At 59.9% G+C, this 57,671-nt stretch carries 38 protein-coding genes and 6 pseudogenes (2 of these 44 cut by a window edge); 19 read left to right on the top strand and 25 right to left on the bottom strand.

Annotated elements, in window-relative coordinates; translation table 11 throughout:
• From ACOCMH_RS00430 to ACOCMH_RS00415, 4 genes are all read right to left on the bottom strand, one after another.
• A protein-coding gene (locus ACOCMH_RS00430) for a fimbria/pilus outer membrane usher protein (protein ID WP_427306049.1) crosses the window boundary here: on the bottom strand, nt 1-1,895 show its 5' portion. The gene continues 517 nt to the left of window position 1, outside the view; 1,895 of the gene's 2,412 nt are visible here — the first part of the coding sequence; the start codon lies at nt 1,893-1,895; the stop codon falls past the left edge of the window.
• A gap of 61 nt (nt 1,896-1,956) precedes the next feature.
• Entirely contained in the window at nt 1,957-2,766 is an 810-nt protein-coding gene (locus ACOCMH_RS00425; RefSeq protein ID WP_427306047.1) for a fimbrial biogenesis chaperone, read from the bottom strand.
• A 41-nt stretch (nt 2,767-2,807) separates the two neighbouring features.
• Nucleotides 2,808-3,344 (bottom strand): Csu type fimbrial protein, encoded by a 537-nt coding sequence (locus ACOCMH_RS00420; protein ID WP_427306046.1) that lies wholly within the window; start codon nt 3,342-3,344, stop codon nt 2,808-2,810.
• 95 nt (nt 3,345-3,439) lie between these two features.
• Nucleotides 3,440-4,000, bottom strand: coding sequence for a Csu type fimbrial protein (locus ACOCMH_RS00415; protein ID WP_427306045.1), 561 nt, complete (start codon nt 3,998-4,000; stop codon nt 3,440-3,442).
• 951 nt (nt 4,001-4,951) lie between these two features.
• Between ACOCMH_RS00415 and ACOCMH_RS00410 the strand changes: the two are divergent.
• A pseudogene (locus ACOCMH_RS00410) lies at nt 4,952-5,968 on the top strand (IS256 family transposase).
• 107 nt (nt 5,969-6,075) lie between these two features.
• Here ACOCMH_RS00410 and ACOCMH_RS00405 read toward each other — a convergent pair.
• A complete protein-coding gene (locus ACOCMH_RS00405; RefSeq protein WP_427306044.1) occupies nt 6,076-6,882 on the bottom strand; it encodes an EAL domain-containing protein in 807 nt (268 codons plus the stop codon).
• A 1,095-nt stretch (nt 6,883-7,977) separates the two neighbouring features.
• Here ACOCMH_RS00405 and ACOCMH_RS00400 point away from each other — a divergent pair.
• Nucleotides 7,978-9,524 (top strand): IS3 family transposase gene (locus ACOCMH_RS00400; RefSeq protein ID WP_427306043.1). Its coding sequence is split into 2 segments (ribosomal slippage): nt 7,978-8,461 and nt 8,461-9,524, totalling 1,548 coding nucleotides; the frame shifts between segments, so codons are not numbered across the junction.
• A 67-nt stretch (nt 9,525-9,591) separates the two neighbouring features.
• Here the strand turns inward: ACOCMH_RS00400 and ACOCMH_RS00395 are convergent.
• Both ACOCMH_RS00395 and ACOCMH_RS00390 read right to left on the bottom strand, forming a co-directional pair.
• Entirely contained in the window at nt 9,592-10,896 is a 1,305-nt protein-coding gene (locus tag ACOCMH_RS00395) for an ArgE/DapE family deacylase (RefSeq protein ID WP_427306042.1), read from the bottom strand.
• A gap of 23 nt (nt 10,897-10,919) precedes the next feature.
• Nucleotides 10,920-12,245: an MFS transporter gene (locus ACOCMH_RS00390; RefSeq protein WP_427306041.1), complete on the bottom strand. Its 1,326-nt coding sequence runs from the start codon at nt 12,243-12,245 to the stop codon at nt 10,920-10,922.
• 174 nt (nt 12,246-12,419) lie between these two features.
• On the opposite strand from ACOCMH_RS00390, the gene ACOCMH_RS00385 reads away from it, so the two are divergent.
• The gene (locus ACOCMH_RS00385) at nt 12,420-13,430 is read left to right on the top strand and encodes a LysR family transcriptional regulator (RefSeq protein WP_427306040.1); all 1,011 of its coding nucleotides are present in this window, start codon (nt 12,420-12,422) and stop codon (nt 13,428-13,430) included.
• Nucleotides 13,431-13,724: 294 nt separating this feature from the next.
• Here the strand turns inward: ACOCMH_RS00385 and ACOCMH_RS00380 are convergent, their stop codons facing one another.
• The 4 genes from ACOCMH_RS00380 to gabT form a co-directional block, all read right to left on the bottom strand.
• Nucleotides 13,725-15,224 carry an aldehyde dehydrogenase gene (locus ACOCMH_RS00380; RefSeq protein ID WP_427306038.1) on the bottom strand — a complete coding sequence of 500 codons (1,500 nt, stop codon included), beginning with the start codon at nt 15,222-15,224 and terminating at the stop codon, nt 13,725-13,727.
• Nucleotides 15,225-15,425: 201 nt separating this feature from the next.
• Nucleotides 15,426-17,156 carry a thiamine pyrophosphate-binding protein gene (locus ACOCMH_RS00375; RefSeq protein WP_427306037.1) on the bottom strand — a complete coding sequence of 577 codons (1,731 nt, stop codon included), beginning with the start codon at nt 17,154-17,156 and terminating at the stop codon, nt 15,426-15,428.
• Between the two features lie 84 nt (nt 17,157-17,240).
• Complete coding sequence (locus ACOCMH_RS00370; RefSeq protein ID WP_427306035.1) at nt 17,241-18,707, bottom strand: NAD-dependent succinate-semialdehyde dehydrogenase; 1,467 nt, start codon at nt 18,705-18,707, stop codon at nt 17,241-17,243.
• 19 nt (nt 18,708-18,726) lie between these two features.
• A complete protein-coding gene (gene gabT / locus ACOCMH_RS00365) occupies nt 18,727-19,989 on the bottom strand; it encodes a 4-aminobutyrate--2-oxoglutarate transaminase (protein ID WP_427306034.1) in 1,263 nt (420 codons plus the stop codon).
• Between the two features lie 288 nt (nt 19,990-20,277).
• Here gabT and ACOCMH_RS00360 point away from each other — a divergent pair, with 288 nt between their 5' ends.
• The 5 genes and pseudogenes from ACOCMH_RS00360 to ACOCMH_RS00340 form a co-directional block, all read left to right on the top strand.
• Nucleotides 20,278-21,024, top strand: coding sequence for a FadR/GntR family transcriptional regulator (locus tag ACOCMH_RS00360; protein ID WP_427306033.1), 747 nt, complete (start codon nt 20,278-20,280; stop codon nt 21,022-21,024).
• Nucleotides 21,025-21,309: 285 nt separating this feature from the next.
• A complete protein-coding gene (locus ACOCMH_RS00355) occupies nt 21,310-22,662 on the top strand; it encodes an MFS transporter (protein WP_427306032.1) in 1,353 nt (450 codons plus the stop codon).
• Nucleotides 22,663-22,692: 30 nt separating this feature from the next.
• Nucleotides 22,693-23,331: an RraA family protein gene (locus tag ACOCMH_RS00350; RefSeq protein WP_427306031.1), complete on the top strand. Its 639-nt coding sequence runs from the start codon at nt 22,693-22,695 to the stop codon at nt 23,329-23,331.
• A 2-nt stretch (nt 23,332-23,333) separates the two neighbouring features.
• Nucleotides 23,334-24,227: an HpcH/HpaI aldolase/citrate lyase family protein gene (locus ACOCMH_RS00345; protein ID WP_427306030.1), complete on the top strand. Its 894-nt coding sequence runs from the start codon at nt 23,334-23,336 to the stop codon at nt 24,225-24,227.
• Nucleotides 24,228-24,399: 172 nt separating this feature from the next.
• A pseudogene (locus tag ACOCMH_RS00340) lies at nt 24,400-24,519 on the top strand (IS5/IS1182 family transposase); the annotation flags it as partial.
• Nucleotides 24,520-24,936: 417 nt separating this feature from the next.
• On the opposite strand, the pseudogene ACOCMH_RS00335 reads toward ACOCMH_RS00340, so the two are convergent.
• Nucleotides 24,937-25,294 (bottom strand): annotated as a pseudogene (locus tag ACOCMH_RS00335) (VOC family protein).
• A gap of 118 nt (nt 25,295-25,412) precedes the next feature.
• On the opposite strand from ACOCMH_RS00335, the pseudogene ACOCMH_RS00330 reads away from it, so the two are divergent.
• Nucleotides 25,413-25,844: pseudogene (locus ACOCMH_RS00330) on the top strand (tyrosine-type recombinase/integrase); the annotation flags it as partial.
• A gap of 6 nt (nt 25,845-25,850) precedes the next feature.
• The gene (locus ACOCMH_RS00325) at nt 25,851-26,576 is read left to right on the top strand and encodes a GSU2403 family nucleotidyltransferase fold protein (protein WP_427306062.1); all 726 of its coding nucleotides are present in this window, start codon (nt 25,851-25,853) and stop codon (nt 26,574-26,576) included.
• Nucleotides 26,577-26,927: 351 nt separating this feature from the next.
• Here ACOCMH_RS00325 and ACOCMH_RS00320 read toward each other — a convergent pair whose 3' ends face one another.
• From ACOCMH_RS00320 to ACOCMH_RS00310, 3 genes and pseudogenes are all read right to left on the bottom strand, one after another.
• Entirely contained in the window at nt 26,928-27,116 is a 189-nt protein-coding gene (locus ACOCMH_RS00320; RefSeq protein WP_427306029.1) for a hypothetical protein, read from the bottom strand.
• 610 nt (nt 27,117-27,726) lie between these two features.
• Complete coding sequence (locus tag ACOCMH_RS00315) at nt 27,727-29,757, bottom strand: FAD-dependent oxidoreductase (protein ID WP_427306028.1); 2,031 nt, start codon at nt 29,755-29,757, stop codon at nt 27,727-27,729.
• A 317-nt stretch (nt 29,758-30,074) separates the two neighbouring features.
• A pseudogene (locus tag ACOCMH_RS00310) lies at nt 30,075-31,067 on the bottom strand (Bug family tripartite tricarboxylate transporter substrate binding protein).
• A gap of 1,102 nt (nt 31,068-32,169) precedes the next feature.
• Between ACOCMH_RS00310 and ACOCMH_RS00305 the strand changes: the two are divergent.
• The 6 genes from ACOCMH_RS00305 (at nt 32,170) to ACOCMH_RS00280 (ending at nt 40,012) form a co-directional block, all read left to right on the top strand.
• Nucleotides 32,170-34,320 (top strand): acetate--CoA ligase family protein, encoded by a 2,151-nt coding sequence (locus ACOCMH_RS00305; protein WP_427306027.1) that lies wholly within the window; start codon nt 32,170-32,172, stop codon nt 34,318-34,320.
• Complete coding sequence (locus ACOCMH_RS00300; RefSeq protein WP_427306026.1) at nt 34,317-35,333, top strand: tripartite tricarboxylate transporter substrate binding protein; 1,017 nt, start codon at nt 34,317-34,319, stop codon at nt 35,331-35,333. Before ACOCMH_RS00305 ends, ACOCMH_RS00300 begins: the two co-directional genes overlap by 4 nt.
• Before the next feature lie 14 nt (nt 35,334-35,347).
• Nucleotides 35,348-36,232, top strand: a complete 885-nt coding sequence (locus ACOCMH_RS00295; RefSeq protein WP_427306025.1) for an SDR family oxidoreductase — start codon at nt 35,348-35,350, stop codon at nt 36,230-36,232.
• Nucleotides 36,233-36,240: 8 nt separating this feature from the next.
• Nucleotides 36,241-37,392: an acyl-CoA dehydrogenase family protein gene (locus ACOCMH_RS00290; protein ID WP_427306061.1), complete on the top strand. Its 1,152-nt coding sequence runs from the start codon at nt 36,241-36,243 to the stop codon at nt 37,390-37,392.
• Nucleotides 37,393-37,827: 435 nt separating this feature from the next.
• On the top strand, nt 37,828-38,007 hold the full coding sequence (locus tag ACOCMH_RS00285) for a hypothetical protein (RefSeq protein WP_427306024.1): 180 nt from the start codon (nt 37,828-37,830) through the stop codon (nt 38,005-38,007).
• 787 nt (nt 38,008-38,794) lie between these two features.
• Complete coding sequence (locus tag ACOCMH_RS00280) at nt 38,795-40,012, top strand: CaiB/BaiF CoA transferase family protein (RefSeq protein ID WP_427306023.1); 1,218 nt, start codon at nt 38,795-38,797, stop codon at nt 40,010-40,012.
• Between the two features lie 209 nt (nt 40,013-40,221).
• Here the strand turns inward: ACOCMH_RS00280 and ACOCMH_RS00275 are convergent, their stop codons facing one another.
• The 6 genes from ACOCMH_RS00275 to ACOCMH_RS00250 are packed head-to-tail and all read right to left on the bottom strand — an operon-like array spanning nt 40,222 to nt 48,808.
• Nucleotides 40,222-41,217 carry a tripartite tricarboxylate transporter substrate binding protein gene (locus tag ACOCMH_RS00275; RefSeq protein WP_427306022.1) on the bottom strand — a complete coding sequence of 332 codons (996 nt, stop codon included), beginning with the start codon at nt 41,215-41,217 and terminating at the stop codon, nt 40,222-40,224.
• 57 nt (nt 41,218-41,274) lie between these two features.
• The gene (locus ACOCMH_RS00270; RefSeq protein ID WP_427306021.1) at nt 41,275-43,068 is read right to left on the bottom strand and encodes an acyclic terpene utilization AtuA family protein; all 1,794 of its coding nucleotides are present in this window, start codon (nt 43,066-43,068) and stop codon (nt 41,275-41,277) included.
• Complete coding sequence (locus ACOCMH_RS00265) at nt 43,065-45,068, bottom strand: acetyl/propionyl/methylcrotonyl-CoA carboxylase subunit alpha (protein ID WP_427306020.1); 2,004 nt, start codon at nt 45,066-45,068, stop codon at nt 43,065-43,067. The genes ACOCMH_RS00270 and ACOCMH_RS00265 overlap by 4 nt, the downstream gene beginning before the upstream one ends.
• Before the next feature lie 40 nt (nt 45,069-45,108).
• Complete coding sequence (locus ACOCMH_RS00260) at nt 45,109-45,954, bottom strand: enoyl-CoA hydratase/isomerase family protein (RefSeq protein ID WP_427306019.1); 846 nt, start codon at nt 45,952-45,954, stop codon at nt 45,109-45,111.
• A 34-nt stretch (nt 45,955-45,988) separates the two neighbouring features.
• Nucleotides 45,989-47,149, bottom strand: coding sequence for an acyl-CoA dehydrogenase family protein (locus tag ACOCMH_RS00255; protein ID WP_427306018.1), 1,161 nt, complete (start codon nt 47,147-47,149; stop codon nt 45,989-45,991).
• Between the two features lie 39 nt (nt 47,150-47,188).
• Entirely contained in the window at nt 47,189-48,808 is a 1,620-nt protein-coding gene (locus ACOCMH_RS00250) for an acyl-CoA carboxylase subunit beta (protein WP_427306016.1), read from the bottom strand.
• A gap of 248 nt (nt 48,809-49,056) precedes the next feature.
• Between ACOCMH_RS00250 and ACOCMH_RS00245 the strand changes: the two genes are divergently transcribed.
• From ACOCMH_RS00245 to ACOCMH_RS00235, 3 genes are all read left to right on the top strand, one after another.
• Nucleotides 49,057-49,710 (top strand): IclR family transcriptional regulator, encoded by a 654-nt coding sequence (locus tag ACOCMH_RS00245; protein WP_427306015.1) that lies wholly within the window; start codon nt 49,057-49,059, stop codon nt 49,708-49,710.
• 152 nt (nt 49,711-49,862) lie between these two features.
• A complete protein-coding gene (locus ACOCMH_RS00240; protein ID WP_427306014.1) occupies nt 49,863-50,093 on the top strand; it encodes a hypothetical protein in 231 nt (76 codons plus the stop codon).
• Nucleotides 50,094-51,095: 1,002 nt separating this feature from the next.
• On the top strand, nt 51,096-52,961 hold the full coding sequence (locus ACOCMH_RS00235; RefSeq protein ID WP_427306013.1) for a diguanylate cyclase domain-containing protein: 1,866 nt from the start codon (nt 51,096-51,098) through the stop codon (nt 52,959-52,961).
• Nucleotides 52,962-53,871: 910 nt separating this feature from the next.
• Here ACOCMH_RS00235 and ACOCMH_RS00230 read toward each other — a convergent pair.
• The 4 genes and pseudogenes from ACOCMH_RS00230 to ACOCMH_RS00215 form a co-directional block, all read right to left on the bottom strand.
• Nucleotides 53,872-54,135 (bottom strand): annotated as a pseudogene (locus tag ACOCMH_RS00230) (MaoC/PaaZ C-terminal domain-containing protein); the annotation flags it as partial.
• 10 nt (nt 54,136-54,145) lie between these two features.
• Complete coding sequence (locus tag ACOCMH_RS00225) at nt 54,146-55,336, bottom strand: acyl-CoA dehydrogenase (RefSeq protein ID WP_427306012.1); 1,191 nt, start codon at nt 55,334-55,336, stop codon at nt 54,146-54,148.
• Nucleotides 55,337-55,412: 76 nt separating this feature from the next.
• A complete protein-coding gene (locus ACOCMH_RS00220; RefSeq protein ID WP_427306060.1) occupies nt 55,413-57,017 on the bottom strand; it encodes an AMP-binding protein in 1,605 nt (534 codons plus the stop codon).
• A 299-nt stretch (nt 57,018-57,316) separates the two neighbouring features.
• Nucleotides 57,317-57,671, bottom strand: partial view of an NAD(P)H-dependent flavin oxidoreductase gene (locus ACOCMH_RS00215; protein WP_427306011.1) — the 3' end only. It continues 620 nt past the right edge of the window; 355 of the gene's 975 nt are visible here — the last part of the coding sequence; the start codon falls outside the window, past its right edge — the gene reads right to left on this strand; its stop codon occupies nt 57,317-57,319.

The following is a 57,671-nucleotide window of genomic DNA, read 5'->3' as shown; positions in this document are numbered from 1 at the left end:
TTCGCGGCCATGATGCCTCCGCCCATTGCCACGAGCGAACCCTGTACGTCCAGCGAGCGCGTGTACGGCTGGGCCGCGTTGCCCTGTCCATAGACGCCCGCTTGGACCTGCATCACAGGGGTTCTCCACGTCGCACTCGCCTGCTGATAGTTGGGGGCCCCGGCAGAATAGCCGAGGTCGACCCCGACTCCACCATCGCTCGGAACGGCGCGGCTGTACTGCAGGCGTTGGGAGAACTCTCCGTTATCGTCCCTGGAAAGCCCGGCACTAATCGTGCCGACCTTGCCCTCTAGCGGCACGATCAGTTGTAGCTGCGCCATCAGTCCCTTTTGACCGATGACTTTATTCAACGATGCGTAAAGGTTCGCCGAGCCGAATACCCCCCGCATGTACGAAAAATTGGCCACCCGTGTGCGAGTACCATCGGCTCCGCGCACGTCGAAGAAGCCGGTGCCCAGAGTCCCCCCGCCTGGGCCCAGATTGACGGCCGCAGTAGCCTGGTTAACTACCCGGGACGAGCGAACCTGCTTCGGCATGTCGTAATCGGCCAGATCCCGAAAACCTTCGCTGCGTTGCTGGTGGCGCAAGGCTACGCTGAAATACCTCGATGTATAGCTGTAGCCGGCCGCATACTGCTGCCCCGCCAGCCCCTCAAGGTAGCTCTTGGAGGCCGCGAGACTCACGATTCCAAGATTTCCGATCTGCGTACTGATACCTGCACCCCCGACCCCAAAACGCTGGCCACCCTGCACTTGCCCCTCAAGCGTCACCCTATCGTTCAGACCGTAACGACCGGTCGCCGAGACCCCAAATTTCCCATATGAGAAAGAGCTCAGCCCATACGCGCGGCGTAGTGCGCCCGCCGATACCGAATAGGTGAACAGGCCCCTTTTTAGCAACGATGTGGCTACGTAGAACGGCACCGATACCGAAACCTGCCGCCCCAAGGCGTCAGTGGTGACAACGGTAGCCTCGCCGGCGCCGTTAATGGACGGCACATTGTTCAGCGTAAAGGGGCCAGGATTCGCCTGCTCCGTTCCGGCCTTGCTGCCGTTGATGAACAGGTCCACCGCCGTGGGCACCGCGGCCTGCCCACTGAACTGCGGCAAGGGATAGGTGACGATATCCGGGCGCGCCTTGAAGCCCCGCTCGATCGACAGACCGCCCATGCGCACGGCGCTGGTCCAAGGTAGGGCTCCGGTAATGAGGTCGCCCGCCGTATAGGTCAACAGTCGATCGTGCTCGGAGTACACCCACGAGGTGTCGTACCGGACGTAGCGGTTTGCACCCGGTGCATTGTCGGCCCCGTAGCTGCGCCGGTATATCCCCGAGTTCGAGATACTGCCCCACGTGTCAAAGATGCGCTGCTCTGTCCAGGCTGAGGTGTAGGTTCGCCCTCCCACTGGTGAACTGGTATAGATGTCATAGTTGAACAACATCCCCAGGCTCACCGCCGCCGGCATCCTGCTGACGGGACGCCCCGTGCCAAGGACCTGGTCTGGGAGCCAATCGGGGGGCAACCGGATATGCAGTCGCTGGACAGCGCTTTCGTACTGGACCATGACGCCGTCGATGGCATCGAGCGCGACGTATTCGTCATCGCGGGCATTGGTGGCGATCGAAACAGCCCGCGCATCCCGTGCCTGGACCATGTAATGCCCGTCGATGAAGCGAACCGGAACCACTTTTCCCGTCGGAAGGCCGTTGACTACCAGTTCCAGATAGAGCCGCTGCCCGGGCGCCTCCGCTCCGCCGAACGGATAAGCGTCACGATCAGGCTTGGTGCCTTGTTCTGCGTAGCTGATGCGCACGGCCGTCGACAGGATCAGCGCCACTGCCCAGACAATTGGCCGGACTGGCGGCAAACAGGTAGAGTTGCTTACGGATTTTCCCATTCTGTTATTTCTCACCGCATGCGATGCATGCCGCTCTCGAGACACCCGTTAACAAGCCCGCCTACTCCGACGCAATGCTGACGCTTTCCTTCCCGTTTACGCTTGCCACAATCTGCCTGACCCCTTGCAGCGACACCGACTTCGGAACCTCCCAACGCATGATCGACCCCGGCAACACATAGCCAAACAGTCCTTCGGGCAACGCCGTCTTGCGTTCCCCCGTCACGACTGCCATCTGTGTCAGCTTTGCGTGTACGGCGCCGCTATTGCGGATGAAGATCCAGCGCTTTCCCCCTTCCTCCTGGATACGCCAATGCAGCACCGGTAGCGCCGCGCTTTGCGCATTCCGCCGCTTCTCAGCGTCCACCTTGGTCCAAATGTCGGTGCCCGATACGAACAGTGGGATGGAATAGTGCATCTGGAACTTGATCCCCAGCGACGGGCCAAGTCCATCCTTCTGGCTGGACTCCGTGTCGGTATCGGGCCGGGGAATCTCGTCGACGAAGACACGATAGGCATTCTCCTTGCCGGGCCCGACGGCGACCTGCTTGATCAGTCTTATCAGTTGCCGCTTGCCAGGCGCAACCGTCGCCATTGGTGGGCTTCCGGCAATGTCGTTCTGAGCGGCGTCGTAAACGTCCTGCCCGTCACGCTGCGTCCAGCCAACGACGCGGACCTGCAAAGTGAGGGGGGTCTTGTCGCGGTTCTCCACCCAAAGCGCCACAGCCGGTTGATCGTGCTCGATCACAGGATCAATTGGCCAGATCATGAGGGCCGACGCGGCACTTGCCTGGCCCGCAAGAGCCATCGGCGCCACTGCAATCGCGGCACGGTGGACCCTGAACGCCAGCACCCGAAGAGCGGTTGCCATCGAAGAATTTCTCATTACATTTCTCTCTCTACCGGTCTGCATCAGTAGCTCAATGTCACTTGCACAGTGTCCGTATAGGTCCCGGAGGGTGCGGTGCCCGCGCCCGGCAACGTGAGCGCCCCGTACACCGGCAAGCTAACGGTCCCCGATACTGTCTGATAAACCGTCTGCCCGACTGGAATGGGCTGCGCATGGGCAGCATCCGAGTAGAGCTGGTACGGAATGAGAGCACTGCCGGACATGACCTGCAGGTTGCGTTGCCCCCCTGCACCGGGATGCAACCCGCCATCCACGGTCACCCCAAGCGACGTTCCCGGCGAGCACTGGATCTGTACAACTGAGCCGTTGGATTGCGCCGTTGCATTGACGGGTCCAGTGGCAGTCGCAGGATGCACCCCGAAGTCCAGCGTTCCGAAATGGACGCCGGATGTCTGATTGGAGCCCACAACGCCGCAGCCAGCCACGATCCGCGCGGTGACGGTAAACTGCTTTTGGGTTGGCAACTGCGTCTCCGCCCTGCCAGCAGATGTCAGCACGGCAATGGCAAAAGCGACTACCGTTACGATACGACTGAACATGATCGGTCGCCTCACGGCACCTGGCAGAGTGACCGCCGGTGCCGCTTCCCCCTCGATGGATACGATGCGGCCCAACCGCGCTGCTCATTTGACGTTCACCAAGCAACCGTAACAGCCAGCGTGTCGGTGTAAGTTCCCGCGGTCAATGCGGCCGGAGACGTCTTGTTGATCCGGCCATAGATCGGCAGCGGCGTGGCCGTGCCTTGATTCACGGCCACCGTCACGGGTGTGCCCGCGGTATAGACGTTGGTGCGCGCCGAATCTGAAAAGACCTCATATGGCACGAAGACGTTGTTGCCGTTGGTCAACGCACGCGAGCCGACACCGACGGTAGCCCCCTGGCCTGCATGCTGACCGCCATCGACCGTCACGTTGACCGAGGACACACCTGTGTCGCAGGTGATCGTCGAGTTCTGCGCGGGGCTACCACCGCCGGCCTGTGCCGTCAGCACACCGGTGAAAGTAGCGGGTTGAGTGCCAAAATCCAGCCTACCGAAGTTTCCCGACGTGACCGGGCCACTACCGTTATTGACGACGCAGCTCGACGTCAGAACGAGCTGAGCATCGACGGTGCCTGAGATCTGGCCGGCCGCGTGTGCGCCAACACTGGCGGACACGATTGCCATCGCTGCGGCGAGCTTGAATGACGCTTTCATGACTTCTCCTATCGATGTAGGGCTGCTCAGATATCTATCGCCAGCTTGGCGTAGTGAGCCATCAGCCCAATGTGACTCATAAAGTCCCTTATTGGCCGGAAGATGATCCTGAGTCTGAAGCCGCTATCCGGCTATCCGGAGCGGTTTCAAGTCAGGCGCTTGGCGCGGCCCTAACGCGGGCAGGCGACAAGCTGCCGGCGCAGTTCATCCTCGCGGATAGGCGTGAATGGCTCTGTCGCGGTAAGGGAGCGAGGACGAGAAGACGCCCGATGGCACCACTGACTTATGCTGCCAGTGAATGGAATTGCTCTGCAGCGGACGGATTGGGACGATGCGAGTTCGTCAGCTGGCTTTTCAAGTTGATGAGTCCTTTGTATACGCACTTCTCGCGTCTGAGCAACTAGCCTGTACCCGGACGAAATCCGTTGCAGCTGTATATCCTGCCTTTCCAGTTTTTTAGAAGCTCCGATACAGTCCAAGACTGCCATCCCATCTATTCGGCCAGGATGGAGTTACCAATTCAGGTTCTAGCAGACAACGACCTCGCGGTCTCGTCGGGTATTGCGCAGGAATTCAAGTATGTTGACGTGGCTTGTATGCAATTTATCAAATTAAAAAAACCTAATTCTGAGCAATTCTGACTTCCCCCCCAGATTGGCAAGAACCAGCAAACTAAGTTGTACAATGCAGTGGGGGGAATGTGTCGCACGTAAGGTTTTAGAGCAGTACGGAGACCATCCGCGTCTGGGCAGCGATCAGGTCCATCGCATCGATAGTCGGTTTTGCGAGTACAGATCAGTTAGGGGCTGAGTCAAATAGGAGTTGTCAAGCGTTGCGGCCCGATGGTGTAGCCGCATCGGTGCATGGAACAGAAGCTGACGTAAAGGGCTTCGCCGGACCTATCCGGAATTTTGTGTACGAGGCATATCATGAGAGGTAATGACCATGGATATGCCGATGAAGAAACGTACAGTCGCGTCTCAGGCAGCGGCCCGCGGGCCGCTGCCGGCTTTGCCGGCCGGCTTGCTCGACGAACTGGTTAAAGGACCGATGACGCCCAGCGAGGTCCAGGATCTGATGCTGGCCTTCAACAAGGCTATCATCGAGCGGGTGATGGGCGCCGAGATGAGCATGCACCTAGGCTATAAGCCTGTCGATCCCAAGCCGGCCGAGCAATCCAATGCACGCAACGGCCTCACCGGCAAGACTGTGATCACCGACCGCGGCCCGGTGCGGGTCGAATTGCCACGCGACCGCGGTGGCAGCTTTGAGCCGGTCTTGATACCCAAGCATGAACGGCGTCTTACCGGATTCGACGAGCGCATTATTGCCATGTATGCGCGCGGCATGAGCGTGCGCGAGATTCAGGCATTCCTGGGCGAGAGCTACGGAACCGAAGTCTCCCCGGACTTCATCAGCTCGGTCACCGATGAAGTCATGGCCGATGCAATCGCGTGGCAGAGCCGCCCGCTCGAAGCCATGTACCCGGTCGTGTTCTTCGACGCGTTGCGGGTCAAGATCCGCACTGACGGCGTGGTCAGCAATAAGGCCGTGTATCTGGCATTGGGAATCCAGGCAGACGGTCAACGCGATGTGCTGAGCTTGTGGGTCGAGCAGACCGAAGGACAAGCGCTGCAGGACTTCGCCGACGGCCCGTGGGGCGAAAAGCTGCCGATGATCGCGCAATCGTGACGAGGCGCCTGGGAGCACGTCACGCCGTTCTTCGTGTTCCCGCCCGAGATCCGGCGGGTGATCTACACCACGAATGCCATCGAAAGCCTGAATGCAGCTGCGCAAGACCATCAAAACCCGAGGGCACTTCCCCTCGGATGAAGCCGCTGTCAAACTGCTGTGGCTGACGCTGCGCATGTGCTCGCCAAGTCGGGTCGAACGACCTATGACTGGAAGTCCGCGATGAATCAGTTTGCTATTCTGTATGGCGAGCGACTTACCGCGGCACGGGGCTAACAGAATTCAAAACCGCCTCGCTTTCATTCGTCATATGTATTGCACCCTACATAAAACGACACGTATTCCCCCGATGGTAAAGTGCATATTGCGCAGAGTTAACTTGATTAATCTCTCATCGGAAGCCTTGAGTGCATCACCCTCATGGATGGCTCCGATAAGTAATAACCCTGCACCCAGTTCACACCCACCCTCCGAGCAACCTCCAGGTCGCCCGGGTTCTCCACGCCTTCAATGACGACATCCTTACCAATACCTTTTGCGAGATTTACCATGCCTAGGAGCTGAGATACTTCGCTTTTTTTACTTCTTGCTGATGCGATATATTTTTTGTCTATTTTTATCAGATCCGGTGCATTGATCTCAATTGCTGTCTCTATGCTATGACCAACACCAAAGTCGTCAATTGCGATTCGACATCCCAGCGCTTGCATACGTTTGGAAAAAGACCGGCTACTCTTTTGTATTACGGGTGCCGTCTCTGTAATTTCCACCACAAGACGCTCCGCGATATCAGGCCGAGCCTGTAACTCGAGCATCGTCGACCCCCACCAGATGTCTTCCGTCGTGCTTTGCGCAGAAATATTGACGCCGAGTGAAACCGTCGGCTCCATCTTGAGGATTTCCACTGCCCTCTTCACGTTATAGCGGTCCAACGGGCGCATCAGACCTGCCTGTTCTAGCGTCGGAATAAAATCTCCAGCCATCGCGATGTGCCCGTCGTCGCCAACTCGGACACGTGTTAAGCATTCGAGATAGGGGATTCTCCGCATGTCCGAACTGTCAAAAACCGGCTGAAAATGAAAGAACAGTGCGTCATTGCCAATTGCCTGGAAAACGTGCTCCGCGACGCACACATCCAGCTGTGCCCGTGGCGAGGCGAACGGGGCGTCGAACTGATCAGCAGCTAACATGCTACCCACGTCATCTTCGTCCACTATCACGGCGTTCAGTTCGGCCAGCGATGCAACCCCCCCTCTGGCATGCCAGCTTCAGACATAGCCACGCCAGCGCCTCTTCAAGGTCTTGATGCTCCTGTTGAACTGAGGCACGTGTTCGACATGCCATCGTGGCTACAGTTAGCCGCCCCTCGATTCTCTGTCCAGAGGAAACAACCCTCAAGTCGAGGTCAGTACCTATTTCGCGGAGGTGCAGTAGAAGCGCCCCTTCTACCTGCAGCAAGATTGCCTCTCCGTACGTCAGCCTCAGCGCTGCCACATTGCTGAGGATTATCATCATACGCACATGGGCCATTGCGTTCTCCATCAGAACTTTTCGTTCTGCTCTCAGCATCTCACTGGCAGCAATACAAATTTCTGAACTTTTTTGAAGTTCCCCTGCATCAACATTGCTGCCGGGCGCCATAGACACTGCCAACCTTAATGCCTTGTGCAATCTTCCAAAGGCGGGAGCTAACGTTTGTGGGAGGCCGCGAACAACGGAGCAGCCTCGCGAATCTCTGGAGACATGGCATCAACTCAGGTTTCGACAGTCCCCTTTGGGGGCGCCGGACAATCCTGAATAGTTGTTCGCACGGAGGAAGCAATGTCAATTTAGATGCCAGACTACCGTGAGAGCTGGCCACGCCGTGGTCGCTGCGTCGCAGTTTGCCTCCCGCAATGCGGTTACGAGCAAAACTCCCTTCAGTGCGTGATCGAGCAGCAGCAACGCGGTTTTTGGTAAGCCAACGGAGGTCTGCGAGGCGTTCGCAGCCGGGCTGCCCCATTCGGCAAACGCGAGTGCCTGCAAGGCTCGACGGGGACACCGCGCTCCCAAGCCGGAGCCCTCGAACTTTACGCTGCGACATGTTCGAAAGAAGAGACCTTCGAACATATCGCAATACGAACGCAAACCATGCTGCGAGTCCACCAAGAGAGGACGGTCGCGTGCCAGTCGCTCAGCACAATTAGTCGTAGAAGCGTCTTTTTATGCCATCCCCTCCATGTCAGGATAGATGTCGCCCCGCCGCCTTTCGATGAAGGACAATGGAGGGCGGAAGCGGTTGGAGAATGAAACGCTATCCGGCGGAGTACAAGGAATGGGTGGTTGAGCAGATGATGCCGCCCGTGAACCGATCGGTTGTGGAGTTGGCCAGGGAGACGGGTGTCACGACGGTGAGCCTGCGCACCTGGCGCAACGAGGCGCGAGAGCAAGGACGAGTTGTGCCAGGCAACGGCAAACAGAGCGATAAGTGGTCCAGCGCGGACAAGTTCCGGGTGGTGCTGGAGACGGCGCCCCTGAGTGAAGCGGAGCTGTCCGAATACTGCCGCAGGAAGGGCATTCAGCCAGAACAGATCCGGCAGTGGCGTGCTGCCTGTGAGCAGGCGAATGCGAAGACGCCGCCCAAGGCAGACACACAGCTGCGCGAGGAAGCAACCGCGAAGAAGCGAATCCGTGACTTGGAGCGTGAGCTGAAGCGCAAGGACGCCGCGCTGGCGGAAACCGCAGCGCTGCTGGTGCTAAGAAAAAAAGCCGAGGCGATCTGGGGAAGGGACGAGGAGGATTGATCAACGTCTCGGATCGCCGCGAGGCCATTGCGTTGATCGATGAAGCGGTAAAGAGCGGCGCGCGCCAGGCCCTCGCGTGCGAGGAATTAGGTCTGAACGAGCGCACCTTGCAGCGCTGGCGCCATACGCCTGAGGATGGACGACCGGGCGCGCAGCGTCCGGTGCCGGCCAACAAGCTCAGCGAGGCCGAGCGTGAGGCCGTGCTGGCCGCGGCCAACGAGCCCGGCTGCGAGGGCCTGACGCCGCACCAGATCGTACCCAGGCTGGCCGACGAAGGCCGTTACCTGGCCTCGGAGTCGACCTTCTACCGCGTGCTCAAGGCCGCCGGCCAGGCGCGCCGGCGCGGACGCGGCCACGAAGCCAAGTCGCGTCCGTTGACCACCCACCGAGCCGACGGACCCAACCAGGTGTGGTGCTGGGATATCACGTGGATGCCCACGACGGTGAAAGGTCGCTTCTTTTACTGGTACATGATGCAGGACATCTACAGCCGCAAGCTGGTAGTCAACGAGGTGCACGAGAGCGAATCGGCCAACCATGCCAGCGAACTGCTGTCGCTGGGCTGTTTGCGCGAGAAGACCGCCGGCCGGCCGCTGGTGCTGCATTCGGACAACGGCAGCGTCATGAAAGGAGGGACGATGCTGGCGATGATGGGTTACCTGGGCGTGCAGCCCTCATACAGTCGTCCGCGTGTGAGCAATGACAACGCTTACGCGGAAGCGCTGTTCCGCACAGCCAAGTACTGCCCGCTGTGGCCGGATCGGCCATTCGATACGCTGCAGCAGGCGCGCGATTGGGTCCATCGGTTCGTGCGTTGGTACAACGAGGAGCACCGCCACAGTGGCCTAAAGTACGTCACGCCGAACCAGCGGCACCGCGGTGAAGCGCCGCCCCTACTGGCGCGACGCACGATGCTGTATCAGGCAGCCCGCGCCCGACATCCGCAGCGCTGGTCGCGAGGGATCCGGAATTGGAAACTGGATCCAGTGGTCTTCTTGAACCCCGAACGAGCTGAGCAGGAGGCTAGGGAGCACCGGAAAGCAGCATAACGGCGGACGCGACAACTACCTTGACACACACCGCATCACGCTAAAAAGCAGTTCGGGTAACGAAAAATCAGCTATCCTCTGTAATCCCGCACCACTGTGCAATAAACAAGGCGATAGACTTGGTAATCATCCGCAACGACTCGATGTGGACGCGCTCATCAAATCCGTGGATATCCAATGACTTCGGCCCATAAACCAGAGTCGGCATCTCACCATAAATGACGAAGACCCGAGCATCTAAATAACCGGGCGTCGTGAAGCTCTGCAATTCATTCTCGAATGCATGACGATGACAATCCCGCAGAGTATTCTCGGCATCCGATCCTTCCTCCAAAACATACCCTTCCGCATAAAATCCGGTGAATGTCACCTCCGGTTCGCTGCCGCCGAGCCGCGGATCAGATACCGCATTACGCAGGCACGCTTCGATTTCTGCTCTCGCCTCGTCCGCAGTTGTTCCGGGGTAAATTGCAGCTCGAACATCAAACTCGCACCATGGCGGTACAGTTGAAGGCCAGTCTCCACCTTCGATTTTACCGATGTTGAAGTTGATTGGATGATCCAAATCTTCGAAATGGCGGTGGCAATGATGCTGGCTATTCCATTTCGCCTCGATACCACGGAGCGCCTCAATCGTCGCATAAGCCGCATCAATTGCATTAAAGCCGTTCGCCATCTCCCGGGTGTGCGTGGGATGCCCTTGTACACGGACTTTGAACCAGAGAACGCCGACGTTGGCCCGTACAAGCATATTCTCTTCGGGTTCCGGGATGATAACCGCGTCCGCTTTGTATCCACGCAGCAGAGCCGCCAACGCACCATTTCCCGTACATTCCTCTTCCACCACGGACTGGAAATAGATGGGAGCCGCTGGCGCATAGCCAATAGCCCGCAATGCATCGTAGGCAAAGAGATTTGCCACTAGTCCAGCTTTCATGTCAGCAGCGCCGCGACCGTAGAGCCAACCCTCTACGATAGCGGGATCCCAAGGGGAGCGACTCCACATCTTCTCAGGACCTGTCGGCACCACGTCGATGTGCCCATTCAGAATGAGCGAGCGTCCCTTTTGTTCGCCGGGTCGATATGTTCCGACGACATTGAAGGCATTCTCATAGGAGACTGTGACAGGACCAAATCCTGGATGCGAGCAAATATCTGCCTCATCTATGCGCCAACGGTCCATAGAAAATCCCCGTTTTCGCATAGCTTCGTACAGGAAATCTTGTGCAGTGTGCTCTTGGCCTCGGAGAGACGGATAGCGAATCAGATCCTGCGTGAACTTTAGTTGAGCGTCGAAATGATCATCCACCGACTTCATGATGCGCTGGACTTGCGCGGCCGTCAAAGGCGTAGATTGCGTAGTGTTTGTCATAATTAATAAAATAAAAATTAATGTTATAGAACGCCAGATTGGGGATTCCAGAGTGGGCTTCTCGATTTTTTTTCCTTGTGCGCAGCTAGCCCGATAATTGAAAACATGGTAATCGCTGATAGTACAGAATAGAACATCGCAAGAGGCAACCACTGATCTGGATACTGGTGAGTTAGCCAGGTTCCGATCAAAGGTGTCATACCACCCGCAATAGCGCCACAAAATTGGTATGAAAGCGATATCCCCGAGTATCTAATATGCGTTTCAAATGCTGAACTAATAAAGCCGGCCATCGCAGAGTAAATGGTCGCCATGAAAACGAGAGCAATTGACAAGCCACCAACAATTCCCAGAGTGGAGCCTCCGGTCACGAGTATGAACATCGGATAGGGAGCAAGAACCGAGCATCCGGCGGCAACTACAAGGACACGAACATTTCCGAGACTGTCGGCAAACCAAGCCGCAACAGGTTGAACAAAAAATTGGATGATTGCCACAAAGAACAGACAATCAAGGACGTGTGCTCGATGCAGTCCTAATGTCTGCGTTGTGTACGACAACATGAACGTGTTCGTGAAATAGATTCCACCAATGGCTACGGTACAAACTCCCATAGCTAAAAGGACTGTCCGCCATGATGTGCGCAGAACCTCCTTGACAGGAACTTCTGCGTTCTTATGCTGCTCCATAGCTCTTTCAAAATCGGGGGACTCGCTTACACCGATTCGAATGAAATAGCCCACGAATAGAAGCACCGCGCTAAGCAAGAATGGAATACGCCACCCCCACGAAAGCAGGTCCGTCTCATCAAGAGTGGTAAGTGCGCGGAAAGCCAGGAGCGAGAGAATCAGTCCCGCCGGACTTCCGAGCTGTGCGAAAGAAGCCCCGAATGTTCTACGCTTGCGTGATGCATGTTCTCCTGCCAGTAGCACTGCTCCACCCCACTCGCCTCCAACGGCTAGTCCCTGCGCAAGGCGCAAGATGAGCAACAACATAGGCGCTATGATGCCGGCTTGCCTATAGTCTGGCAGTAGGCCAATGCCAACAGTGGCCACGCCCATGATAACCAACGTAGCCATGAGCGCTTTCTTCCTGCCTACGCGATCTCCGAGGTGTCCAAACACTACCCCGCCTAACGGACGTGCAAGGAAGCCAACGGCGAATGTGCCGAAGGACGCCATTGTGCTGACAAAGGGGTCGGCCGTGGGGAAAAAAATCTTTCCGAAGACCAGCGCAGCGGCTGTGGCATAGATATAGAAGTCGTACCACTCGATAGTGGTGCCAATAAACGCGGCTAAGGCCGCACGGACGGGCTGCCGGGTTGCCTCCGTGTGTTCTGGAATGCTCATGCGTCTCCACTATGGAATCTTTTGAAGTTGTATTTATCGTTCCACGTAGACATTCGGTCAACTTATGTTTTCTAATGCACAACTTAAGTTAAACTAATGTCATCAACACGATCAACCGAATGCGTGGCCTTGAAGTTTGAACGCCGCACGACCTAACTTAAAAGATCCTCGCCTATGTTGGAAAAGAGTCATGATGATGCTGCTGCCGAACGAGTCAGCGGCCGACTGGATTGGAACCTGTTACGAACTTTCTTGGTCATCTCGCAAGAGAAGAGCATAAGCGCGGCGGCGATAAAACTTAATGTCACTCAATCGGCAGTGAGTCAGGCACTTCGGCGATTGGAGGCCCATCTCGATAAGCGGCTCATTGAGCGTCACCACTCGCGTTTCGCGATAACACTTGCCGGCGAGGAAGTGCGGCGTGCTGCAGAAACGATATATGGAAACGTAGCCGAATTGGTCAGCGATGTTATGCAAGCCAAGGAAGAAGCTATAGGCCGTATACACGTGCTCACGGCGAGCAGAATTCACTCCGCGGTTTACGACGAGTTCTGGTCGCAGTTCCACCGACGATACCCCCGAATCGAAGTCAACCTTGATGTACGTCCTAGCAGCGAAATTGTTAGCATTCTGCAGCGCCGGGGCGGTACCGCTGGCATCGGCCTATGTCGCCAAAAACCGGCGGCTCTGGACAGTAAAATCTTTCTACAGCAACGGTACGCAATATTTTGTGGGGCAAATCACCACCTTTATGGACGTCGCGACTGTCAGGTGGAGGACCTGCTAGGTGAAAATTTTGTATCATTCAGCAGCGACGTATTTGGAGACAGCTTGTCTCCATTGGCCATTTTCCGCGACGAGCAAGGATTCTCGGGCAACATCGTTGCAACATCATCGCATCACGACGAGGTTAAGCGACTGTTGATTGCAGGATTTGGAATCGGCTGCCTGCCAGAGCACAGTGTCAAGGAAGACGTTGGCGCAGGCCGCCTTTGGCGGCTTCCCCCGGAGGACGGCGTATGCACTGTGGAGCTGCATTTTTTGTGGAACAAGACGGGCCATCGAAGTATGGCCGAATCTCTGTTCATTCGGGAATTCTCCGAACACCTTGACCGGTATACGCTGGACGAACGGCTAACCTCGTATTTGCCTGGAAAGCCTGCCCGCCTCGATAACCATAAATGAGAGCTTTGAAGTCAAAGGTACCCCAGCGGACGAGGCCATCCGCCGAAGCCAAAATCCACCTCGGGACTAGTTGTACCCAAGAATCGCGATGGTACGAGATTCTGCATCCTGGGTAGAAAGGAGCAGACCGTACGCGATGGAATCTACATTTTCCCCCGGTGAGAAAATCGTAGCTGATTGACGCATCGGTGCGATCGAGTCCGTCGGCAATTCCTGCCGGCCTGACACACCGGGGTGAAACGGAGTTTTCATAGATTACTGATAATATTTACGGAATCATATCGATTTTTATTACTAGATGAGGTTAATCCATGTCGTTTTCAGGTCAGTGTATTTATCGATAGCGTGCAATGATTTATCTCTACCGGATCCAGACTGCTTGACGCCACCGAACGGAACCGTGACATCCCCGTCCATGTAGCAGTTCACCCACACGAGACCAGCCTTTAGCATTCGGGAGACTCGATGGGAACGTGATACATTGGCAGTCCAAAGTCCTGCGCCTAGCCCATAAGGAGAGTCATTGGCCATCCGGATCGCCTCGGCTTCTGTGTCAAAGCGTGTGACAGTGAGGACCGGACCAAAAATTTCCTCACGGATAATAGATAGGTTCTGGCTTTGGCATTCAAAAATCGTTGGTTGTAGGTAGTAGCCACCACTGTCAGCCAAAACACGGTCTCCCCCCAATCGCAAGCGGGCTCCCTCTTCCTTGCCCGCTCGCACATAAGAAAGTACTCGATCCATCTGGGCAGCGTCTACGATTGCGCCCATTGGGGATCGCGGATCGAGAGGATCCCCAGGTTGCATAGCCATAGCGATGGCCTCTAGCCGATCCATGAACCGGTCATATATGCTGGACTGAATGTACAAACGGGAGCCTGCGATGCAAATTTCGCCCTGGTTGCTAAAAATTCCTGTGGCTGCCGCTTGCGCCGCACGGTCCACGTCCGGGCAGTCGTCAAATATGATATGCGGCGATTTCCCGCCACACTCTAGCCACACACGCTTTAGATTGGACTCTCCGGCATACTGCAGAAAGCGCTTTCCAGTAGCGGTCGAGCCTGTGAAGGCGATACAGTCGACATCGGGATGAAGCCCCAGAGCCTGTCCTGCAGCTGCACCAAGTCCCGGGACAACATTGAAAACCCCCTTTGGAATGCCAGCCTCTTCCGCAAGCTCCGCAAGTCGCAAGGCTGTTAAGGGGGATTGCTCAGCAGGCTTGAGCACGACGCTGTTTCCTGCCGCGAGCGCTGGCGCAAGCTTCCAGCTGGCCATTAGAAGTGGATAGTTCCAAGGTACTACTGCTCCAACGACGCCCACCGGTTCACGGGTGATCGTGGCGAGTACGTTTGGTCCCGTCGGGGCAATCTCATCATAGATTTTGTCGATTGCTTCCGCATACCACGCATAGGTTCTTGCCGTCTCTGGAATATCGTAACCCATGGTTTCAGAGATCGGCTTACCCATATCCAGCGTCTCAAGGACAGCAAGCTCCTCCTGATGGGCTTCGATGAGAGCTGCCAAACGCAACAGCGTGGCCTTGCGAACGCTTCGAGGCGCATGCGCCCATACCCCTTCTTGAAAAGCTCGGCGGGCCGCTGCCACCGCACGATCCACCTCCACTACCCCGCATGCCGCAATTGCCGCAATAGTTCTTCCGGTGGCGGGATTGACTGTATCAAAGGTATGGCCGTCAACCGAATCGGTCCATTCGCCATCAATGTAAGCCTTCGTCCGGAGCGGTACGCGGCTGGCGAGCTCCTTCCAATACGCGAGGTCTTGCATGTCCTTCATGGTTCTATCCTGATTTTTCTGGCACCGAGCGCTTGAGCAAGCGAATCTCACTAGACCGGGCGCCGTAGAAGTTGCGCGGGGACGTATGTGAGTTGCCTATATTGCAGGGCGGAGCATAATCTCGCTCCAACTCATACTGTCATTTCAGCGGACCGCGCCTATTGGCAGAGGCGCGCGCCAATCACGTGGATCTCTTCTAGCTCATCGGATTGTGGTGCCAGAGCTTTGTCGCGCAACAGCTTCCGCCCGAATCTGGGAGAGTGTTAATCCTGGCGCGATGCCGTCCGGGTCATAACGCAGTTCGATGAGTGCGGGAAGTTGATTGGTGTCCGCGAACTCTAGTGCACGCTTGAAAGCTGGACCGAAATCTTCTGTGCGGTCGACAACCTCGCCGTGGCCGCGATAAGCGCGCGCCAAATCTGCAAACTCTGGGTTTTCAAAACCAAGGGCGATTGTACGTCCAGGAAACTCACGCTCTTGGTGCGCACGAATTGTCCCCCAAATGCCGTTGTTGAAGACGATTACCACGATCCCAGCCCTATATTGCATCGCTACACCGAGCTCTTGCAGATTCATCTGGAAGCATCCGTCACCTGCGAAGCAAATAACTGTCCGTTTCGGGTTTTCCAACTTCGCCGAAATCGCCGCAGGAAGTCCATAACCCATGGAGCCGACGGTTGGAGCTAAACTGGTGCCCACGCCTTTGAAGCGATGATAGGTGTGAGGATAAAGCGCGTAATTTCCTGCACCTACCGTGAGGCATGCATCATCAGGCACGTTATCGCGAACGTAACACGCCACTTCGTTGAGATTCAGGGAGCCCGGGGCCGCCTTTGGCTCCTGCTCACCAAGATATGCACGATGCGCTTCGTGACCCGCATTTCCACCCTTATGCGGGCGCAGAGGTACGAGGCCGTCTACCGCAGTCGCAAAGGACCGCACATCAGCAACGACCGGCAACGCTGGATAGAACACCTTGCCAAGTTCATTGGCGTCCGGATAAACGTGGACCAGCTTTTGCTTTGGCAGAGGGCTTTCGATAATAGAATACCCTTCCGTGGTCGCCTCGCCCATTCGAGTACCAACCGCGATCAACAAGTCGCTTTTCTGGATACGGCGGCGGAGCGAATCCGGCATACCCCAGCCCACATGGCCCGCATAGTTTGGATGGGTATTGTCGAAGCACTCCAGCCTCCTCCATGCGACACCCACGGGCAGTGCAAAGCGTTCCGAGAATGCTTCCATACTACGGGCGGCATTCGGCGTCCAACCGCTTCCACCTAGAAGAAGAAATGGACGTTCGGCCGAAGCGAGTAGCTCGCCGAGTTCCTCTATAGCGGCTTGCGTAGGAGCAGCGTCCCCTCGGCGATAGCGAGGTACATCCCTAACGGCTGCTTTGCCCCATAGAGTGTCTTCGGGAAGCGCCAGAACGACTGGCCCAGGTCTGCCACTAGTCGCCACCGAAAAGGCACGCGCAATGAATTCGGGGATGCGGTCCGTCCTGTCAATCTGAGCAACCCATTTGGCCATCTGTCCAAACATGCGGCGGTAGTCGATTTCCTGGAATGCTTCACGTTCATAGAAATCGTTGCCGACTTGGCCGACGAATAGAATCATCGGCGTGGAGTCCTGATACGCAGTATGGACCGCGATGCTAGCGTTGGTTGCCCCAGGCCCACGGGTAACGAAACAAACTCCGGGCTCGCCAGTCAACTTTCCATAGGCTTCGGCCATATACCCGGCACCGCTTTCCTGACGGCACACGATTGGCTTGATTTTGTCCTGACGATCATAGAGGGCGTCAATGCACGGTAGATAGCTCTCGCCGGGCACCAAGAAGACTCGCTTCGTTCCTTGAGTGACAAGTTGGTCAATGAGAATTTGGCCACCGTTTCGCACGCTCTGCGATGGCTGTTCGGAAAATGGTTGCATGCTGATTTTATCCTTGTGCGACGAACGCGCTTCCGCCCGGAGGCCCTATGCGCGTCATATACGCGTGAATGGGAGAAATGCGTCTTAGCTGTCCAGCCCGCCCATGCAGAGATATTTGGTCTCGAGATATTCTTCAATTCCTGCGCTCGAGCCTTCTCTGCCGAGACCGGACTGTTTGACGCCGCCAAAGGGGGCCACCTCGTTAGATATCAGACCGGTGTTGATACCCACCATGCCGTATTCGAGTGCTTCTGCCACACGCCAAATTCTGCCGATATCGCGTGAGAAGAAGTAAGACGCCAGCCCAAATTCCGTATCGTTGGCCATTTCAATTACTTCGGCGTCAGAATGGAAGCGGAATAAAGGAGCCAATGGGCCGAACGTCTCTTCTCGCGCCACCCGCATTTCTGGCGTTACTCCCGCCAATACCGTCGGCTGAAAGAATGTCCCGCCTAACCGGTGCCTCTGACCGCCCAACAATACGGTAGCGCCTTTCTCCACCGCATCTGCGATGTGCTGTTCCACCTTAGCAACCGCATCCTCATTAATCAAGGGGCCCTGCAACACACCAACTTCGACACCGAACCCAACTTTAAGCTCCTGCACAGCGGCAACTAGCTTCTCCGAGAACGCGTTGTACACCTTATCATGTACGTAAAGTCTGTTTGCACAAACGCAAGTTTGGCCGGCATTACGGTATTTCGATGCAATAGCGCCTTCGACCGCGGCGTCCAGGTCTGCATCTTCAAACACAATAAAAGGTGCATTTCCCCCAAGTTCCAGCGATAGCTTCTTGATGCTTGGTGCAGACTGCCGCATCAGAATCCTTCCAACCTCGGTCGAGCCCGTAAAGCTGAGTTTTCTGACAATAGGGCTTGCAGTTAGTGCATCACCGATTTCGATAGAACTCGATGAATCGCCTGTTACGACGCTAAAAATGCCATTGGGTACTCCTGCTCGCTTAGCAAGCAAAGCCAGCGCCAGTGCGGACAGGGGGGTATCTTCCGCAGGCTTTAGGACCATCGCACAACCTGCGGCGAGAGCTGGACCCACCTTCCGCGTGATCATAGCTAGCGGGAAGTTCCAAGGCGTGATGGCCGCGCAAACTCCTATCGGCTCCTTCACGACAAGTAGCCGCTTGTCCATTGCTGGGGTGGCGAGAATTTCTCCGGAGACACGCTTAGCTTCTTCCGCAAACCATTCTAGAAAAGACGCAGCATATGCCACTTCGCCCCTTGCTTCGGCCAACGGCTTTCCTTGCTCACTGGTCATTAGAAGCGCGAGGTCGTCGGCGTTTGCCAGCATCAGATCGTGCCAGGTACGCAGGATCTTTGCGCGTTCTTTCCCAGTTGTCCTCCGCCAAGCGATCTGGGCCACACGGGCCGATTCTATAGCTCTGTTCGTCTCAGCCGCTCCGAGCTTCGGAACAGTAGCAATGACGGAGTGGTCTGCAGGATTCGTTACCTGAAACGTAGTGCCATCGTCTGCACTAATCCATTGGCCGGCCACGAAGGCTTGACTGCATAGTAGCGAGGTATCCTTCAATTGCATTTTCGTGTACTCCGGCAGATCACGCAGTCAGGGTTTCAGCAAGGATGGCCAGGGCCTCATCCATAACAGAATCGGATATGGTAAGGGGGAACAGGAAGCGAATAACGTTGCCGTACACGCCACAGGACAGGAGCAGCAAGCCGCGCTCTAGTGCCCGGGATTGGACTTGCTTGGTGAATTCAGCATCGGGGGTACCGTCTGCTTTTTGAAACTCCACCGCGATCATTGCCCCCATACCTCGAACCTCCGCAATTTGCGGCACTCTTGAGCGCAAGCCATCGAGTCGATCTCGAAGCCGGTTACCAAGCACCGTCCCGCGCTCAACCAAGTTCTCCTCCTCGATCACGTCCATAACCGCCAAAGCGGATGCAACAGCTAGCGGATTCCCTGCATAAGTGCCACCGAGTCCGCCGGGTGCCGGTGCGTCCATCACTTCCGCGCGACCGCATACGGCAGAGAGAGGCATGCCCCCTGCCAGGCTCTTGGCCATCGTAGTCAGGTCAGGGGCGACATCAAAATGCTCCATCGCGAATAGTTTCCCCGTCCTGCCAAATCCGGTCTGCACCTCATCAGCGATGAGGAGAATTCCATGCTCGTCGCAGATCGCGCGGAGGCCTTGCACGAATTCCTTCGGTGCGACATTAAAGCCGCCCTCACCTTGCACCGGCTCGAAAATGATAGCGGCGACCCGTTTCGGGTCGATGTCTGATTTGAAAAGCTGTTGAATAGAGAGCAACGCATCCTGGACCGAAATTCCGTGAAGACTGTTAGGATACGGCGCATGAAACACATCACCGGGGAATGGGCCGAACCCCACTTTATATGGAACAACTTTTCCGGTCAGAGCCATACCCATCAGGGTTCGGCCATGAAAGCCGCCAGAGAAGGCAACGACACCAGGCCTCCCCGTTGCCGCCCGTGCAATCTTGATGGCGTTCTCCACGGCCTCGGCCCCTGTGGTAAAGAACGCCGTTTTCTTATGGAATGCTCCGACCGCGCGCGCGTTGATTTTTTCCGCGAGCTCAATGTAGCTCTCGTAAGGCACAATTTGATACGCCGTGTGAGAAAACCGGTCCATCTGCTGGCGTACGGCTGCGACGAGCCGAGGATGCCTGTGACCAGTGTTAAGCACGGCGATGCCGGCAGCGAAATCGATGTACCGATTGCCCTCGACGTCCCAAAGCTCCGCATTCTCGGCTCGCTCGGCATAGAAACTACACATTACGCCAACTCCGCGGGGAGTTGCGGCGTCTTTACGACGAACCAAATCTGCGTTTTTCATGGAGACTCCTGACTAGGGCGGCGCTGACCGCCTGCTACGTGTAACTTAGAAAAAATGGGTGAGTGTGCCCTTAGTGCCCCAAAATTGGGCGGGTGGCCTGACCAATTTTGGCAAGATTTCGTCCGACAGGCAAGAGTTTCATGGGGCCAAATCCGCGCGAAGGTGGGTAAAGGATCGTATAGAGCACTTTCTGCTCGCTGGCTCGGCGGGTTGGCGTCCGGCTACACGACTGCGCTCGAAGCTTCGAGCTATAATTGGCCGGACCGTTCAGGCACACCAGAAAATTCAATGTCCTCTCTTCAAGCCGTAACCGCACAACGCCTGTACCGCCTCATCGCCGACCAAATAGCAAGAAAGATCGCCGCAGGGTACTTTCCGCCAGGAGCGCGCTTGCCGGCTGAACGCGAGCTAGCCGAGCAACTAAATGTCGCCCGATCGACGGTTCGTGAAGCTCTCATCGCCTTGGAGATCGGCGGTTTTGTGGAGGTAAGAGTAGGAAGCGGAGTGTTTGTCGTCGACACTAAAGATCGCCCGCCAGTACCAAATGATGCTCGGCTGATCGACGTCGATCCCGAAGTACCGAGTTGGCATCAGGGTCGAGAGATGAGCCCTTTCGAACTGTTAGAAACACGTGCTTTAGTCGAACCGGAATGCGCTGCGCTGGCCGCAATTAATGCAAGCGGCGATCAACTATCGGCTATTGAAGAGGCCCATCGCAAGATGGACCCAACCCAAAGTCCTGAGGCGAGCGACTTCGCGCACGACCGTGCGTTGCACGAAGCAATTGCATCCGCAAGCGGAAACACTGCGTTAGCTTCGGTAGTAATGCACATCTGGCAATTGTGCGAAGCCAGCGCGCTCTTCAAGGGGCTCGATAAGCACTTTATCGATGCCGGAGACTATCGCCAGGCCATTGACGAACACTCCAGAGTAGTAGCTGCAATCATCGCACGCGACCCGATCCGTGCGCGCCACGCCATGTCCTACCATCTCTTGGCAATTACTGCCCGCGCATCGCGGGAGGTTAACGAATGAAGCCTCGGTTGTTGCGAGTCCATTTGCAGACCTAAGCCTTCAGCTCGTTTTGACTGCCTTACCACGGCGCAAGCACCATGGTCCGGCCACTAGGCCACCAGACCTAGCGTTAGTACCTATAACGGCAGAAGGCAGTCTTAGGTAGGATTCAATTGGCCGGACCACCCGTCTCATTTGGACCCCATGGATCCCAAACACATCGGGTGGTCAGACCAGTTCGCGCGAGGAAAGCATGGCCTTCTCAGCGCTCGAACTTCTGTCACTCTTACCCTTTGGATAGGTTTTATGGACACGACACACGACACGCCAACGCCGGCAGCGGCAAGTGCGCCCACAGTGAATATGCGGAGGGTGGCCATCGCGAGCGTCATTGGCACAACGGTGGAATGGTACGACTTGTTCATTTTCGCGACCGCTTCGGCGCTCGTGTTCAACAAGGTGTTTTTCCCTGCTTTCGACCCACTCGTTGGCACCTTGCTCGCGTTCGGCACCTTCGCGTCCGCTTATCTTGCTCGGATGGTGGGAGCAGCCCTATTCGGGCACTTTGGGGACAAGCTGGGCCGGAAGTCGATGCTCCTAGTTTCGCTGGTGATGATGGGGGTCGCGACCTTTGCAATCGGGCTTCTCCCTGACTATTCCTCAATCGGCGTTTGGGCCCCCGTTCTATTGCTAACGCTACGCGTTGTCCAGGGTTTAGCGCTTGGCGGTGAGTGGGGCGGCGCGGTACTCATGGCAGTGGAACACGCACCGTCCAATCGCCGTGGTCTTTACGGTTCCTGGGTCCAAATCGGGGTCCCCGCCGGCACCCTGATTGCGAACTTAGCATTCCTCGCAAGCAACGCAATGCTTTCCGATGAAGCCCTTCTCTCCTGGGGCTGGCGCATCCCTTTCCTGGCTAGCATTCTTCTCGTTGGCGTAGGCATGTACATTCGCCTGAACACGGCTGAAACTCCCTCCTTCAGCAAAGTAAAGGAGAACTCAGCGCAAGTTAAGATCCCACTTGCGGAAGTGCTGACGAAATCTTGGAAGCAGGTCATCCTCGGCGCAGTGGCCACCATGTCCACTGGCACCGCTTTCAATCTGATCGTCGCGTTCGGACTGACATACGGGACACAAACCCTTGGCTTCTCCCGCAATCATATGCTTGCGATAGCGTTGATTTCCTGCGGCCTGTGTATTGCCCTGCTCCCTTTGTTTGGACTGTTGTCTGACAAGGTGGGAAGGAAGCCCGTAATTGTTGGAGGCATTATTGCCGAAGCGCTTCTGGCATTCCCGCTCTTCTGGCTCCTCGATACCAAGAGCTTTGGCTTTGCGCTGCTTGGTTACCTCCTGATGATGAGTGCATTCGCAGCCAACTATGGTCCAATCGCCACCTTTCTCGCCGAGCTTTTTGGGACAAAGGTGCGCTATTCCGGTCTGTCAATTAGCTATATGCTTTCCGGCCTACTGGGCAGCGCCGCGACACCCATCATTACGACGGCTCTCCTCTCGGCTACAGGCAAAGGATCTTCTGTTGCATGGTACATGATCGGCTCCTCGGCTCTTTCCGTCGCTGCACTGTTGATGCTGGCAGAAACGCTGTCTCGTGCCTCGGACGCCAACGCTCTCGCAAACACCGGAGTATCGTCTTCGCGTTGAAGATGCCTCTTTCGGAACAGGAAGCTGAAAATGAAATGCGAAAGCGAACTCGCACTACTCTCGAAGCTTGAACGGGTCAGCCTACCCACATTGGGACATTTTCTTGAAGACGGGTTCATGAGCTATGAGGTCCGCTCGCTCGTGCCTGGCGCGCGGGTAGTCGGTACGGCCGTCACATTGAAATTGGCGAGCCCGAATGCCTACGCAGTTAACCGGGCTTTAGCTGTGTTGCGTCCAGGCGATGTGCTCGTTATCGATTGCTGTGGCAACAGGACACATGCGTGTGTTGGGGCGGTTACTGGCACAGCCCTTCAAAGCGTCGGCGCAAAAGGGGTCATCGTTGACGGCCTCGTAACGGATATCACCGAACTCAAAGAAATGCGGCTACCCGTATTTGCTCGGGGAACCACAGCGCTTACGACCAAAAAAATCGACGCTGATGGAAGCGCTGTAAATGTACCTATTCTGTGCGGCGGCGTAGAAATTCACCCAGGTCAAATCATTGTAGCTGACGATAACGGCGTCCTGGTTCTCGCCGTCGATGCTGCAGCAACAACGGTTGACACAGCACTCGCCTCTGACGCCGCCGAACCTGCCGTCTTGGCCAGGCTAAGAGAAGGAAATCCGGTCCGAACAGTGTTAGATATCGCACCTTTACCAAAAGAATAATATTGTCTATGGCATCAGATCCCAAGTTGCGGCCACCGCACCTCAGGCGAAGCTGGCTTTTTGTTCCGGGCCTTGACAGGCAACGGCACCGACAAGCGCTAGAAGTCCGCGCCGACGTCGTAGTCGCAGATCTTGAAGAGTTCACGAAAGCAGACGAGCGGCCACAGGCATATGTGGCGATCCAGGATCTTATGGCTGAGTGCAGACAGAGCGGTGTCGTAGGAGCAGTACGCGTCAACCAGCTTGGCCGCGGTGGCAAAGAAGACTTGCGGGGCGTCATGCCTAGCGCGCCGGCCGCAATTTTTCTTCCGCATGTCGAAAGAGCGGCCCAGATCATCGAGCTGGATGAAGAAATATCCAAGCTTGAGAAGGCGTTCTCTCTCGCGCACGGAACCACCGAGATTGTGCCAACGCTCGAGTCCGCTCGGGGCGTGGTCAATATTCAGTCGATCCTTGGAGCGAGTCAGCGTGTTACAGCATGCCTATTGGCAGCCGAGGACCTCAGTGCGAGCCTTGATGTAGTTCGCGGCGCGGATGCCATTGAACTGCGTCACGTGCGCTCCCGCTTCCAGGTAGACTGTACCGCAGCCGATTGCGTTCCAATCGATTGCCCCTTTAGCTACAACGACTCCAACGCGATCAAAGCCGATCTTGCTTGGGCCCGCCGCATTGGATTGAAAGCTCGATGCACCGTTTACCCTCAACAGGTGACCTATATCCACGCGGCCTTCTCTCTTTCCGATGCTGAGCAAGCAGCCGCCATAGATGTGTTGAGAAGATTTGAAAGCGGCGAGAAAGATTGCTTTGGGATGACAATCGATCCTCCGGACTACTATACCGCTATGCGTTTGCTCTCTCGCCAAGCGCAGCTTTCAGAATGGGAGAATAAGCCCTGACAGCGCCCTCTGTAGCGCTGTTTTTCGGCCTCGACGTGTCTGTTTCGACGACTTTCGCTGTGCCGCTGCAATCCCCCGCAGCACTAGCAGTGCCGCTGAAGTACCTCCAGGGAATGTCGGCGCCACGACAGGCTGAAGCGTTGATCTGAGGACTCCACCCAACCCCAGATTCATGCGCGGCGCTGACACCTTCACGGAAAGCTTATTCACCATGAGGCGGCAGGAGGCTTTCGTGCCGAAGTCCCACCCGCTGCGCTCTATCCGCGCCATGGCCAACCAGGCGCAGGTGAAAGACGCCATCAGCCGGATTCCGGAGTGACAGAATTACTTTGTTCTACGCCAGCGGATTGCCGGCGAGGTAGTCGTCTTCGGTCAACAAGGCGAACAGCGCGCTCAGGATCACCAGCGCCTGGCGCACGCTGGCCGGCGACAGCGGCCCCGATGATTCCGTCAAAGTGGGACGGCAGTCCGGGTGCCGCGCGCGCGCTTTTTCCTGGTGCCGGCCAAGACCCCAAGATCCAGTGGGCGGCCGGTTGCGGGTCCGGCCAGGAAGCGTTCGTAGCCGAGCAGGTCCTCGGCGTATCTGCCGCCCACATAATCCAACAGCTTCAGCCGTCGACGGTGCTGCTCCGCGCTGCAGAGAATCGCGTATTGGCCAGATCTTAGTCACCACGTCGGTGCCGGCGCGTGAGCCAGCCAAGACGTTTGCTCACCCCACCAGCAGTCTCGCAAAACTCAGCTCGTGGCCGTCGGGATCGCTGATATGGAAGTACCGCTCGCCCCACTCGGCATCGCGCGGGACGGCCTCGGGACACAGCCCGTGTTCGAGCGCCCGTTGGTGGATGGCGTCGACATCGTCGACATGGAAAATGATGCGTCCCCACCCACGACCATTGCCGGCTGACAGGCTGCGCAATCAGGTTGAGATAGCCCATGCCCGCGTGGAAGCTGGTGAATTCCGCATCGGCGCATCCATAGCGGATCTGGAATCCGAGCGCCTGGTAGAAGGCAACGGCTCGCGACATGTCGTGGGTGGCGAGTGTCACGGCGTTGATCGAGGAAATCATCGGCATTGGGGGGCGTGTTTAACCGGACTAGATCAGACTAGCATGCGGCCATCGTCCGCGAAATGCCAGTAACGGCCCGGGTAAGGGCCGGAATGCCTTGGTTTTCGCAGTCGCCTGATCAAAGGCCCGGCTGGTGCCGGACACCGATGAACTGATCGCCGAACGGGCGCGCTACCGCCGCGCCAACGACCTGCTCCCGACTCCGCAGCCCGGCGAGGCGCTGCCGCTGGTGCTGCCGATGATCGGGCGCGGGCAACGCGAGGGGCGCGTGGATCGTCACCCGGGCCTGTCACGCGGCGCGCTGCACCTGATCTTGAAGGAAGTGTTCGCCTGGCGGCAGCGCGCCTGCGTGCGCGGGCCCGAATGGGAAGCGTAGGCCGATGTCCTGGCCAGTGCCTCGGCCCACTGGCTGCGCCACACCGCCGGCTCGCACATGATCGACCAGCAGGTCGACCTACGCTACGTGCGGGACAATTTTGGGCACAACTCAATCTCCACCACCAGCGGCTATCTGCACAGCGAGGATGATGAGCGGCACCGAGACACGCAGGAGGACATGTACTCGCGTTTCAATGCGCGTAAGGAAGCCGCGGAGGCCGGGCTCAAGACGCTCGCAAACGAGCTCGACCGGCACCGGCGGCTGAACCGAGCGATCCGAGTTGGCCGGGCTCCAGACATTCTTGTGGCTATCCTTCACGTGATGACACGGCTCAATATCGCCGAGCATTTCATCGTGATTGGGACGCATGCTCTCTATGCGTATGAAGCCGCGGCCGGTGTTCGCCTGAAGGAGCGCGCTCTCGCCACTCGCGACGTCGATCCTCTTTGGGATACGCGCAAACGCGTGCAGTTTGCCTCCCGAATGAAGAACTTGGATCTCTCGATGCTGGACCTCCTACGCAAGGTAGTTAGCACGTTCGAGATTCGGGATGATCAACTCTTTACGGCAGTGAACGCAAAAGGCTTCGAGGTGAACATCCTGCGTCGCGAGGCCGCCGATCTTGACCCCCACCCGCTCCAACTGACAGACGACGAAGACGACCTCTGGGCAGTGCAGGCGCGACGCGCAAATGTCTTGCTGGGGGCGCCTTCATTCTCTGCACCCATCGTGTCCGTGACCGGCAGGATGGCGCGGATGACGACGATCAGTCCAGCGGCGTTTGTCGACTTCAAGCGCTGGATGGCGTCGACCGCAGATCGCGATTCGCTCAAGATTTCTCGCGACAGACTGCAGGCATCGATCGTGGAAGAGCTAGCCAACCGCTTCCGGCTCGGTGTTTAGCGAGCCTGGGTTTTACCGCATTGGTGCGCCGCCGGCGTGCGCGACGCGCTGGTCACCATTGATTTCCGTCCCCTCGCCGCATTCTTGTCCATCTTGGCCGCATGAACCGCTGCTTGCTCGAGCAACGCTGTGTGCGCCTCCGGCACATTCAGCATTGTCAAAACCCAGTCCTACGCGCTGCGCGTGGAACGGGATCCGGGCACGCGGATCATCATCCGCCGGCTACTGAATATTACGGGCGCTTATCAGGACAGTACCCGGGACCGGCATCGACGAAACAACCGATAAATTCACACAGTGCCCTCAGCGTTCGTTAGCCAGGCTTCTGGATCTGCAATCGCAAACCAGGTGCTAATCGACGAGATTGCGCTCGCCCATCCAAACGCGCGCGGCCGCGAGGTCGGCCGACGACATGCTGCCGATTGAGAACGCCGCCTCGACCAGTTCCTGCTTACCCGACGCTGCCCTCTCGCCCCATACCGGCGTCTGCGAGAAGAACCAGCTCTTGTCGGTCGACGTATTGAACTCAGAAATCGGCAAGCCACAGGTCAAGCAGTGCGCGCCGGTAGAACGTCAACCGCCGTCCCAGCTTCGGGCTGAAGGCTTCCAACCGGTGTGCGTCAGGGGGTCGGGAAAGCGCGACCGGCTCGGAGAACTGCGGGAAATTTCCCATCGATCAAGACCTTAGGGACAGGTCTCGAAGACTAAGTTGCGAAGTGGCAAACTTCAGGCGCACTGTGTGCGAAATGGCACTTTTGCCTTCCGTCTAAGTGAAAGCAAAAGTGCCACCGCAATTGCCCACAGGGGCCGCAGCTATGGAAGTCGAGACGGTGGCACAATTCCTTCGCTCTACGTTAAGAGGGAAACCCACGGAGCTTGTGCTGCCCGCTTCGTCCCGATTCTTTCGGCAGTATTCCGCAGGAATGCCAAAGACCACATTGAGAGCACCTCAAAAGATTCGGACACTTCGCCTGCAGGGGGCGGCTTGGCGAAAACTGCAGGCTGAACGCGGTGTCGATATCCAGCCTGGGCCTACACCACTCTCGGCGTGTGTAACGCCCGAGAAACTTCAAGCGCGACTTCCACCCCGAGAAAAAGCCATATGGCCGGAGCATAACAGCGCGCTTGCATCGCCCACGTTGACGTAGTTCTATGCCTCCAGCGCCATCCGGGTCGCCTGGTCAATCGCCCGCTTGGCATCCAGCTCGGCCGCCTCGTAAGCACCGCCTATTAGGCTAGCTGGCACACCAGCGCTACGCAAGCCATCATACAAGGTGCGTAGCGGCGTCTGGCCAGCGCACACGATGATGGTGTCGACTGGAAAGAGCTGCGGCTCGCCATTGACGAGGGTGTGTAGGCCGGCGGCGTCGATCTTGAGGTATTCAACCCCCGCGACCATATGCACTCCGCGTCGCTGAAGGGCAATCCGATGCGTCCAGCCCGTTGTCCGCCCCAGATTCTTTCCCAGCGTGTCTAGTTTTCGCTGCATCAGCCATACTTCGCGTTCGGATTTCGCTACCACAGGTACCACGCCGGTTACACCGCCGGGCGGGTGATTTCTGAAATCGATGCCCCACTCGCGGGCGAACGTTTCAATGTCGAGTGCCGCCGATATGCCTGCGTGTGTGATAAGGGAAGCGACGTCAAAGCCAATTCCGCCGGCTCCCATAATAGCGACACGCTTGCCAACAGGTTTGTGGCCCAGAATCGCGTCGATGTAGGGGACGACCTTTGCGTCCTCGATGCCGGGCAACTCGGGAATGCGTGGGCTGATGCCTGTGGCAACGACTATCTCATCAAAGCCGGCTGCTTTCAGCATCTCCACATCGGCAAGCGTATTCAGCCGCAACGAGATACCCAGCTTCTCCACAATGCGACCGAAGTAGCGAAGGGTTTCCTGAAACTCCTCCTTTCCGGGAATCTTCTTGGCTAGATTGAACTGCCCCCCGATCTCCGCCGCCTTATCGAACAAGGTAATGCGATGCCCGCGTTGGGCTGCTGTCGTAGCAAAGGCAAGGCCCGCCGGACCGGCACCAACTACCGCAATGTGTTTCCTGCGCTGCGCACGCACCAACCTCAGCTTAGTTTCGTTGCATGCACGGGGATTCACCAGGCAAGTGACTTGCTTCCCGCCGCTGAATGTGTGATCCAGACAAGCCTGATTGCATCCTATACACGTGTTGATTTCGTCTTCACGGCCCTCACGCGTCTTGGCGACAAGGTCGGGATCGGCGAGCATTGGCCGAGCCATCGAAACCAGGTCCGCGTCGCCACGCGCCAGCACATCCTCGGCAGTCTGCGGCATATTGATCCGGTTGCTGGTGATGACCGGTATCTTCACCAGCTTACGCAGCCGTCCGGTCACACTGCTGAAGGCAGCGCGTGGCACCATGGTGGCAATGGTGGGAACTCGTGCTTCATGCCAACAGAAGTGGGTGCTCAGGATGTCGACGCCCTCCAATTCAAGAGCCTGAGCCAGAGACACAACCTCTGCCCACGCTAGGCCGCCTTCCAGCATATCCATTGCCGGGATGCGAAACACCAGGATGAAATCAGTCCCGACAGCGGAGCGAACGGCCCTGACCACTTCAAGGGCCAGACGCATGCGGTGTTCCCATGGTCCTCCCCACCGATCAGTGCGCAGATTTGTCTTCTCCACCAGGAAAGTACTGATCAGGTAGCCGGCCGAGCCGATGATCTCAACGCCGTCGTAGCCAGAAAGCTGCGCCATGCGCGCGCATTGCGCGAAATCTGCAATCACCTTTGCAATGCCGTCCTCTGTCAGTTCCTTCGGCGTGTATCGTCCAACGCGTGATTTCACCGCTGATGCCGCTACGCAGTCGGGTGTATTGGCCAAGGGCCCGGTGTGAAGTATCTGCATGCAAATCTTCACGTCGGAGGCCGCCGCATGCACGGCGTCAGTCACCAGGCGATGCTGCGCCGCCTCCTCAGGCGTAGACAGCTTAGATCCGCGACCAGCCTCGATATTTGGGAAGACGCCGCCGGTGACGATCATCCCAGCGCCACCGCGAGCACGTTCGGCATAGTAGGCCGCCATGCGCTCGTATGCGTCTGGTTGTTCCTCCAGTCCAGTATGCATCGAACCCATGAGAATGCGGTTCTTCAGCGTGACGAAACCCAAGTCCAGCGGCTCAAAAATATGAGGATAACGATCTGACATGTTGCTTGCCTTTTGTTCGTAAAAGCGCTTCTGGCCGAACTGAGGCCAGAGACTCCGCTAGAGCTGCACTGACAGTTCTGGCACCGTGCTCTTCCTGATCGCCGCAAAGCTCGACTTTCCCTCGATCAACCCGCATGCGAATAACCCACAACCACTTCTTCGGGCCGAATTGACATGCATGGGCTCCTGCAGGTCCACCTCGCAATGCTGTGCAGCGGCCCCGCAAATTGCCTCGAATAAGACGAGACCCGCGGTACGCTCGTAACACCTTTTCGCTCTGCCGCTTTCACGGCAGACACAAAAGCGACGGCAAAGCACTAGTCCAGATGGATATTCGACGCAGCAATGACTTCCTTCCAAAACTTTTCGTCGGTCTTCACCGTGCTGGCGAAAGCGGCCGGCGTACCACCGGTGAGGACGTAGCCGGTCTCGCCCACGCGCGTGCGGATGGCGGGCACCATCATCAACTTGTTCACATCGGCACTAACCTTCTCGACAATGGTTGCCGGCGTGCCCGCGGGCGCAAACAATCCGAACCAGCCCTGACGCTCCAGACCTGTAAATCCCTGCTCCTTGAAGGTAGGCACGTCTGGCAGGAAGGGCGAGCGGCACATGCCGCTGACGGCGATAGCACGCAGGCGGCCAGCGTGCTGTCTGGCGTTGCCAGGGCCGAGGATGCCGACTTGCACCTGGCCACCGAGCATGTCATTGAGCAGTGGCGCCTCGCCTTTGTAGGGCACATGGACCAGCGGCAACCTATAGGCGCGTCCGAAGGTCTCCATCAGCAAATGGGCGGTACCGCCGACGGCGTAGGTCCCATAAGGCAGTGGCTGGCCCTGCTTCTTGGCCTATTCGATCAGGCTCTTGATGTCGGTCACGGGCAGTTCTTTTTGCACTACCCACACCAGATTCAGCGTCGCCAGCTCAGCGATCGGAGAGAAGTCACGCAGCGCATTATAGGGGGCCTTGCCGAAGAGTGCCGGGGCCTGCACCAGATTGGTTAACGTGGCCAACAAGGTGTAGCCGTCCGGTGCAGACTTGGCTACTGCGTCGGCGCCGATCATGCCGCCAGCGCCCGGGCGGTTGTCCACCACGACCGGCTTGCCCCAGGCCTTGGACAGGCCATCCGCCAGCACCCGGAATGCCACATCACTGGAGCCGCCCGCCGAAAGCGGCAGCACCACCCGCACCGCGTTCTTGGGATACGCGATTTCCTGTGCGACGGCCGTTCCAAGCCCGATACCGCCAAAGGGACTCGCAGCAAGCCCAAGTCCGAGTTGCTTCAATACACGACGCCTGCCCTGCTTCATGCTTCAGTCTCCTGTATCAATGGCAGCACTGACGCCAGTCGCTGGCTATTCTCCGGCCAGCATACGACTTCGGCCCGACTGTGGCCGTCGTCGGATTGGACGAATCGCGGTGGCGATGTACCCCGCGGTGCTAGCGCTATGCAAGAGCGCCGACCTGGGACGCGAGGCAGTTGCCGAGTTGCATCGCGCAGAATGGCCACGGCACTCCGCGATCACGGTCCAGTGAGCGTTACGTAAAGTGTTCAGTTCGGCGCCACTGCTGCGACATAGTGGGGGACTGACCACACCACCGTATCCGGTGAGCGAACCTGAGGAAGCATGGCAGCCTGAGGCACGCGCGTTTCCACACGCTGATCGCCGGTGTCGAAAGTCGCTGTCGCTTGTTCGATGATTGCTGATCGCGGTGTGCAGCTGCTGGTTCTTTCTACAAATTGCCCGTGGCTTCCAGCCTAAGCTTGGAGAGGCCCACTCCCATCGGCTCGAGCAAGATGCGGTCGAAGCACGGCTTGACATTGCTCGGAGCAGCGCCCACCGGGCGAAGCGAAATGTCGGCCGTTCCAACTACTGGCAAGGACAGAGTTGCCAAGCTAAAGCGGCTGATGCCGTTGCCGACGCCCCTCCAAGCTCGAAAGCGATACCCCGGTTCATGACGGGAACAGAAGATCACTTTGCACTTCCACCGGTGCTATGAAGCGAGTTGGACCAGCGCCGGGCCTACCTGAAATAGTGAATGGGGATTTTCACCCATAGCGAGCAAGGCCCCTCAGCGCGTCCTTCATCAAAATCCGGGTTTTTGGCTCACAACGACCGTTTTTCGTATTTTGAAGCGACCCTGCTCAGCAAGGTTGGTCACACTGTTCGCCCAATTCAACGGACCGCTCTCGGATACGGGTAAACATTGCCCAAGCTCCTCTAGAGGCTGATCTCTCGGAAGGTTCGAAGAGAAGGCGCGCGTGAACTGCTGCGACAGCGTTGCCCGTCAGCGCAATCTAGTGTGCACAATGCGCACAACTGGGGCCTGTACGCTTGTCCTCGCCGATACGATGGGCTTGAATAGGTCAGCTTCCCGTAGCTGAAGGATAAAAGGAGTATGGAGCCACCAATGCCATTTTCCGAAACGCCGAACACAAGCGGTCGCGCCGCCCTGTCGCACCTGCTTGATCCCGCCTCGATTGCCATCATCGGCGCATCGCGCGATACCAGCCGCATTGGCGGCGTGGCGCTGGACCACCTGCAGCGCCTCGACTACAAGGGCCTGGTGTACCCAGTCAACCCCCGATATCAGGAAATCGCAGGACTGTCGTGCTATCCCGATGTCGAATCCTTGCCGCAGGCGCCCGACGTGGCGGTGCTCGCGCTTGCCGCGGACGAAGTGCTATCACAGCTACATCGCTGCCACGCCCGGGGAATTCGAGCAGCCATCATTTACGCCTCGGGCTTTGCCGAGGCCGGTGACGCCGGCGCTGAACGCCAGGCCGCACTGGCGGCCTTCGCCCGGGAGAGTGGCATGGCAATTGCCGGACCAAACTGCATGGGCCTGGCCAACCTTACCACGCGCGCCGTTACCGCATTTGCCACAACCTTCCGCGCCTTCCCGCCACAGGATGGGCCGGGTGCCGTTAGCCTGTTGACGCAGAGCGGCAATGTTTGCGCCATTGTCTACGCTACGGCGAGGCAGATGGACGTCGGCTTCCACCAGTTCATCAATACTGGAAATGAAGCCTGCCTGGACTATGCGGACTACCTCGATTACCTCGCGGACGACGCGCAGACCGGCGCCGTGGTTGGCTACGTGGAAGGCCTGCGCAACGGCAACCGCTTCCTCAGTGCCGCTGCGCGCCTGCGCGCGGCGAGCAAGCCGCTGATCCTGCTGAAGGCCGGTGAGAGCGAGGCCGGTTCGGCGGCCACGCAATCCCATACGGCGGTGCTGGCCGGCAACCAGGCCATCTACCGCGCCGCCTTCGCCCAGGTTGGCGCGATGCAGGCCGGTGATCCGGGCCACCTAGCCGACCTGGCCTACCTGACCGGCTTCCGCCATCGCGGCGCCGGGCGCCGGGTAGTGGTGGCATCCGTATCAGGCGCGATGGGTGCTCTGTCTGCCGACCTGCTCAGCGCAGCCGGGCTCGAAGTGCCGCGGCTTCCCGAGGCCGTACAGCAGCGCCTACAAGCGGGCGCCCCGGAACTCGGAGCGGTGGCAAATCCCGTCGACCTGACCGGCCAGCTGTTCAACCGGAGCGGCCTGGCCTTTGCCGTGCTGGACAATCTTGCCGCCACTGACGGCGTCGACGTCATCTTCCTCTACGCTACCGCCTACCTCCTCGACCGCATGGCCGACGAACTGATCGAGGTGGCAGGCAAGACCGATCGCCTGATTGTCGTCGCTACCACCGGCGAGCCTGCAAGCCGCGCCAGTCTGGCCGCCGCCGGGGTCGCTCTGTTCCCCGATTGCGCGCGCGCGGCCAGGGCCCTCGGTACGTACGTGGGCTGGCTCGGCACGGCGGCGCCGGCCGCGCACTGGATGGCACTGCGCGCGCGGCCGAGCGCCCACGCAGCGGGCTCTCTGCCGGCCAGCCCCATGGACGAGCATCAGGCCAAGCAGTGGCTGGCGGGCTTCGGCGTGCCAGCCGGCGCCGAGGCCGCCGCAGCCACGCCCGAGGACGCCGCCCGCGCCGCCGAAGTCATCGGCTTCCCGGTCGTAGTGAAAGTGCTAAGCCCCGATATCGTTCACAAGACGGAGGTCGGCGGCGTACGGCTCGGACTGGCTGACGCTCAGCAGGTGCAAAAGGCTGTGGCAGAGGTGATTGCAGCCGCATCGCAAGCCATGCCGCAGGCACGCCAGCGTGGCGTGCTGGTACAGCAAATGGCGAGCGGCGTGTGCGAGCTGATCGTGGGTGTGACGCGCGACCCTGTCTTCGGTCCGGCCATGACCGTGGGCCTGGGCGGGATCTTCACTGAGGTCTTCCACGATGTGGCGCACCGGCTGCTGCCGGTGGACCGCACCATGGCGCAGGAGATGCTAGCCAGCCTGCGCGGGTATCGGCTGATGACAGGATTTCGCGGCAAACCCCCGGCAGACATCGGCGCCGCCGCCGACGCGATTGCCGCGTTGTCTGACGCAGCCATGTCGCTGGGTGACCGCCTCGCCGAAATGGAAGTGAATCCCCTGCTGGTGCGTGATGCCGGGCGCGGTGCCGTGGCCCTCGATGCGCTGGTCCTGATGCAGCAACCGATTCAAAACGGAGATACGCAATGACGCGCGATCCAACCCAACCGACGGAAACCATCGACCGCCGGCGCCGCGACGCGTTCGGGCTACTGACGCTGTGGGCGCTGGCGCCACTTGGTGCACTGGCATCGAACCAGGCGCTCGCCAGCGCCTTTCCTACACGGCCTGTTACGCTGATCGTTCCGTTCGCGGCCGGCGGGGCCACCGATACGCTGGTGCGCACGCTGGCCGACGGCGCCAGCAAGACGCTGGGGCAGCCCGTGATCGTGGAGAACCGACCGGGCGCGGCCGGCGTTCTCGGCGCCAACGTGGTGGCCCGCGCGAAGCCAGACGGCTACACCCTGACCGTGATGCCCGAGCCGGTGTTCCGGCTGCCGCACTTGCAGAAGACGCCGTTCGATCCGCTGCGGGACTTTACCTACGTCATCCACCTGACCGGCTACACGCTGGGCGTGGCGGTGCGGGCCGACGCGCCGTGGAAATCCTGGCAGGACCTGGTCGAGGATGCTCGCAAGCGCCCCGGCAAGATCAGCTACGGCAGCACGGGCACCAACGGCACCATGCATGTGACGATGGAGGAGATCGGCCAGAAGCTCGACATCCAGTTCAACCATGTGCCGTACAAGGGCGAATCCGAGATCATCACCGCTCTGATGGGCGGCCATATCGACCTCGCTGTCACGGCGGGCGGCATTGGCCCGTATGTCGACAGTGGCAAGGCGCGCTGGCTGGTGCTATGGACCGCCGAACACTCGCGGCGCTGGCCGCGCGTACCAACGCTGCGCGATGTCGGCATCGACATGGTGTCGACATCGCCATTCGGCATCGCCGGGCCGCGCAACATGGAGCCGCAGGCCGTGCAGGTGCTGCACGACGCGTTTCGCAAGGCATTGAACGACCCCACCTTGCAGAAGCTACTGGAACGGCTCGATCAGGAAACCGCCTACCTTAACAGCGCCGACTACACCTCCTTCGCGCGCCAGCGCTATGAGAGCCAGGGCAAGCTGGTCAAGCGCCTCGGACTGACGGCCAATCCATGATCCCGGAGACCAGCGTGCAATATCGTTCTATCTTCCATCGCGAGCTATTCGTCGGCCGCACTGTCCTCGTGACCGGCGCAGGCAGCGGCATTGGTCGTTGTACCGCACACGAGCTGGCAAGCCTTGGCGCACGCCTCGCGCTAGCCGGCCGCAAGTTGGAGAAACTCGAGCAAGTAAAAGCCGAGATCATCGTTGCCGACCCCGAAGCTGCCAGCCGCATCACGCTGCACACCTGCGACATCCGCGACGAGGCGCAGGTGCGCGAGACGGTGGCCGCCGTGCTAGCCGCGCACGGCAGCGTCAACGGGCTCTTCAACAACGCCGGCGGTCAGTTTCCGTCGCCGCTGCGCGACATCAGCCTGAAGGGCTGGGAAGCCGTGATTCGCAACAATCTCACAGGTGGCTTTCTTGTGGCACGCGAATGCTTCACTCAATGGATGGAAGGCAATGGCGGCTCCATCGTCAACATCATTGCCGATATGTGGAACGGCATGCCGGGCATGGGCCATTCGGGTGCGGCCCGCGCCGGCATGCTGTCCTTCACCGAAACGGCTGCCTGCGAATGGGCCGCCGCTGGCGTGCGCGTCAACGCGGTGGCGCCGGGCTGGATCGCCTCAAGCGGCTTCGACACCTATCCGGCCGAGTTCCAGGCCAAGATCCGCCAGCTGGCGCGCAAGGTGCCACTGCAGCGACTGGGCACGGAAGCCGAAGTCTCCGCGGCAGTCGTGTTCCTGCTCTCGCCGGCAGCGGCCTTCATCACCGGCTCCACGATCCGTGTCGACGGCGGCGTACCCAACGCCAAGCACACCTGGCCGCAGCCCGAGCACCAGCGCTCCGAGCCCTTCAACGGCTTCCCGCTCTATACGCTGCCGCAGTGCCTGGCGCCGACCATGGAATGACCGATACCATGATTCTGCAACCGCCCAATCCGCGCTACTACAGCGCCGACCATGAAGCCTTCCGCGCCAGTGTGCGCCGCTTCTTCGAGAAAGAGGTCGCCCCCAACGCAGAGGCGTGGGACGAAGCAGGCAGCTTCCCGCGCGAGCTTTACCACAAGGCATCCGAAGCCGGCCTGCTCCAGCCTGGCTTCCCGGAACAATACGGTGGCGCGCCATGCGATGCCTTCTATCGCATGATTTTGTTCGAGGAGCGCGCCTGGGGCGGCTCGGGCGGGATCGCGTCGGGGCTGTTCTCGCACACCATCGGCGCACCACCGATTGCGGCAGTGGGCAGCGAGGCGCTGAAGACACGCGTGCTGCCACAGATCCTCTCCGGCGAGAAAATCTCCGCGCTTGCCATCACCGAGCCCGATGCCGGTTCCGACGTGGCGCAGTTGTCCACTAGCGCTCGGCGCGACGGCGACCATTACGTTGTTAATGGCACCAAGCTCTACATCACCTCAGGCATGCGGGCCGACTACTTCACGGTCGCGGTCCGCACCGGCGGCCCGGGCGCAAGCGGCGTATCGCTGCTGCTGATCGAGAGCGATACCCCGGGCCTGACGCGCACGCCATTGAAGAAGATGGGATGGTGGGCATCCGACACCGCGCAGCTGTTCTTCGACGATTGCCGCGTACCCGTGGAAAACCTGATCGGCGAGGAAGGCAAGGGTTTTGCCGCCATCACGAAGAACTTCAACCACGAACGCCTGGCGCTCGCGGCAGCAGCCTGCGGCTATGCGCAGGTATGCTTCCACGACGCGCTGGCGTGGGCGCGTGAGCGGCGCACCTTCGGCAAGCGGCTGGCCGACCACCAGGTGGTTCGCCACCAGCTGGTGGACATGGCCACTCGCATCGAATCCACGCGCGCCCTACTTGACGATCTGGCCGCACGCCTGGACGACGGCGCCTCGCCAGTGGCGCAAATCGCGATGGCCAAGAACATGGCCACACGTACTTTCCAGTTTTGCGCGGATCGCGCAGTGCAGTTGCTGGGCGGGATGGGTTATATGCGCGGCAGCCGTGTAGAGCGGCTGTATCGCGAGGTCAAGGTAATGATGATTGGGGGGGGAGCGGAAGAAATAATGAAGGACTTAGCAGCTAAGCAACTGGGCGTGTAAACCCAACCCGGACTTTTCCGGAAGCTGCGCCCCGAACACAACGGGACATTCTAGGAAAGCGAACCAGCATGCCGCGCCACCCTACTCCCACCTGCTTCGATGCCCGAGACTCGAACTGGACTGCGAGCCTGATGACGACAATCGGGTGGCATTCCGCTCCGGTGCGTACTAAATTCGACGCGATCATAGCATCTGAGTTCAGGCACAACGATACCTTCCTTGATGAGATGCTCATATCATGCCGTCGCAAGACGCGCCGTTGTGCCCGCCGAACTCGTGCCATGTCGAGAATCAAGTCGCCGTCGGTCCCCACGCCGTCCACCAAAAGCTCCGGGTGCAAGTGGGAAGGCCTTCGTAGCAGTCGGGGTTCCTTTCCGCATGCACGCGGATACTCCTTTGGACGTTGAGATTCTCCCGTATCCAGGACCACTCACCATGCCACAATATCCATTTTCGACAGGGACGATGTCGCTGAACGAGCTTAAGGCATTTGCCGCGAAACTCACTACTGGCTCGCTGATGCTGTGGGCTACCCAAGCGGTCATCGTCGAATGCGAGCAACGAGCACAGCAAGAGCACAGGGTGAAGAACTCAATGCGCAACGCTTGGGATTGAAGGTCGTCGTCACTATCAACTTGACGATAGCGAGTCAAGTTGACCCCAAAGCAGCCGGTGCTTTGCATTCGCTGCAGGCCGTTGCCCAGCCATTGCACAGCATCTCGCCGCCCCTCGAGGTGGCTTTCCGGACGTCGCTTCTGCATCGCCGTTCACAAAAATTTCATGCGGGATACCGTCCGCTCAATTCGCCTCTGCAGCTTCTTGGTGGATATTTCAAATCTCCCGAAAGTCGACAGTGGTCTGGCCGTCGCGTACGACTTCAATCATCTGCATCTTCTTGAAAAGTCCGTCTATGAGCTCCCTTCGGCGTCACGCTGTTGCTGGTATGCCAGGCCCGCGGCATATCCAATTCATTAGCAAACGCATTCATTGATGGCACGTAAATAAGAGACCGTTTTGAGGCACTCGATATCCACCCCACCACTCGCCTTTGACTCTCTCGCCCATCGTGCTGCCGAGCGAGCATATGCTCGCGGTTTTCGGTGCGGAACCTTCGCTCCACATGGATGACCTCAGAATTTGACTTGTCGTCGACATCGCCATGTACGCCCGGGGCATGGCCGCACGCGAGATCAATATGGTGCAATGATCGCCGCGTCCGATGAAACGCCTCGGAACACGAGCGGCACAGGCAGGCCAAAGCGGAGATATCGCCGTTTCCCCAGCTCTGTGCGGCTTGGCAATAGCCATACTTTTGTACTCGCAAATTGCGCGATGTGTGGGTTCGTAGGATCATGTTTTTATTGGATCCTTTTTTATTATTACAATTATTGCCAGCAACGACATGAGCGCAATTCTCCAAGGCATCAAAGTCCTCGACCTGACCCGGGTTGTCGCCGGCCCGTGGGCCACACAGAACCTGGCCGACATGGGTGCCACCGTCTACAAAATTGAGAAGCCAGGCGATGGTGACGACACCCGAAAGATGGGGCCATTCCTGACCAGCGCTGACGGCCAGCAGACCAACGACTCAGCCTTCTTCCTGTGCTGCAACCGGGGTAAGCAGTCCGTCACTGTCGACATCTCGCAGCCGGAGGGCGCGGACCTGGTGCGCCGCCTGGCGGCCCAATGCGACGTCGTGGTGGAAAACTACAAGGCCGGCAGCCTGAAGAAATACGGATTGGATTACGACTCGATCCGCGCGCTGCGCGCCGACATCATCTATTGCTCCGTGACCGGCTTCGGCCCCGACGGTCCCTATGCCCCGCGTCCCGCCTACGACTTCATCCTGCAAGGGATGGCGGGCCTGATGAGCACCTGCGGCCAACCTGACGGCAGCCCCGGTGGCGCACCGATGCGCACTGCAATTCCGCTAACTGACATCCTGACTGGCCTCTATGCTTCCGTGGCATTGATGGGAGCGCTCTACCATCGCAAGGCCACTGGTGAGGGCCAGTACATCGATGCCGCCATGCTCGACGCTTCAGTTGCGGCCAACGGACACCTCGCGTTGGGCTATCACATCTCCGGAAAAGTCCCGCAGCGCGCCGGCAATACCAATCCGGTCGCATCGCCCTCAGAGGTGTTCCGCTGCGCCGATGGACACCTGATCATCGCCGCCGGCAACAACGGCCAGTTCGCGGCGCTGTGCAAGGTGCTGGGCTGCGCGGAACTCATCACGGACGAACGCTTTGGCCAGAACATGGAGCGCGTCAATAACCGCCCGCTGCTGCGCGAGTTGATCGCTGCGCGCATTGGCACGTGGAAGTCCGCCGATCTGGTGGCCAGCCTGGAGCAAGCGGCTGTGCCGTGCGGGCCGATCAACAGCATGGACGAGGTCTTTGCGGACCCCCAGGTGAAACACCGCGGACTCCTGATGAAACTCCCGCATGCAAGCGGCGTAGATGCGCCGTCGCTACGGAGTCCGCTGCGCTTTTCGGCCACACCGGTAGAGATGCGCGCGCCGCCGCAGCTAGGCGAACACACCGAGCAGACGATGCGTGAAATGCTGGGCATGACGGAAGCGGAGGTCCGCGCGTATCGGGCGCGTGGCGTGTTGTAAACACGGCCGCGCGCTGAAGGAGTGGCCTTCCGCCAGCGCGCTTGTGGTATTTCTACCCCTTAATTCTGCTGGCCGCGAGCACGAGTGTGGGAAAACCGCGGCACAATTTGAAAAAAAGGGAAGCAAAGCGCCTCCCTTTTTTTACTGGATGTCAGCAACGGAGGCGCGCAAGTCGGGCGGGATCCGCCCGACCAACACGCCGCCCTCATTTACTCCAGCCTCACCCCACCTTTCTTCACCACTTCGCCCCATCGCACCGCTTCGCTCTTGATGAACGTCTGGAACTGCTCCGGCTTGCCACCGACCGGATCAATGCCATAGTCGATCAGTTTGGCCTGCACATCAGGCTGCCGCAGCACGGCATCCATTTCCGTCGACAGCTTCGCTAGCACTGCCGGCGGCGTCTTTGCCGGCGCAATCAGCCCGATCCAGCTACCCGCCGTCACCGCCGGATATCCGGCCTCGGCCATGGTTGGCACATTCGGCGCGGCCGGCCACCGTGTCGGGTTACAAATAGCCAGCGCACGTACCTTGCCGGCCTTCACCAGCGGCATCATGGTCTGCACCGAATCGAAGATGATGGCGATCTGCCCCGTGAAGAGGTCAGGCAGTGCCGGTGAAATGCCCTTGTACGGCACATGCATCATCTTCAGGCCGGCTGCTTGCGAGAACAGCTCGCCCGCCAGATGCGCACCTGAACCGTTACCGCTCGAGGCAAAAGCCATTCTCTCGGGGTTGGCCTTGCCCCATGCCACCATTTCCTTCACATTGGTGGGTGGCAGTTGCGCGCTCGAGACCAGCAGCAATGGAATCCGCCCGATCATGCTGACTCCAGTGAGGTCCTTGAGCGGATCAAAGCTCATCTTCGGATACAGGCTGGGATTGATGGCGTGCGCGGCAACGACAACGAGCAGCGAATAGCCATCTGGCGCGGACTTGGCAATGTTGTCCGAGCCGATCATGCCGTTGGCGCCGGGACGGTTCTCCACCACCACAGGCTGGCCAATGCGCTCGGCGAGCTTCAGCATCACCAGTCGGGTCACTGTGTCGGAGACGCCGCCCGGCGTGTAGGGCACCACCACACGGATCGGGCGATTGGGATAGGCGTCACCCTGCGCCATTGCTGGCAATGCAGCAGCGAGCCCTGCAAACAGGCTCAGGCTGAGCAAGCGTCGGATGCGCGCCTTGGGCTTGAGTCGGGTCATGTCTCTTCCTCGTCGAATGAGGCGCCTGTTTCGGCGCACTGGGTATACGGGCCAGGCCTACGCCCAGCTCCGCGGTACGGAAAGCGGAAAGTCCAGCAGCATCTGCGCAAAGCTCTTGCCCAGCGGATCCGATCGCAGGCTCGCCACGCCGCCGCCAGCCAGTGCCCCGTGCATCAGGAAGTTCAGCGCATGCAGGCCAGGGACATCGAAGCGTTCAACCTCACCCTCCACCAGATGGGCGAAGTACTCGCGCACGGCTTGCGGGTTAAGCTGCTCCCGCAGCAGCGGCAGGTACTCAGGCTTGCGCGCAATCACGCCGATGTTCTCGTCATCCCCTTTGTCGCCACTGCGCGCATAGGCTAGCGTAATCAGTGGTCGCCCCACCTTCGGCTCCTCGGGTACCGCCGGCAGGGCTGGCAGGTCGATCCCGACCGGCGGCTCCTGCGGCGTACTGACTGCGGCTTCGGGTAACAGCAGCACGCTGCCCTCAAACTCCACCCGCATTGGCACATCTGCCTTTGGCACCAGGAAGGAGAACACCTTCACCACCGGCTGGATGTCGACACGCCCCGCAAACGACGAGCGCGTGCCGGCTGCCATGGAAGTCCCCGCCGAGGAGCATTCACGCTGCAGAAAGCCCAGACCTTTTGCGAGCGGATGGCGCGCGGCGATGCGGAGCACCACTTCACGCGTCGGCAATGCACGTGCATGCTGACCATACTGGGATTCACAGCCGAGAAGCTCGACAACGGTCTCGGTATAGTCCGGCATCTGGCGCTCGGCCAGCATGGCGCGGGTGCGCGCCAACAGGGCCTCGGCGGTACGACGGGCCTTGGCGGGTGCATCGATTCCACGGATCGCCATCATCAGGCTGATCTGATAGCCGTCCTGCCAGGTCGCATTACCCTTGTAATGGGTGCCGGGTGCGCGGCCACGGGCACCCTGCACCCGGACGCGCCCCGGCTCGACCAGTTCGGTGCGCACCATGCGGAAATCGCACGTCACGTCCGGCATCAGGTAGTTGGCGGGATCACCTACCTCATACAATACTTGTTCAGCGACCGCCGCCGGCTCGATCAAGCCGCCCGTGTCATCTGGCTTGCTCAGCACGAAGCTACCGTCGTGCGCGCAATCAATCACCGGATAGCCCATGCAGTCCCAGCCGGGTACACGCTCCCAGTCGGTGAACAGTCCGCCTGTGGCCTGCGCTCCACACTCGATCACGTGGCCAGCCAGCGTGCCCGCGGCCAAGCGGTCCCAGTCCGTCCAGCTCCAGCCGAACTCGTGGGCGAGCGCACCCACCACCACGGCGCTGTCTACGCAGCGACCGGCAATGACGATATCAGCTCCCAGTGCCAAGGCCCGGGCGATGCCCTGCGCGCCAGTGTAGGCATTGGCCGACCACGGTTCGGCGGTCGGTACCGGATTGCCGCCGAGGTCAGTCAATCCGTTTGCACACCATTGCTGAAACTGCGGCTGCACGTCATCGCCACTGACCACGGCGATGCGGGGCGACAACCCCTGCTGTTCAGCGACTTTCATCAGCGCGTCACGGCACGCCTGCGGATTGAGGCCCCCGGCGTTGGCGATCACACGGATGCCTCGTCGCAGGATCTCACTAAGATTCGGGCCGATCGCGGCATGAACGAAATCCGTGGCGTAGCCCAGCGCCGAATCCTTGGCTCGGGCACGCGCCAGGATCGACATGGTGGTTTCTGCCAGGTAGTCGTAGACGAGGTATTGCAGGCCCGGCACCCGCAGCAATTGCGGCGTGGCGATGGCGGAATCGCCCCAGAAACCGGAGGCGCCGCCGATGCGCACCATCTTTTCGGTGTTCACGGATTCACTCATGCCTGTTCCTTCGCGACCGCGTCGGCCTCTACGCGCGCCAGCAGCGAACCCGCGCTAGCCTGACCACCGGCTCGGGCGGGCAGTTCCACCACCACGCCGGCAAAAGGGGCGACGATGGTGTGTTCCATCTTCATGGCCTCCAGCACGACTAGTGCCTGGCCCGCTTCCACGCGCTCGCCCTCGGTCACATTGACCGCAACGATCCGGGCCGTCAGCGGCGCCTGCAGCGCGCCGTCGGCGTCGCCGGCATCACGGCGGCGGCGCGGATCGTGTAGCTCGAATTGCCAGGCATGGCCAGACTGAAACAGGTGCAGGACGTGCTTGTCGGCGGCGAAAACCAGCGGATAGACCACGCCATCGCATTCGACCAATGCCGTCCCGTTGGTACCATTGGCGCGCAGCACGCGCAGCGTGCATTCAACCTGCGGCTGTTCCTCACCGCGCTCGCGCAGACAGGCGCGCCAGCCGTCAGTGGTTACCCACAGGGTGATTTGCCACGCCTTACCTGCCGAGTTCAGCACAATGCTGGAGGCGGCACGCGCCAGCGAAGCCGGCTTGCCTTTGCTACTGAGCATGCCTGATGCAGCCAGGGCTGCGGTTGCCGCCACATGCTGCGGCGGCACGGCGACCTGGAGCGCAGCCTGCATATGGGCGTCCACAAATCCCGTGTGCACATCATTGCCTGCGAAGGCCGCGTGCGCGAGACAAGCGGCCAAGAAGCCCTGATTGGTCGGCACGCCCAACAGCACGCAGTCTTCCACCGCGCGCAGTAGCTTGCGGCGTGCCTCTTCACGGTCGGCGCCGTGCGCGACCAGCTTGGCGACCATCGAATCATAGTGTGTGGGGATGGTCCCGCCCTCTTCCAGCGCATGGTCCACGCGCACGTCGCGGCCCGCACCTGGCGGTCGCCAGCGAAGCAGCGGCCCGCCCTGCGGCAGGAAGCCGGCGGGCACGTCCTCCGCCGTCAGGCGGACCTCGATGGCGTGGCCGTTGAGTTTCACCTGGTCCTGCGTCACCGGCAACGGCTCTCCCGCCGCCACGCGCAATTGCCATTCGACAAGGTCGAAACCGGTGATGGCCTCGGTCACCGCATGCTCGACCTGCAGGCGCGTGTTCATCTCCATGAAGTAGAAGTTGCCGTCGGCGTCGAGCAGAAACTCCATGGTGCCGGCACCGACATAGCCGATTGCCTTTGCCGCGCGCACGGCGGCTTCTCCCATGCGTCCACGCAGCGCCGGGCCGACGGCGGGCGACGGCGCTTCTTCAATGACCTTCTGGTGGCGGCGCTGCACCGAGCAGTCACGCTCACCGAGGTGAATCACATTGCCGTGGGTGTCGGCAAAGACCTGGATCTCCACGTGGCGCGGTGCGATGACCGCGCGCTCGAGAATCAGCTCATCGGAGCCGAACGCGGCAGCCGCCTCGGAGCGCGCGCTGGTCAACGCGGCCGGCAGTGCCGCCGCGTCACGCACCAGCCGCATGCCGCGCCCGCCGCCGCCCGCCGCTGCCTTGACCATCAGCGGGAAACCGATGGACTCCGACTGGGCCAGCAGCGTGGCGTCATCCTGACTCGCACCCTGATAGCCGGGCACGCAGGGCATGTCGGCTGCCAGCATCAGGCGCTTGGCTTCCGCTTTGTTGCCCATGGCGCGGATGGCTTCGGCCGGCGGACCGACGAAGACCAGCCCGGCTGCGGTGACGGCCTCGGCGAACGCGGCATTTTCGGCCAGAAAGCCGTAGCCTGGATGGATCGCGTCGGCACCGCTGGAGCGGGCGGCTTCTATGATGGCTGAAACGTTCAGGTACGACTCGCGCGGCGCGGCAGCGCCGATACAGACCGCGCGGTCGGCAAAGGCCACGTGCGGGCTCTGGCGGTCGGCCTCGGAATAGACGGCCACGGTGGCCAGCCCGAGGCGACGCGCGGTTTGCATGATACGCACCGCGATCTCGCCGCGGTTGGCGACGAGCAGCGTATGAAAGGGTCGGCTGGTTGCAGACATGGGAATCCTTTGAATTATCTGGAAGGGGCTGGCGGGAAGGTCAGACTACCGCCTGCGCGGCGCGCACGGCACCGACGTCGAAGCGGACCGTCCAGTTCGCGTCCCGCTTTTCGCGGAAGGCGGCTACGCCTTCGGCGCCCTCGCGCCGCATGCACTGCGCGAACAAGTGCGAGGCCTCGTCCAGCAGCGAACCGGCCGGCTCCTGGCCGCAGCGGCCCACCAGCGTCTTGAACACGCGATTGGCGTTCGGGCCGCAGCGGCCGATACGTGTCAACCACTCGGCGAGGAGGCTGTCCAGTTCAGCGCTGTCGGCCGCCAACTGGTCGACCAGCCCGATGGCCACGGCGGCATTGCCGCTGACGCGCTCGCCGGTCAGGCCGAGGCGGCGCGTGGTCGTGGCGCCAACGCGCTGCACCACGAATGGCGCGATCTGCGCGGCAATAATGCCCAGCGTGGTTTCCGACAGCGCAAAGCGTGCGTCGCGCGTGGCCAGCACGATGTCCGCGGCGCACGCCAGCCCCATGCCGCCGCCCATCGCTGCGCCGTCCACGGCTGCAATCACCGGCACCGGAAGCATGGTCAGGCGCTGCATGAAGTAACCAAACTGGCGGTTGCGTGTAGCGACCGGGTCTTCCTGGCTGGTGTCGGCATCAAGGCGAGCCTTGAAGTTGCCCACGTTGCCCCCGGCACTGAAGATACCGCCGGCGCCACGCAGCACCAGCGCGCGAACCTCGGAGTCCGCTTCGGCCTGCTCTACCGCGCCCGCCAGCGCGGCTACCACTTCGGGTGCTAACGCATTGCGGGTGGCAGGGATGTTTAGTGTGGCGAACAGCACGCCGCTGGCGCGGCGCACGATCACCGCATCGGTAAGGGAGGTGTCGGGCATGGCAGTCGTCGCAGTTGTTTGCTTCCCCATCACGTCAGCCGCGCGACATCAGGCCCATCTGCTTGGCAATGACCTGCATCATCACTTCGTCAGCCCCCCCGCCGATCGAACCGAGGCGGAAGTCTCGGTAGGCGCGCGAGGCGTGGTTGTCCCACGTATAGCCCATGCCACCCTGGAATTGCATGCACCAGTCGGCAACCTCGCGCGACAGACGCCCGGCCTTGAGCTTGGCCATTGAGGCCAGTTCAATCACATCGCCGCCCTCGATATAGGTCTGCGTTGCCATGTAAACCAGCGCGCGCAGGGCTTCCATCTCGGTCTTCAGCTCGGCGAGTTTGAACTGGATAAACTGGTTGTCCAGCAGCGGTTTGCCGAAGGCAATGCGCTGGCGCAAATAGTCAGCGGTCTCTTCGATCAGGGCGGTGCAAGCCAGCCGGCGCGCGGCGCCGTTAAGGCGCTCTTCCTGGAACTGCTTCATCTGGTAGATGAAGCCCAGACCTTCCTCGCCGATGCGGTTTCGCACCGGCACGCGCACTTCGTCGAAGAAGATCTGCGCGGTGTCGGAGCACCACATACCGAACTTCTTGATCTTCTGCACCTCCACGCCGCGTACGCGCTTGCCGCCCTCCTTGAGCGGCACGATGATCAGCGACTTGTTCTTGTGCACAGGCCCCTCTGAGGTGTTGCACAGCAGGCAGATCCAGTCGGACTGCGTGCCATTGGTGATCCACATCTTGGAGCCGGTAATGACGTAGTCGTCGCCGTCGCGCACGGCCCGGGTTTTGAGCGAGGCTACGTCGGATCCAGCGCCGGCTTCGGACACGCCGATCGAACACACCATGTCGCCTGCGATGGCCGGCGCCAGGTAATTGCGCTTGAGTTCGTCCGATCCAAAGGCGGTCAGCGCAGGCGTGGCCATGTCGGTCTGCACGCCAACGCCCATGCCGATGCCCTGCGCACGCGCATAGCCCAGCGCCTCGGCGGCGGCGACGGCGTACGAGAAGTCGAGGCCCAGGCCGCCGTATTCCACCGGCTTGGTGATACCCAGGAAGCCGAGGTCGCCCATTTTCTTGAACAGCTCGTGCGCCGGAAAAATTTCGGCGGCTTCCCACTCATCGACGAAGGGATTGATCTCCGCCGCAACGAAGCGGCGGATGCTGTCCATGATGTTGCGGTGTTCTTCGTTGTAGAGCATGTTGATCTCCTGGAATTCTATTGTCTGGATAGCGTTCGGTCAGAAGCGGCCCACGCCGAACTGCACGGGATGTGTCTGGCGCAGGCTGGCCTCGCGCGCGGTGGCCAGCACGAAGGCCAGCACGGCGCGGGTATCGCGCGGATCGATCACACCGTCATCGAGCAGCAGCCCGCTGGTGACGAAGGCGCTAGCCTGGCGCTCGAAATTGGCAACAATCTCTGCGGTCTGGCTTTTGAGCTGTGCCTCGTCGACCGCTACGCCCTTGCGTGCGGCCTGCTGGCGCGCCACAATCTCCAGCGTCATGGCGGCCTGCTCGCCGCCCATCACGGCGGTGCGTGCGTTGGGCCAGGAGAAGCAGAAGCGCGGCCGGAACCCTCTTCCGCACATGCCGAAGTTCCCCGCCCCGAATGAGGAACCGCAATATAGGGTGATCTGCGGTACTTTCGAGTTCGACAGCGCCTGGATCAACTTGGAGCCGTGCTTGATCATGCCAGCCTCCTCCGAGGCGCGCCCGACGATAAAGCCAGTGGTGTTCTGCAGGAACACGATCGGCGTGTCCGACTGGTTGCACAGCTGGATGAACTGTGCGGCCTTGGTCGCCCCGGCGGGATCGATCGGACCATTGTTGGTAATGAAGCCTACCGTGTTTCCTTCGATGCGCGCGTGGCCGCACACTGTGCCCGGGCCGTAGTCGGGCTTGAACGGCAGCCAGGCGGAGTCGTCGACGATACGGGCGATGACCTCGCGCATGTCGACCGGGCGCTTCATGTCCAGCGTCATCACGCCGTCCAGTTCAGACGAATCCAGGCGTGGCGGTTGCGCAGGCTGTGCGGGCGGTGGCACCACCTTGGGCCAGTCTAGGCTGGCGACGATGTCGCGTGCGGTGGCAATGGCGTGCTCGTCGTCTTCGGCCAGGTATTCGGCCAGGCCGCTGGTCGTGGCGTGCAGATCGGCACCGCCCAGTTCTTCGTCAGTGGCGATTTCGCCGGTGGCGGCTTTCAGCAGCGGCGGGCCGGCCAGGAAGGCGCGTGCGCGATTGCGCACCATCACCACGTAATCGGACAGTCCGGGCATGTAGGCGCCACCCGCGGTGGATGAGCCGTGCACCACCGTGATCACCGGCAGCCCGGCCGCGGACAGGCGTGCCAGGTTGTAGAACAGCGCGCCGCCGCGCACGAACTTGTCGACGCGGTATTTGCGCAGGTTGGCGCCCGCCGATTCCACCAGGTGGATGAACGGCAGCCGGTTCTCCAGCGCGATCTCCTGGCAGCGCACCAGTTTCATGTTACCGGCTTCGGTCATGGCGCCGGCGTCGATGCCGGAATCGGTGGCCAGCACCATGCAGCGCACGCCGCAGACGAAGCCGATACCGGCAACCAGCGAACCGCCGGGAATCGACGTCTCATGGTCCGGGTCGTCCATGCCGAAGCCCGCGAGCGTCGCAATGGGCAGGAACGACGCGCCCGGATCCAACAGGCGGCCGATGCGCTCGCGAGGCAGCAGTGCACCGCGTCTTGCAAAGGCCGGCCGTGCCCGCTCGGAGGCGGCTGCGGCGCGCTGCTCAAGCCCATGCAGGTGGTCGATCAGCGCCTGCATGCCGGCACGCTGGCGGGCGAAGGCGTCGGAGGACGGGTCAATGCGGGATTCTATGGGGATCATGGCGCATGATTGAGGTTCCGGGATGGATCTATTGCAAACCATGACGCTGCGCTGGACAATTGCAATCGTGCAGTTCGTGCACAATGTGAACAACCTATGCCCGCCCCGGGGAACGACAGGATTCGGTCCCGGACTCCGAAGTTGTTTTGCCGCCCCCTTCCATGCCTCCTAAGTCCACCGCACCCGCCGGCGTACAAAGCCTCTCCCGCGCTTTCGCCCTCCTCCAGCTAGTGGCCGAGCAGCAGGACGTGGGGCTGACCCTGCCGGAGCTTGCCGCAAAGGCAGACATTGACCGGACGACCGCACATCGCATGGCACGCTTTCTCGAGTCCGCGGACTACGTGGAGCGTGATTCCAGCAGTAGGCGCTATCGCCTGGGCACCGCCGCCATGGCGCTGGGTCTGCGCGCAATGAACCGAGCGCCGCTCAACAGCGAGCTGATAACCAAGATGAAGGCGCTGGCACGGCTCACTGGCGATACCGTCTTCCTGATCGTACGCCTCGGCGACTACGGGCATTGCTTGCATGCAGAAGAAGGCGGCCACCGTATCAAGTCCTTCCATACGCTGACCGGCACGTCCCGCTTGCTAGGCCAGGGGACGGGCAGCATGGCCCTGTTGGCGAAGTTCGACAACGATGCGGTGCGCGCGCACTTTGCACGGCACCGCGCCGAATACGAGGCCGGCGGCCTGAGCCTGCTAAGGATGATGCGCGGGGTCGAACGCAGTCGCAAGCTTGGTTACGCCCTGGCGGGCGCCGAAGGGGTAGCCGGCGTGGGTTATGCGTTACCGCTGGCTATGGGTGCGGAGGCTGCGCTCAGCATTGTGTCCACCGCGTCCCGGATGTCGGTAGCACGGCGGCACGAGTTAGGTGGCATCCTTGGCGCGATGTTCTTGCGTTAAATTTGATCCACTGTCTTGAGCCTGCTGCCGGCGGGCCGCGGCGAGGACGGGATTGCGCAGAACACGCGTCCGGGTGGCGACAGGATGAGCGGAAGATCACGTCCAGCTAGCGTTCGTTCGGCCCGCATCGACGACTGAAGTTGATCTGCGGAATGCGCAAAGCTGCCGCCTTTATGCTTGTCACCGCCCTCGCGATGGGCCTGAATGGCTTCGAAGCGCTCACGGCGGCCGACCCTCCGTACAGGAAGGCAAAGACACTGTCCGAAGCCGTCCGTATCGTGGCGATGGCCGTCGCGCAGCAGCATCTCGATCCGGAACTCTTCGACCTGCTCCTGACCTCCGGTGTGTATCGACGCTATGCCGAGGAGTACATGCGTCCGTAGCAAGTTGATGATGTAGATATCGCTCAGTACTTGGGCAGGGATTCCCCGGGTAGTGCTTGAGACAGCCCCGACGTCGGCAAATGCCCGATACTTGCGCCAGCAGATTCTCGTCAGGCAACACGGCACAGTGCTCGGTGGCCAGCCACTTGTTCGGCAGGGCCTGCAGCGAGTAGCACGCCTCGTGATCTGATTGTGTATGCCCCTATCTCAGGCACTTCGCTGCAAACTTCAATACCATGAAAAAAACAGCCAGACGAGAGCGAGTGTCTGGCTGCAAGGGATAGTCGTACGAAACGCACGTACCTAAGGAGCCTATGATGCTCCCCCAATAATCTAACCTGTTTTCCACGGACGAATTCTCAGGAATTCTGAACGCCGTGCGCCATTTCATCGTACGCGCCGCCAGGCTCAAGTCTGTTCGCTAGTGGTCGCCCCGGGGGGAAACATGTTCGAGCTGATATCCCCGCTTATAGATTACGTTCAAAGTGATGCCGAGATGCGGCCCCGGATTCCGACGTTGCCTGACCCGGTAATTGTGCGTGTCCAGGGTTCGGGAGCTCGGCGTCTCGGTAGATTGTCCGCTGGGCCACTATGCGGGGATTCGCCAGCGCTTGTGTCTTTGACCGCTTCGAGTCCGTCAGCGGCTTCCCATTCATCGAGCGCTGAAGGCAATCATTGATGCGTTCCAACAGGTGGGGGCAAGCTGGTGGGGCCTGCAGAGGACCGAGCACCTGGGAAGCGGACTGCGTGCGGATGAAGCAGGCTGCCGAGAAGCCAGGCCTAACCAGCAACCATCCGCCCTGCCCGCGATTCAGATTTGTTGACAATCCAACGGCACCGATTTGAGTAGCATCGCTCCCATGGCGTCGTCCACCTTTCTCTTCGGGATCATGTATCGGCTCGCACTCCCGTTCGCCGGCCATCAGGACACGTCGCCGGCGCATGGATGCCTGGCTCTCGCGAAAGGCGGGGGCGGTATTGTCACGTTAGCAAGTCGGTCGCATGAGATGGGGCGATGAAGAAGAGACGCTTCATCACGGCCACCGGTTTCCGGCGGCGGACAGAAGAGTAGAGCTAGTGCGATTGTCCCTGAAGTTCCGAGCGGCGGCAGCGACCGCGCTAGTTGTAGTGCTCATGATTGGTGTATTGGCCGTCATCCAATACGACGCCTACGTCATCCTGAGGGATAGTCTCCAGTCTCAGCAAGATGAGAGAGTGGAGTTGATGGCTGAACGACTGGACGACCGGTTCGAAGGTCGTGAGTTGATCCTACGCCGGATCGCCAGCCAACTCGCCCCGATGCTTGAGCGGCCCCCACATGAACTGAAAAAACTCGCCGCGCAAGCGGTTTCGATTCCCGAGGCCTTCAGTACAGTGTTCTTAGTGTGGCCGGATGGTGAGGTCGCGTTCAACACGACGCCAATCCAAACCAAGCAGATGAACTTGGCTGATCGCGGCTATATCCAGCAAATCGTCCACGGTGCATCCGTTGCCATATCCGAGCCGCTGATAAGTAGAGGTACCGACACGCTGTCCATATTCATGGCAATTCCCATCCGAGCTGAAGATGGTCGCCTGCGCGCCATCCTTTCCGGCGGCCTGTATCTTCTGCATGAAAGCTTCCTGCAGGAGCTAAATCACAATCGTATTGGGACCACGGGCTACTACTGCCTCATCTCTTCAGGCGAGAATCCTCTTTACGTCATCCATCCTGACCGGTCAAAGCTGCTCACGTCAGCGAAGGCTTTCGGCGAATCTTGCGGGACGTTGGGTCCCCAACATCCATGGGAGTTTGTCTGGCCTACGCGACCTATCGTTGCGAGATATCTGCTCGCCAGTGCGGGTTGGGAAGTTGTTGGAACTTTTCCTGCAAAGGAAGCATTCTCGCCGCTCGTGGACGTGCGATACAAGCTCCTCCTGGCGGCAACTATTGGCCTAGCAGTCGTGGTGCTATTAGTGTGGTTGGTAGTTCGACGTCTGCTGGTTCCCCTGGGTCAGCTGCACAAGGTGGTTCAGGAAAGCACTATGGACCTCGCGTGCTATGTCGGGCGGGACGAATGCCACGTGTTTGTCAACAACGCTTACGAGCGACGATTTGGCCGCCCTACTGAACAGATAGTTGGCCTTACTATCCATGAGCTTTGGGGGGCTGCCGCTTATGCTGACATCAAGCCTTACCTTGATCGAGCCTTCGGCGGCTCCACGGTCAGCTTTGATTGGAACCCTAGGAACGAGGTTGAATGCCTAGACGCGACTTACCAGCCCGCGTGGAACGATGCGCGGGACACCGTCGTGGGTCTACACATCTCTATTCGAGACGTGACCGCTGAGCGTCAAAGAGTAAGGATGCTTGAAAGGCAAGCCCAATCTGACCCTTTGACGGAGTTGCTCAACCGCAAGGGATTTGACCGACAGCTGGCATTTGCGAAGGAGCGTGCCGATACCGACAATCTCCCAATGGCGCTGTTGCTCATCGATCTGGACGCTTTCAAGCCGGTCAACGACACTTATGGACATGTCGTTGGGGACAAGTTGCTGAGGCTTTTCGCCAAGCGACTTTCATCCTGCGTTCGGGAGTGCGACGCAGTTGCTCGAATCGGCGGCGATGAGTTTGCAATCATCTTGGAGCGAATCCCCGACCGCGATGCCGCCGCACGCGTGGCTGCCGCAACCGTGGCGCTTGCGTCTCACCCCTATTCTATTGACGACCTTTGTATCCGCGCTTCTGCAACCGTTGGAGTTGCCATATGCGCCCCCGAAGATGGCCAGACGAGCAGCGAACTGTTTTTGAAAGCCGATACCGCCCTCTATGCAGCTAAGCGGGACGGCAAGGGACGCTACAAGGTGTATGGTGAACTGCCGGTGTAGGCAAGTGCGGATCGCGGTGGAGCAGCCTCTCGAAATTCGCATACAGTCCCACGAACCCCTGGCTGCAGTCGGCGCAAGATAAAGTCCGCAGTGCAAACCCACCTTGACCTCACGGCACGCCAGCTCTTTTCGCAAGCCGTGTTCGCCAGCGGAGCTGGCCTATCTGCGCCGCGGACCGCGTAGCGCTCGTGTGAAGGCGCCGCGCGTGATCACCATCGCCACCTCAGGCTACACCAGCCCTAGCTCCAATCGTCGGCCGCTAGACGCATCCAGCGGTCCGGTGCTTCACCGTCAGCCGAAGCCAGCAATAGCGTTTCGCCGCAGTGTGAGCAGCGATAGGCGAAGGCGTTTTCGCCACTTGTAGTGCGTAGTGTGGCCGACTTCACTAACTTGGGGTGAGGCGGAACATGGCCAGGCCGATCCAGTTGCAACAGGCAAAGGGAGCAAAAGGCATACAGAGACATATTGGCTTCCTCCAGCACGCATACCGCTATCTCGAAGGCTATGGGGCTGTGTGATTTGCTCCCCGTGCCAGGCTGGGTTGGAGTGCTCGCGCGTAGCAAGCACCAAGACCCGCACGGTCAACCGCCCCAACGCGGCGTTGCGCGGGAATGGCTTCTGACGATGGGACGATGCTCAACGTATTGGCAGTACTAAAGGTAGGATGCCTAGTGCCTTGACGATCAGTGGCCGCTTCTCAGTGATGCTTCGGCCAGTGAGAAGCGTTAGGAGCCGTGTTACGGCTATCGAACCGGCGTTTGTTTCGCGCCGGTTCGTGGTCTTGCGTTGCTTAAGGTCTTTTAAGAGCCGCAATTCCTTTTTTCGCTATAGCGCCGCTCAGCAACGATAGTCACCACCTCGCCATCAAAGAGCCGAAGCAGAGCTACCGATCCGGGGTCCAGGTGGACATCAGCCGCTGGCCGAAGTAGACCCTGCCCGGCCCGAGCAGGCGCTTAGCCACCGTCGCTGAGATCACGCTGGCCGTCGGGAAGCCGTGCGCGATGCGGCGGAGGAAGGCGGTCGTCGCTGCGAACTCCTCGTTGGTGCGCACGGCGTTGTTGTCGCCGGAGACGTCGGCGAACAGAACGATGTCGACTTCGGTGATCGTCTCCGAGTACGCCGCGTGCATGCCGGGACGCAGGTCCTCGATGTCGTGACCGTTGAGTTCGTCTATGGGGTCACGCTCAGTTGAAGGCCGCGATCCCGGTGATAGCACGCCCGAGGATCAGTGCGTGCACGTCGTGAGTGCCTTCGTAGGTGTTGACAACTTCGAGGTTGACAAGGTGGCGCGCGACGCCGAACTCGTCGCTGATACCGTTGCCTCCCATCATGTCGCGCGCCACGCGGGCGATGTCCAGTGCCTTGCCGCAGCTGTTGCGCTTCATGATCGAGGTGATCTCAACCGCGGCGGTGCCAGCGTCCTTCATGCGGCCGAGGCGCAGGCAGCCCTCCAGGCCGAGCGTGATGTCGGTCAGCATGTCGGCCAGCTTCTTCTGAACGAGCTGGTTGGCGGCCAGCGGCCGGCCGAACTGCTTGCGGTCCAGCACGTACTGGCGGGCGCGGTGAAAGCAGTCTTCAGCCGCGCCCAAGGCGCCCCAGGCGATGCCGTACCGCGCGCTGTTCAGGCAGGTGAAGGGACCCTTGAGGCCGTGCACCTCGGGGAACGCATTTTCCTCGGGGCAGAACACCTCGTCCATCACGATCTCGCCGGTGATCGACGCGCGCAGGCCGACCTTGCCGTGTATCGCCGGAGCGGACAGGCCCTTGGCCCCCTTGTCGAGCACGAAGCCGCGGATGGCTCCCTCGTCGTCCTTGGCCCAGACGACGAACACGTCGGCGATCGGGCTGTTGGTGATCCACATCTTGGCGCCGGTCAGGCTGTAGCCGCCGGGCACTTTCTTCGCACGGGTGATCATGCTGCCGGGGTCGCTGCCGTGGTTCGGCTCGGTGAGGCCAAAGCAGCCGATCCACTCGCCGCTCGCGCGCTTCGGCAGGTACTTCCGCTTGGTGGCCTCGTTGCCGAACTCGTTGATCGGCACCATCACTAGCGAGCTCTGGACGCTCATCATCGAGCGGTAGCCCGAATCGACGCGCTCGACTTCGCGCGCCACCACGCCATAGCAGACATAGTTCAGGCCGGCGCCGCCGTAGGCCTCTGGGATCGTGGCGCCCAGCAGGCCCAGTTCGCCCATCTCGCGGAAGATGGCCGGGTCGGTCTGTTCCTTGCGAAAGGCTTCGAGGACGCGCGGCGCAAGCCGTTCCTGGCTGTAGGCGCGGGCGGCATCGCGCACCGCCCGCTCGTCGTCGGTAAGCTGCTGGTCGAGCAGCAGCGGGTCGTCCCATTGAAAGTTGGCGCGTGCGGCGGAAGAGGTCATGGTCGTCTCCTGGCTTGTTGTAAGTTGAAGATGGTCGAAGTGGGGGTGGCGTCCATTTCTCGCACAAGCAGATGTATCAGGCTTCTACACATACATTTGCTCCGATGAATTGCACCTGATGTTGAAGAGTTTGCAGGTCCGCGTTCGAGAGGCAGCCTCGCGGATCGTGCAGAACGAAACCTCGGGTCTCATTAAAGAGAACTTTCGGCCACAGAGGAGAAGGCAGCTGTTTGCGCTGCATGATAGTAGCCAGCTCTTTTTCCAGATACCGCTGCTTGGTCATGCCGCGCAGTTCAGGCTTGAAGACCTTGCCCACGTTGGTGGTGGGTAGCGCGCACACGATTTCGACGTACTTTGGGCGCGCAGGTGGTTCGTCTACGTGCCGGGCGGCGAAGTCGCGCAAAGATTCGGCATCTGCTATATGGCCTTCCTTAAGCGTGACGAAGGCCACTGGAACCTTGCCCGCATAGGGGTCTGGTGCGCCCACCGCGGCGCAGGCTTTCACGGCAGGATGCCTTTCCAGAGCTTGTTCGATCACTTGCGGATCAATGTTGTGGCCGCTACGAATGATCAGATCTTTCGAGCGCCCGTGCAGCTTGAGCAAACCATTGGGGCACAGCGAGCCAAGGTCGCCCGAGATTAGCCATCCATCGTCCGTGAAATAACTCTTTCTGTCGATCTGGCCCAGGTAGCCCGCAAACAGATTTGGCGACTTGAACAGCACCATGCCTGTCTCGCCGGGCGCTGCTTCGTCGGGCGTGAGATTGCTGTTAGCGTCCAACTTGCCGATGCGGATGTACGCATGTGGCGTCCTGAAGCCGACGTGGCCTACGCTGGCATGCACGCCTGGCGGTGAGATGGTGGAGATGCCAGTCATCTCGGTCATGCCCAGGCTTTCGTGAACGTGCAAGCCAGTGTGCTTCTTGAAGCGTCGCGCCGTTTCTTCGCTGAGCGGCGCGGCACCGGTGCGGAAATAGCGGATGGAGGATATATCCGCCCCACCCAGGTCTATATCCGAGAGCGCCGACAGCACCGTAGGTACCGCGGACATGATGGTGGGCCTATAGTGGTCTGCAAGCCGCCAGAAATTGGCGATAACGTCCTTGTTGCGAAACAGTTCCTTGGTGGGAATGATGACCTCGGCACCCGCAGAAAAGCACGCCAGCGAGCCAGGCAACACCCCGGCCACATTAAACAGCGGATAGCCGTTGATGGTGCGGTCGTTCGAGGTCAGACCCTGCATCTGTACGCTAGCCCAGGCGGTGTAGACCTGAGCCCCGTGCGTCTGTGCCGCCAGCTTGGGCGAGCCGGTGGTGCCCCCGGTATGGAAGTACGCCGCGACATCACCCGGACCGATTGTGCGGCTCGAGAGCAGTCGGTCCGCGGGGTGGCGGGCAATGAGTTCGGCGAAACTCTGCACGGACGCGCTGATGCCTTTGGCATCAGGCACGGCGCCCGTGTGGGTTACGTACAGAACATGCTCGATGCCTGTGGCGAGCTGCGCCACCTTACGCCAGATACCCGCATCGTCGTGGTCGGCCCAGGCAATCAGGACCTTGGCACGGGTGGCGTTCAACAGCGACGATATTTTCTCCGCCGTGAGCAAGGGATTGATGGGTTGGATGCCAGTGGCTTCGCCGCCCCATTGTGCGAAATGGTATTCGGGGCAGCCGGGCAGCATGATGCCCACGGTGTCCTGGTACCCAAGCCCAAACTGTGCAGCGCGTTGGCCGTCTGGTTGATCTTGCTCAGCAGGTGCGCGTAGGTGTAGCGATCAGGGTCCGCATTGACATCGGCCGTCTTGAGGAAGGTCAGAGCGGCGCCTGCACCATGACCGCGGGCCGAGGCCTCAAACAGGGCATAAGTGGATTGGGGCTGGCTCAGCACATCCAGCGGCGTTTTCTCGATGATCTCAATGTCCGCGAGGCTACGTATGGGGCGTATGGGATGAAACATGGGCGTCCGTTGCAGATGTCAAGATCAGGAAAGAAACAGCCCGCTTCCCCGCGCGAAGGCGTCACGGCAATCGCGCACCATGCGGTCTATCAGCTCCTGACAGGAGGGCACGTCGTCGATGAGCCCGACGCACTGCCCCGCAGCAATCACGGCATCGTCAATGTCGCCCGACTCAAGCGCCGCCTTGCCACGCTGTCCAGTGACGAGGTGGCGCAGGTCTTCAAATTGACAACCTCCGGGGCGACGCTCGATGTCCACCACAGCTTGTGTCACGCTGCTTCTGAGCGCACGGGAACTGTTGTTCAAGGTGCGTAGCACCAGTTGCGTATCCGTCTCCTTGGCGCTGACCAGCGCTTGCTTTAGATCATCGTGGACAGGG

The organism is Cupriavidus sp. H39 (genome assembly GCF_050271075.1).
Classification (GTDB): Bacteria; Pseudomonadota; Gammaproteobacteria; order Burkholderiales; family Burkholderiaceae; genus Cupriavidus; species Cupriavidus necator_B.
This window is presented reverse-complemented; position numbering and strand designations above follow the sequence as displayed.

What these genes read in the sequence shown, in the direction of transcription:
- ACOCMH_RS00425 (WP_427306047.1), bottom strand. Translation starts at nt 2,766, where the DNA reads ATGGCAACCGCTCTTCGGGTGCTGGCGTTCAGGGTCCACCGTGCCGCG.
- ACOCMH_RS00420 (WP_427306046.1), bottom strand. Translation starts at nt 3,344, where the DNA reads ATGTTCAGTCGTATCGTAACGGTAGTCGCTTTTGCCATTGCCGTGCTG.
- ACOCMH_RS00415 (WP_427306045.1), bottom strand. Translation starts at nt 4,000, where the DNA reads ATGAAAGCGTCATTCAAGCTCGCCGCAGCGATGGCAATCGTGTCCGCC.
- ACOCMH_RS00405 (WP_427306044.1), bottom strand. Translation starts at nt 6,882, where the DNA reads ATGTTAGCTGCTGATCAGTTCGACGCCCCGTTCGCCTCGCCACGGGCA.
- ACOCMH_RS00395 (WP_427306042.1), bottom strand. Translation starts at nt 10,896, where the DNA reads ATGACAAACACTACGCAATCTACGCCTTTGACGGCCGCGCAAGTCCAG.
- ACOCMH_RS00390 (WP_427306041.1), bottom strand. Translation starts at nt 12,245, where the DNA reads ATGAGCATTCCAGAACACACGGAGGCAACCCGGCAGCCCGTCCGTGCG.
- ACOCMH_RS00385 (WP_427306040.1), top strand. Translation starts at nt 12,420, where the DNA reads ATGTTGGAAAAGAGTCATGATGATGCTGCTGCCGAACGAGTCAGCGGC.
- ACOCMH_RS00380 (WP_427306038.1), bottom strand. Translation starts at nt 15,224, where the DNA reads ATGAAGGACATGCAAGACCTCGCGTATTGGAAGGAGCTCGCCAGCCGC.
- ACOCMH_RS00375 (WP_427306037.1), bottom strand. Translation starts at nt 17,156, where the DNA reads ATGCAACCATTTTCCGAACAGCCATCGCAGAGCGTGCGAAACGGTGGC.
- ACOCMH_RS00370 (WP_427306035.1), bottom strand. Translation starts at nt 18,707, where the DNA reads ATGCAATTGAAGGATACCTCGCTACTATGCAGTCAAGCCTTCGTGGCC.
- gabT (WP_427306034.1), bottom strand. Translation starts at nt 19,989, where the DNA reads ATGAAAAACGCAGATTTGGTTCGTCGTAAAGACGCCGCAACTCCCCGC.
- ACOCMH_RS00360 (WP_427306033.1), top strand. Translation starts at nt 20,278, where the DNA reads ATGTCCTCTCTTCAAGCCGTAACCGCACAACGCCTGTACCGCCTCATC.
- ACOCMH_RS00355 (WP_427306032.1), top strand. Translation starts at nt 21,310, where the DNA reads ATGGACACGACACACGACACGCCAACGCCGGCAGCGGCAAGTGCGCCC.
- ACOCMH_RS00350 (WP_427306031.1), top strand. Translation starts at nt 22,693, where the DNA reads ATGAAATGCGAAAGCGAACTCGCACTACTCTCGAAGCTTGAACGGGTC.
- ACOCMH_RS00325 (WP_427306062.1), top strand. Translation starts at nt 25,851, where the DNA reads ATGTACTCGCGTTTCAATGCGCGTAAGGAAGCCGCGGAGGCCGGGCTC.
- ACOCMH_RS00315 (WP_427306028.1), bottom strand. Translation starts at nt 29,757, where the DNA reads ATGTCAGATCGTTATCCTCATATTTTTGAGCCGCTGGACTTGGGTTTC.
- ACOCMH_RS00305 (WP_427306027.1), top strand. Translation starts at nt 32,170, where the DNA reads ATGCCATTTTCCGAAACGCCGAACACAAGCGGTCGCGCCGCCCTGTCG.
- ACOCMH_RS00300 (WP_427306026.1), top strand. Translation starts at nt 34,317, where the DNA reads ATGACGCGCGATCCAACCCAACCGACGGAAACCATCGACCGCCGGCGC.
- ACOCMH_RS00290 (WP_427306061.1), top strand. Translation starts at nt 36,241, where the DNA reads ATGATTCTGCAACCGCCCAATCCGCGCTACTACAGCGCCGACCATGAA.
- ACOCMH_RS00285 (WP_427306024.1), top strand. Translation starts at nt 37,828, where the DNA reads ATGCCACAATATCCATTTTCGACAGGGACGATGTCGCTGAACGAGCTT.
- ACOCMH_RS00280 (WP_427306023.1), top strand. Translation starts at nt 38,795, where the DNA reads ATGAGCGCAATTCTCCAAGGCATCAAAGTCCTCGACCTGACCCGGGTT.
- ACOCMH_RS00275 (WP_427306022.1), bottom strand. Translation starts at nt 41,217, where the DNA reads ATGACCCGACTCAAGCCCAAGGCGCGCATCCGACGCTTGCTCAGCCTG.
- ACOCMH_RS00270 (WP_427306021.1), bottom strand. Translation starts at nt 43,068, where the DNA reads ATGAGTGAATCCGTGAACACCGAAAAGATGGTGCGCATCGGCGGCGCC.
- ACOCMH_RS00265 (WP_427306020.1), bottom strand. Translation starts at nt 45,068, where the DNA reads ATGTCTGCAACCAGCCGACCCTTTCATACGCTGCTCGTCGCCAACCGC.
- ACOCMH_RS00260 (WP_427306019.1), bottom strand. Translation starts at nt 45,954, where the DNA reads ATGCCCGACACCTCCCTTACCGATGCGGTGATCGTGCGCCGCGCCAGC.
- ACOCMH_RS00255 (WP_427306018.1), bottom strand. Translation starts at nt 47,149, where the DNA reads ATGCTCTACAACGAAGAACACCGCAACATCATGGACAGCATCCGCCGC.
- ACOCMH_RS00250 (WP_427306016.1), bottom strand. Translation starts at nt 48,808, where the DNA reads ATGATCCCCATAGAATCCCGCATTGACCCGTCCTCCGACGCCTTCGCC.
- ACOCMH_RS00240 (WP_427306014.1), top strand. Translation starts at nt 49,863, where the DNA reads ATGCGCAAAGCTGCCGCCTTTATGCTTGTCACCGCCCTCGCGATGGGC.
- ACOCMH_RS00235 (WP_427306013.1), top strand. Translation starts at nt 51,096, where the DNA reads ATGAGATGGGGCGATGAAGAAGAGACGCTTCATCACGGCCACCGGTTT.
- ACOCMH_RS00225 (WP_427306012.1), bottom strand. Translation starts at nt 55,336, where the DNA reads ATGACCTCTTCCGCCGCACGCGCCAACTTTCAATGGGACGACCCGCTG.
- ACOCMH_RS00220 (WP_427306060.1), bottom strand. Translation starts at nt 57,017, where the DNA reads ATGCTGCCCGGCTGCCCCGAATACCATTTCGCACAATGGGGCGGCGAA.